Source organism: Halorubrum sp. FL23 (genome assembly GCF_052439115.2).
Lineage (GTDB): Archaea > Halobacteriota > Halobacteria > Halobacteriales > Haloferacaceae > Halorubrum > Halorubrum persicum.
The window spans coordinates 1-55,436 of sequence record NZ_JBQVRO020000006.1; the positions used below are offsets into that span (position 1 = coordinate 1).

Sequence of the window (55,436 nt, forward strand, 5' to 3'; positions counted from 1 at the left end):
CCGGGAAGTACTGGAGTGAGCGATCCTCTGGGAACCGCGGTTCGCCGCCTGCCCATTCATTCGGGAGGATACTCCCATCGCGGCTTTCAAGCCCACGGACACTGCGTCCGTGGGCTTTTTTTCATGTGTAGCGAGCGAAGCCGCTCGCGACCGTATTTCACGCACTGGGATTCTCAATATTGAGGCTGCTCCCCATAAGTTTATGCAGTTTGTCGCTGAAGCGAACGTAACGATGCCCGTCCCGACACTAAGTCACGAGTTTGCGGTACGCGTGTCCGATCGCGGACAGCCGCCGGTTCGTGACGGAGACATCGGCGGGCAGGTAGTATCGCTGCTGTTCGGAACGGGGATCGAAGAGTGGCGACGCGGATGGCGCCGAAGCGTCGGAACGCTCCCGGACCGCGAGGCGATCGTTTCTGCGAGTGATCTCACCCGGGGTGCCGCGACGGCGACGCGGGTAGTCCCTGACCAAGGGCTCGCGTATACGACGCTCGGCGCGCCCGTTAATATCGATCGGATCCTCGAAGCGGTTACGGAGCACGTCGCAGACGCCCGCGGTCTCAATCTCACCGTTATCATCGACGATGTCGAACCGCTGTTGGCGGAGCACGGTCCGGATGCGGTGAAGGAACTCCTCGAGGGAGTGCGTGTACGGGTAATTGACTGTCAGAGTCGCGTCGTGGTCGGCTGTTCGTTCAGGGAGCGGACGGCGGCGTCGCTCGGGGAGGTGTTCGATCCGGTCACTGACATCGAACGGATCGACCACTCGGTCGCCGGCGCCCTCGACGCGCTTCGAGGGGATGACCCGACGACGTTCGGGTATGTCCGCAGTCACTGGACGGAGGCACGGGAGGGTATCGAACGATGTGACCGGAACTACCCGCAGGCGAAGCAGGTCCACGCGGTGCTTTCGGATCCCGAGACGACGCCGCGAACGCTCGGGATGGCACTCTCCGGGCTCGTTTCGCTCGGCGTGTTGGACACGTGGAGCGAGACCGTCGGTCCGACGCGGTACGACCTCACCGCGTACGAACCGGCCCGTCTGTGGGCGGTCGGGGCGTCGCTCGCGGTCGACGGAGACGACGGGTCGCACGAGGACTGACGCCGTCGGTCGCCTCACTCGTCGGCGCCAGTCTCGCTGGCTTCTTCGGCGGTGACGGGGGTTTCGAGGTTGTGTGAGACCACGGTGCCGTCGGGTTCGAGGGTTACCGTTCCGAGCGTCGCCGTCTCACCGGTCCGAAACCGGTCGGCGACTGACTCGAACACGGACTGCCGGTCCAGCTGTTCCCAGACAGTTTCGGCGACGAGCGACTGGAACTCCTCCGGGTCGGTCCAGCCGGAGTCGACTTCGGACGGCACCCCAACGACGAACTGGAACTCCTCTTCGGTGAGGTGAATCCCGACCCCGAACGTGTCTGCGCACATACGTCGCTGTTCGCTCTCGCTTTGCAAAGTCTCGTCGAACGTACCGGGGTCGACTCCTCGACGGCTCCGTCACGGAAGTGAAACGTATCCGTCCGACGCATGCCGAAACCGGTAACCGGGTGCGATAGGAACCGGAGAGTCGAACGGATGTCGACGAATCCCCGCGTCCCGCCGGGTGTCGGGCTCGCGGTCGCGGTGACCGCCGTGAGCGGCGGGGCGATTCTCGTCCGCCTCAGCGACGCCCCGAGCTCGGTCGCCGCGTTCTATCGGGTGCTGTTCACGACGCTGCCGCTGATCCCGATCGCGTTCTGGCGCTACCGGACGCAGCTCGCCGCCGTCACCCGGCGCGATCTCGGCTTTGCGACGCTCTCGGGAGTCGCGCTCGCGCTGCATTTCGCCGCGTGGTTCGAGAGCCTCGCTTGGACGAGCGTCGCCGCGAGCGTGACGCTCGTTCAGGCGCAGCCCGTATTCGTGGCGCTGGGGGCGTGGCTCCTGTTGCGCGAGCGCGTGACCTCGCGGATGGTCGTCGGTATCGCGGTCGCCGTCGTCGGCATGGCGACGATGTCGCTCGGCGACCTCCTCGGTGGCGTGCTGGTTGGCCCGCGACCGCTCTACGGCAACGGGCTGGCGTTGTTCGGTGCGGTGATGGCCGCCGGATACGTCCTCGCCGGTCGCTCGATCCGACAGCGCGTCGCGCTGGTCCCGTACGTGGTGGTCGTGTACGGGGTGTGTACGGTGTCGCTTCTCGCGATCGTCCTCGTCGAGGGCCACGGGCTAACGGGGTACCCCCCGACTGAGTGGGCGATCTTCGTCGGCCTCGCCGTCGGGCCGGGGCTGTTGGGTCACACTGTGGTCAACTGGGCGCTCGCGCATCTCGAGTCGAGCGTCGTCTCCGTGTCGCTCCTTGGCGAGCCGGTCGGGGCGACGGTTCTCGCGTTCGTGTTCCTCTCGGAGGCCCCGACGACGTTCACACTCGTCGGAGGCGCCGTCGTCCTCGCGGGGATCGCGCTCACCACGACCGACGCTGAGGCGTGATACCCAGATGCGCGCCCTCTCCGGTGGTTTCCCGGCGGGGATACGACGTTCTCGAAGCCGATATTTGCGGGTTAACCTTCAAATGTGGCTACCGCCTCCTGAACGTATGCACCGGCGTTCCGCCGTGACGTACGTCGGAGACGATCCGGACGCGCGAGCGCGCGTGGCGCGTGCCGTCGAGACGGCGTGGGACGGCGCGCAGGCTCCGGAATGCCGAGCGACAGCCACGGGCATGCTGCTGGAGGCGACCGAAGGCACCGATCTGCAACCGCTGGCCGACGCCTGCGGTGTCGTCACGACCACCGAGGCGACAGCGGACCCATCGGTCGCCGAACGACTCGCGGCGACGCCGGACACGCTCCCCGTCATCGTCGTTCTCGAGGCGGCGACGGCGGAGGAGTTTCGCCTCGCACTTCGGGCGGGCGCCGACGATATCGTTTCCGGCCCGGCACCGGCGGAATCCGAGTCGGACTCCGAGACGGATCCCCTCGTCGAGCGACTGCGCGATGCGGTGGAACTGGAACGAGTTCGGTTCGGGTCGGGCGACGCCGACCGGCTCCGTGAGGTCTTGTTGGACTCCGGATCGACGCTGATGAGCACGCGCTCCGACGAGGTCGACACGAAGATCAGCTGGACCATGGAGAACGTCGGCGAACACGCCGAGCTCGACCGAATCGTCTGTTACCTCCGAGAGGACGAGGTGCTCGATCCCACGTACGTTTGGTGTCCCGACGGCTGTGACACCTCCTCACGCGCCCTCGACGAATTCCCGGGCGCCGAACGGCTTTCGACCTTCGAGAACGTGGTCAGATCGTCGGTCTCACCTGCCCCGGCGACGGAGAGGGACGCGTCAGGCGAAACGCGGACCGAGTCGGCCGCAACGGTTCACGTCCCGCTCGTCGCCGACTGGGAGCTCATCGGCGTGTTGGCCTTCGAAACCGACGCGTGCCGCGTGTGGACCGACGATGAAGTGGACCTCTATCGGACGTTTGCCGACCTGATCGCGTACACCATCGCTCGCAATAACCGTCGCCTCGAACTCCGCCGCCGGACGGAACAGCTCGAACAGTTCACCTCCGTCGTCTCGCACGACCTCCGGAATCCGCTCAACGTGCTGTCGGGGTATTTAGAAACGGTCGAGGGAGAGGTGTCGCCGTCGACGTACGATCCGATGGATCGAGCGGTGACCCGGATGGAGACGCTCATCGACAACCTTCTCATGTTGGCGAAACGCGGGGAGACGATCGGCGAGACCGAGTTGATCTCGGTGACGGCCGTCGCCGAGGAAGCCTGGCAGACGGTCCGTGCGCCCGACGCGACGTTGACGATCGCCGACGAGATCGGGCAGGTGAACGCGGACCCGAACCGGCTTCGACAGGTGTTCGAGAACCTCTTCCGGAACGCGGTCGATCACGCCGGCCCGAGCGTCGCGATCGAGATCGGGTCCCGAACCGACGGCGCCGGTTGCGAGGGGATGTACATCGCTGACGACGGACCGGGCGTACCCTCCGACGTACACGGCTCACTGTTCGACTCCGGGTTTTCGACCGCGGACAGCTCCGGGATCGGACTCGCCATCGTCGACCGCATCGTCGACGCCCACGGCTGGGAGGTCGCTGTCCGCAACGACGATGGCGCGGTGTTCGAGGTCTCCTTCGAGGCGGAGGCCCCGATACGTCCCGCGTGAGCGGGTGATAAGGGGGCAGCGTCGGGATAAGAACGTCCGGGACGTGGCACCGAAGCCGAGCCCCTACGACTGGAACCGTGCGATCGTTCGCCGGTGTCGGTCCCGGAACATCCCTTCGAACCCGACCTTCGCGAAGGGCCCGGCAGCGTCTCCGAGCGGGCCGAGGGGAAGTCGGTACGCGACGCTGTCTACGAGGAGCGTCTCCTCCCCGTCGGCGTAAAACGAGTGCGTGTGCTCCCACCGCCGAAACGGGCCGCCGACCATCTCGTCGACGAAGAAGGCGCGGTCCCCGAGATCACTCTCCTCATCGGGCTCTCGCTCGGTGATCCGGGAGGTCCACCGCTGTCGCGGTCCGACGCCGAACGGTCGTATCGACATCTGTATCTCCGACCCCTCAGCGAGCACGTCCGGGTCCGGCTCCCCGTCCGGTCCCTCGACGCCGGCGACACGGAGGTGCATCCAACCGGGCGTGAGCTCGCGGAGCCCGTCGATCGTGGAGTGAAACGCCCACACCTCGTCGATGGGGGCCGGAACGCGGGTCGTCCGTCGGTACGTCGGCATGCGTCTGTTAGGGGACGAACGGGCAAAAACCCGTCTCCGGCGGCGGTTCGCGCGATCGGCGGACGACCGACCGAAACCCGCATACGGACGCGACGCGATCTGATCGGTAATGGAGCGAGGCGCGATCGACATCGCCGATCTGGCGGGCCCGTTCGATCTCCAAGCGACGGTCGAGAGCGGACAGAGCTACCTCTGGAACCGCGCCGACGGCGGGACCTACGAGGACCTCCACGCCCATGGCGGCGACGCCTGGTACGAGACGGTCGTCGACCCGATCCCCGGGACTGTCGACGAGCGGGTCCCGGTCCGAGTCCGGCAAGAAGGCGGTGTCCGTGACGGGACCCTCCACTGGGAGGCGTCGATCGACGCGGTCCCCCTCTTAGAGCACCTGTTTCGGCTCGACGACGACCTCGATGCGATCCTCGACTCGACTCCGGACCTCCCGCTCCTCGAACGCGCGTACGACGCATACGAAGGCATGCGACTCACGCGCGATCCGGTCTTCCCGTGTCTGATATCGTTCATCTGTTCGGCGCAGATGCGCGTCGCGCGGATCCACGGAATGCAGCGCCGCCTCCGGGAAACGTACGGCGACGCCGTCGAGCTCGACGGCGACGAGTACCGCGCCTTTCCGTCCCCGGACCAGCTCGCGTCGCGAACCGAAGAGGAGCTCCGTGATCTCTCCTTAGGGTACCGCGCCCCCTACGTCCAGCGGACTGCGGAGATGATCGCGACCGGGGAGGCGGATCCGCTGGAGGCTGCCGACCTGCCCTACGAGAAGGCGCGGGAGTCGCTGACGCGGTTCGTGGGCGTCGGCGACAAGGTCGCCGACTGCGTGCTGTTGTTCTCGCTCGGCTTCCTTGAGGCGGTCCCGCTGGACACGTGGATCCGGACGACGATAGAGGAGTACTACCCGGACTGCGAGCGCGGGAACTACACCGACACGTCGCGCGCGATCCGGGAGCGGTTCGGCGGGGAGTTCGCCGGCTACGCGCAGACGTACGTGTTCTACCACCTCCGGGCAGGCGGCGAGTAGCCTCGAGAAAATCGCCGCAGCCGCGGAGGCGCCGTTGCTCTCGAGGTGGCGCCGTTCCGCCTCGGCGATTTGTCGGCCGAACTTTCATGCCAGTTCGCGTGGTACTGGGAGCCGTGATGGACTGCCGAGTCGTCGTCGAGGCCGCCGTTCCGGTGTACGACGTAGAGTCCGCCGACGAAGCGGTCCGGATCGCCATCTCGAAGACGGGGGAGATGCTGAACCCGGATCTCAACTACGTCGAGATCGAAACCGGAACCCGCACGTCGCCCAGCGGCGAGGAGCTCCCGCCGGCGTTTGTCGCCGCCGACGAGGCCCTCGTCGCGCTCCAACTCCAGATGGACGTGTTCAACGTCGATCGCGAGGAGCACGCCAGCCGCGTCGCCCGCAAGGAGATCGGACAGCGGCTCCGGAACATCCCGCTAACGGTGCTGCGCGTCGAGGAGATCGAGGGCGATGCGGCGGAGTCGGCGGACGGCTCGGCGGGAAGCGATCCGGTCTCCGACGATCCGACCGACGCCCGTGAGTGATCCCCGGAACTGACGCGCGGCGACGGAACGGCCTCCAGTTCCCTTCAGACGGCGTCGCCACTCAGAACGTAACAGTCGGTCGCAGGTAGCGACGAAGATTTAGTCCGCGGTCGGGGCCAGCGGCTCCGATTCAGACTCGTCCATCGGCTCGGTGATTCCTTCAGTCAGCTTAAAAACAGCGGCTTTGTGGTCGGTCTTCGATTTGTGAATTGATGTCGGTTTGACGCCGAGTTCCTCGTAAGCGTCGAGGTCAATATTCTCGTCCCAGAACTCGCACTGCTTTCGTACTTCCGCGAGGAGGCCGTGAAGGTGGATGAGTTCCTGCTTCTTCATGAGTACCAGTCCTTTGCTACCGGAGGCTTATATTATTATCCTGAGTCACGTTACCATGGGTAGTCCCGATTTACCCGTTTCCGGGGCGGAGACGGGTCTTTTCGCGTTATCGATCGGGAGGGATTCGCGAACTCACGCCTCGCGATCGACCACCGGACGTCGAGAAATCACGTCCGCTGGTGTGTTCTGGATCACGCCGTCGTCGCGCGCGCTCTCTCGAGGCGGGAACGCGGACCGACGCGGCCTACTGGAACTGCTTGACCGCCTCGAGATCGCGCTCGGTCCGCATGAACTCCGTTAGTCGTCGCGTCGCGTGACAGTCGGGACAGCTGAAGTTCGAACGGAGGCGCTGTAAATCGGCGGGGTTGTCCTGCCACTCCTTGTTGCACTCCGGACAGACGAGTCTGACGAACGCGTCAACCATGTGGCGACGTACACGGGGCCGGGTTAAAAACGTACGTGGCGATTCAGATCGCGCCGTCGACGCCGGAAAAAACCGATAACGGGCCGCGGCCGCGGGGAATTAGGCCGTCAGCCCCTCGCTCGCGTCGAGAAGCTCTTTGTACCGGTTCCGGATGGTGACCTCGGAGATGTCGGCGACCGCCGACACCTGGCTCTGGGTCACTTTCTCGTTCGAGAGGAGCGCGGCGGCGTACACCGCCGAGGCGGCGAGGCCGACCGGCGACTTCCCGCTCGTGATCCCGGTCCGCTTCGCGCTGTCGAGCAGTTCGCGGGCGACCCGTTGGGTCTCCTCCGAGAGATCGAGCCGCGAGACGAACCGGGGGACGTAGCTCTCGGGGTCGGCGGGCTGGATCTCCAGTTTGAGCTCGCGGATGACGTACCGGTACGTCCGGGTGAGCTCCATCTTGTCGACGCGCGAGACGGCGGTGAACTCGTCGAGGCTCCGAGGGTTCCCGGCCTGTCGGGCGGCGGCGTACAGCGCCGCGGTTGCGACGCCCTCGATGGAGCGCCCCGGAAGCAGATTCTCGCTCAGTGCGCGGCGGTAGATGACCGAGGCGGTCTCGCGGACGTTGTCCGGGAGGCCGAGCGCCGAGGCCATGCGGTCGATCTCGCCGAGCGCCTGCTTCAGGTTCCGCTCCTTCGAGTCGCGGGTGCGGAATCGCTCGTTCCAGGTGCGGAGCCGCTGCATCTTCTCGCGCTGGCGGCTGGACAGGGACTTGCCGTAGGCGTCCTTGTCCTGCCAGCCGATGTTCGTCGAGAGCCCCTTGTCGTGCATCATGTTCGTCGTCGGGGCGCCCACGCGCGACTTGCTGTCGCGCTCGTTGGAGTCGAACGCGCGCCACTCGGGCCCGCGGTCGACCGAGTCTTGCTCGACGACGAGCCCGCAGTCGGTACAGACGGTCTCGCCGTGCTCCGTGTCGGTCATGAGATTCCCGTCGCACTCCGGGCAGGTCGTGGTCCGGTCTCTCACCGACTCGGACTCCTCCGTCGTCGATTCGCTCGACTCCGTGGTTCGGTCTCGCTCCGTTTCGCCGCTGTAGCCGCGTATGTGTGTCTCAGTCATGGTGTTCTCACCGATCGAACTCCCGACAGAAATACTGGCGTCGGGCTCGCCGATTCGTTAACCAATAGTAATCGTCCAGAGTATATAAATCTTTGTGCTTATCAACATTTAGTGATATTTAAAAGCGCCTCTACTCCTCGAGAGCGTACGTCTGAAACGAATACGGTGGTGTTTCGGTACCGACCCTGAATGCGGGCCCGCATCCGCAGAGATATATAAATGATGGCGTTCACTCCAGCGGCGGTTCGACGACGCCGGCCGACATCCGAAGGCGCCCGAAGGCGCCCGCTCTTAGGGCCGGCGCCGCGCCACGAGCGCGACCGCGATCAACGCGATCAGGGCGACGACCGCACCGAAGCCAGGCGCCTCGTCGCCGCTCCCGTCGTCGCTCATCTCACCGTCGTCGTTCATCTCGCTATCGCCGTTCGTCTCCTCACCGTTCACCTCACTGTCGTCGTTTGTTTCTCCGTCAGCGTTCGTCTCGTCGTTCTCCCCGTCCATCCCGCCACTCATCTCCTCGCCGCCCTCGACGGTCAGCTCGGTGGCGGACATCACTGGCGCGCCAGCTGCGGTGTACGGGCCGTCTTCGCCGCCGTCACTGCTAGGGAAGTCGTACGCCCGTTGCTGTCGGTGTCGCGGTGCGCCATGGCGAACGCCGTGTCGCCCTCGGTCAGCGAGGAGTCGTGCACCGTCACGAACCCGCCGTCGAGGACGTGAACCTCGTCGACGACGACCGTGCTCCCGCCGGACGTGGGGTCGGCGACGGTCGCGCCCGCTTCGTTGGGTCCGCTCTGTGCCGCGACCGCGCCAGCCGCGCCGGCGACCGCCGACTTCTCACCCAAATCGTTCGGAAAGCCGCCATAATCCGGATATCGACGGCTGGCGCGGAGACTGACGGCGCTTCGAGGATGTCGTCGGCAAGGGTGGATCAGCCGAACGTCGGCGGCGGGAGGAACCAACGAGGCGTAGTGAGTTCGTGTACTGCGGAAGTGTGGGGGCGAGCGTCGACAGAGTGAGAGATCGAGCGTCGACGGGAGCTGTTACCGCGGGGCGACGGCGAGCCCTCGACCGTCAGTCCCAGGTGACCCAGACGAGGAAGACGAGGCCGAGAGTCTGGAGGACGTGTAACCCCATCATCCCCCGCCACGCGATCGGCGGCACCGCCTCGGAGGCGAACCACGCGGACAGCGTCGGGTCGAGCAGGTAGATGTACAGCGCGAACGCGTTCTCCCCGAGGAGGAAGACGCCGAACATCGCCAACCCGAGGGCGTGTTTCGAGCGGAACTGCGCGTAGTTCCGCCCCCACACCCAGACGAGCGCGAGAAGCAGGGCGACGTTCACCCCCGCAGACACCCGCGCCACGTCGAACCAGAGACTCATCGTACACCTGCTATCGGCGGAGCGGGTATAACCGCTTTCCCAAATTCGTTCCGAATACGACCCGCAATGCGCCGGCTGCGGGTCGGGGCTCCCGATCGGTCAGTCGTCATCTGTTTGCTCCATGATCGTTTCGATAGTGTCCCAATGCTGGCGGGCTCGCGGCGTCGGCAGGTAGACGGCGCCGTACTCGTCGCCGCTGCGCTGGACGACGTCGTTGTCCATCAGTACGTCGAGATGGTGGCGGACGGTTTTGTAGTCCAGATCGAGATCGTCGGCGAGCTGGTTCGCGTTACGCGGGCGGTCGTCGAGCGCCCGCAACAGCCGGACGCGGTTCGCTCCCCCCCGCGTTCCGGTTAGCACGTACCAGAGTGCCGCTTCCATCGTATTCGAGTCGTCGGCACGCCACCTAACTCCACCGCTCTTGATCAGGTCCTCGGGCGGGCGCGCACGCCCGAACCGAACACCCGGTCGTCCCGGTCGTCCGCAAGTCGGCGCGGCAGAGCGGGGCAGCCTCACCCGCCCGCTCCGGCTACCGGTTCCGACTCACCGGGAACGCCACTCGCTCCGGGTGCTCGTTGAACCGGGTGAGGATCCGCTCGTACAGCCGGTTTTTGACCCGCTGTCCGCGCCGGGGATTGGTGAGATACCGGACGCGGAGCTCCACCCACGACTCCCCCTGGGTCACGTTCACCGTCGGCCGGTCGTGCACTTCCAACTCGACCGGCGTCTCGGCGAGGGCCTCGCGGTACGCCGCGATCCCGTCCGCCATCTCCGCTCCTAGGAGGTCCGTCGCCTCCTCGGCCATGACTCCCCGCGCGAAGTCGAGATCGGTCTCGTAGGCCACCTGCACGGCGACTTCGTTCCATACGTACGGGGACCCCCCGCCGCCGAAGTTGACCACGTTCGAGGAGAGCACGACGCTGTTCGGGACGGTCACCACCCGTCCGGACGGCTGGTTCGTCGTCACCAGCTCTCCGTTGATCTCCCACAGCGTCGTCACGAGGAAGTCGACGCCGATCACGTCCCCCTTCGAGTCGTCGATCCGGACGCGGTCGCCGACGGCGTACGGCTGTTTGACGGTGATGTACACCCACGCGATCAGCGACAGGAGCGGCTGCTGGAGCGCGAAGGTGACCGCGAAGCCGATAACGCCGAGCGAGAAGAGGAGGCCGAGCCAGTTCTCCGTCAACACCGCGAGCGTCGCAATCGCCCCCACGAACCCGAACGCGAGTCGCAACACGTTCCGCGTGTTGTACGCGCGCCGCTTGTTCGCCGACCGCATCAGCAGCCGAACGGCGAGCAGGTACGACCCGTACAACACGCCGAACACGGCGACGACGAGGAGCGCCCGCCCGACGACGAGGGTCGCCGGGTATCCGAGCAGCGCGGGCCAGCCGCCGAGCGCTCCCGTCGTCGTCACGAATCCGCCCGCCACGCCGGCGGCGACGCCGACGATAATGGCGCCGAGTCCGAGAGGTCGTCTCACGGTGGTCGGTCGCGGCCGACCGGCAAAACGGTTGTGCCGGCGCGACAGCGCTGTGAACGCTTGCCGCCGCGGCTCGACTCGGCTCGGGCTACTCGGTCGCGACCCGCGCCAGCGCGCCCGCGAGAACGTCGGTCGCCGCGGCGCAGTCGCGCCAGTCGGTCCACTCGAGCGGATTGTGCGAGATCCCGTCGCGCGAGGGCGCGAACAGGAGCGAGGCGTCGGTGACCGCCGCAACCCGCATCGCGTCGTGTGCGGCCCCGGAGTGAAGGTCGATCGCGGTTCGCCCGGCCGATTCGGCCGCGGCGTGTGCCGCGTCCCGGAGCCGGTCGTCCATCGGGGTCGGCGACACGTCGAAGGGGCGCTCGAAGGCGGTCTGGACCCCCCGCTCGCGCTCCAGCCGGGCGAGCGAGTCGCGCGCGGCGCCGACGATCGTCTCCATCGACTCCCGCGTCACGTCCCGCACGTCCACCCCCGCCTCGACGCGACCGGGGACGACGTTGGTCGCGTTCGGCGAGACGGAGAGCGATCCGACGGTCCCGACCGCGGAGTCGCTCTCGGCGGCGACGACTTCGTTCGCGGCCGCCTCCACGTCGAGCACGAACTCGCTGGCGGCGGCGAGCGCGTCGGTCCGGTCCCCCATCGCCGTCGCGCCAGCGTGGTTCGCCTCACCCTCGATCGTCGCCTCGCAGTGAGTGATCCCGGTGATCGTCGTCACCACGCCGACGTCGGCGCCCGCCTCCTCGAGGACGGTGTCCTGCTCGATATGCAGCTCGTAGAACGCCGCCCACGACGCGGGATCGATCTCGTCGTCGCCGCGGTAGCCGATCCGCCCGAGCGCCTCGCCCAGCGTCTCTCCCGCGCCGTCTTCGAAGGCGAGCGCCGCGTCGGCGTCGGTCGCTCCGGTCGCGACGCTCGACCCGAGCAGCCCGCTCCCGAACGTCGCACCCTCCTCCTCGGTGAAGCTCACGACGGCGACGGGCCGCGCCGGCTCCACGCCCGCGTCCCGCATCGCGCGCACCGCCTCCAGCGCCGCGTACACCCCGAGCGGGCCGTCGAAGATCCCGCCCTCGGGGACGCTGTCGAGGTGACTCCCGCTCGCGACGGGCGCCGCGTCCGGGTCCGCGGAGTCGGGGACCCACGTCCCGACGAGGTTGCCGACCGCGTCGATGGCCACCTCGAGGCCGGCGTCTTCGAACCGCTCCACCAGCCGGTCCCGAGCCGCCCGGTTCGCCGCCGACCCGGTCAGGTTGGTTCGTCCGAGCTTTTCGGGAGCCTCGTACGTGACCCGCCCGAACGCCGCGTTCGCCTCGAGATCCGCGCGGAGCCGGTCGGCGTCGACTGGAAGATCCATGCCCCAATCGGGGGCCGGCGGCCCAAAACGGTCGTGGTCGGGCTGGGACGCTCGAGGTAACCAAAGACACTTATACAGACTAGAAGGCGAATACACCCGTTTTTAGGCGGGTGATGAAGCCGACATGGTGGGAAGCAATCCACTAGCCGAACGTCTGTACCGAGTTTCACATACCGAGGTTTAATTGACAGGCCACTCTATGCGAAGGTAGGAATTGGTCGGAACGGAGCGGATTCCGAACCGTCCTTCGGAGGCGGCCTGTCCGCCCACGTAACGAGGCAGTATCCGAAAGATCAGTCGGTGAACGCCACATTCTTGAAGGGTGTGTCTCTGCCGACTGCTCAAAGCTCGCACTACGATACCCCCAACTCCGCTGATGCCTGCCAGCGTCCCCGTGGCAAAAACAACACTGGGACGCCGTACACGGTCGAGGATAGGGGTAACGGCGGCTTGGCACCGCCAGCAGCCCGCCACATCGACGCTGTGGGACTATCCGTGCCCGAAAGGTGTGGCAGTCCGGTGATTGGACTGTAAACCTGAAACTCCCACCGCTCGGGATTCCTCCGCGTTCACGCGGAGGAGGATGTCAATTTTTCGCTGAGTTGCCGAAGACGATGTCCCCGATACTGTTACAGGGTGGAGCCGGCGCGCTCTTCTTCCTGTTCGGCCTCCTCATGCTGCTCGTACAGCTCGGTATCATCGTCTGGATCTACTCGGACGCGCAACAGCGGAGCGACCAGCCCGCGTTCCTGTGGGCGATCGTCGCGTTCCTCGCGCCGCTCCTGGGGCTCGTGCTGTACCTGATCATCGGCCGGAACCAGTACTGAAACGGCCGGAGCGGGCGATCGCGGGCCGCTTCAGATCCCTCTGAGCACGCTCGTCACTCCGGCCGTCTCCGCGACCACCCACGCGACGAACAGCAGGTACGCGAGCAGCAGCACCGACGACTCCCGCTCGGTGAGCGACAGGTCCGTCCGAAGCGTCGCGAACAGCAGCACGGTCGCGACGGTGAGCACGCCGAGCATCGGGACGGCGGTCGAGAAGTTCACGCTGACGCTCCCGACGATCAACACCCCGGAGGGGATCGCCACGAGCAGGTCGAACGTGTTCGACCCCAACACGTTCCCGAGGCTCGTCCCGCCCCGCCCTTCGCGCGCCGTCCGGACGCTCACGAGCGCGTCGGGGAGGCTCGTGGCGGCCGCGACGATCGTGATCCCGGCGAGGAACTCGGGGATGCCGAACGTCGCCCCGAGCGACTCGACCGAACCGACCAGCCGCTCGACGGCGATCCCGATGACGAGCAGGCCGGCCGCGAGCTTCCCCCACTGTCGGCGCACCGCGACGCCCTCCCGGACGCGCTCGATCGCCGCGTCGTCCACGTCCTGATACTGAATGAACAGGTAGAGCCCGTACAGCAGCAGCGGAATCGCGGCGACGGGTCGGGTTAGCTCCCCCACGATCGGGTCCGAGGAGACGGGGAAGTAGATCACGGCGAGCGAGAAGGTGACGACGAGCGCCGACACCGCGATCATGTAGAACTGCGCCTCCTTGTACACGATCGCGCGGCTGGCTTCGAGATCGTCGACCGCGCTGAACCCCGAGAGCCCGGGGATGACGAGGATGTTGAAAATCGCGGAGCCGACGAGCGCGCCCACGCCCATATCGAAGACGCCGGTGGCCGCGGTGACGACGACGCTCGCGAACTCCGGGAAGCTCGACCCGACGGCGACGACGATCGACCCCTGCACGACCGCCGGCAGGCCGTAGTATCCAGAGAGCGTCTCTGCGGCCTCCTCCAGCCACCCGCTCCCGATCCAGATGGCGCCCGTCGCGACGGCGATCACGGCAACGTGAGCGATCGGCGCCTCCGGGATGATCCCACCGAGCATCGGCTTATCTCACGTGTCGGCCCGCGAGCTCCCACAGCCGGTCGGCGATCTCGTCGTCGAGCGCGTCGCGTCGGACGCGCCACGCCCAGTTGCCGTCGAGGGTTCCGGGCTCGTTGAACCGCGCCTCGCTCCCGAGCCCGAGCAGGTCCTGCACCGTCGTCATCGCCAACACCGCCTCGGAGGCCCACACCTCGTCGATGATCTCCCACTCAGTCGCGCGGTCGCCGTCGGCGCCGACGTTGTACCGGAAACACTCGCGCTGGCGCTCGGGGAGGTCCTCGAAGTAGCCGACCCACGTGTCCGTGTCGTGGGTCGACGTGTAGCCGACGACCCCCTCGGGGTAGTGCATCGGCTGGTACTCGTCGCCCTCCGCGCACCAGTCGGCGTACTGCGGGACGCGCATCCCGGGGAAGCCGAACTCCGCCATCAGCTCGTCCATCGCCGGCTCCTCGAACCCGAGGTCCTCGGCGATGAAGGGGGTCTGCCCCAGCTCGCGCTCCACGGTCTCGAACAGGTCGCGTCCGGGCCCCTCGCACCACTCGCCGGCGGCCGGATCGTCGCGGTCGGCCGGGATCGCCCAGTACTTCACGAACCCGAGGAAGTGGTCGAGCCGCGCCACGTCGGCGAGCTCGAACAGCCGCCGAAACCGGGCGACCCACCAGTCGTAGCCGCGCTCCGCGAGCCGGTCCCAGTCGTAGACGGGGTTCCCCCAGCGCTGACCGCTGTCGCCCGCGTTCGGCGGCACGCCCGCGACCGCCGCGGGCCGGTTCTCGTCGTCGAGCCGGAACGCCTCCGGGTTCGCCCACACGTCCGCGGAGTCGAGCGCGACGTAGATGGGCACGTCGCCGACGATCGACACGCCCTCCTCGTCGGCGACCGCGCGGAGGTCGCGCCACTGCCGGTCGAACGTCCACTGGAGGAACTCCCGGTACCGGACCTCGTCGGCGTGGCGCTCCCGCGCCTCGGCGAGCGCCTCGGGATCTCGCGTCCGAAGCGGGTCGGGCCAGTCGGTCCACGTGTCTTCGCCCCTCGCGTCCGAGAGCGCGCGGAACAGCGCGTAGTCGTCGAGCCACGGCTCGCGCTCGCGGAAGGCGTCGAACTCGGGTGCCGCCTCCCCCGCGCCGGCCTCGTCGAACCGCTCGAACGCGGTCCGCAACAGCGGCTGTTTGTACTCCCGAACCGCCTCGTATTCGACCCGATCCGCCGGGAAGTCGGGGACTGGTTCGAGGTCGGCGTCGTCGAGCCACCCGTCGTCGACGAGCCCGTCGAGGTCGATCAGCAGGGGGTTGCCGGCGAAGGCGGAGGGCGACTGGTACGGGGACTCCCCGGCGGCGGGCATCGTCGGGCCGAGCGGGCAGATCTGCCAGTGGCGGACGTCGGCGTCGCCGAGGAACGAGAGGAATGCTTCCGCGCCATCGCCGAGGTCGCCGATACCGTGTCTCCCCGGGAGCGAGGTGACGTGACAGAACACGCCGCCGGAGCGGTCGAGTCGCATGCGTCCCCCTGCGACCCCCACCGACTCAAGCGTTGCGTCCACCTCCCCCGGCTACCGGGCTACTGCTCCGCCTCGCGAACAATCGCCACGTCGTCGACGCGGATCCGCTCGGACCCCTCGCCGTCGACGACCACGCTGGGGTCGCCGGTCACGAGGTCCTGGTCGTCGTGATCGACGCCCACCGCGACGCTCGCCGGCTCGGGCGCGAAGTTGAGGACGACGACCAGCGACTCCTCGTCGGTGCTCCGGCGGAACGCGACTACGTCGTCCGGGTGGACGTCGCCGCTGGCGACGATCGGGCGCTCGGAGAGGTCGCCGCTGGCGACGTGGTACGCCACCCGATCGAGGTCGCCCTCTGGCCCGAGTGCGGGGTGGTCGGCGCGGACCGCGAGCAGCCGCTCGTACCGGTCGCGCACGCCTTCGCGGGCGTGCTCCCACGCGATCGCGTCGCGCCGGCCGCGCTGGCCGATCTCCTGGCCCGCGTAGATCATCGGGACGCCCGGCAGGGTGACGGTGGCCGCCCCCGCCGCGGCCGCGGCGGCGTCGCCGCACTCGACCCGGTACCGGGTCTCGTCGTGGTTCTCGATGTACTGGAGGAACTCGGCGTGGTCCGGGAAGCCGATCTCCGCGCGCTGGTCGATCGCGTCCAACAGCGACGACGCGGGGTCGACGCCCCGCCCGATCTGGCGGAGCTGGAAGTACAGCGTCGCGTCGAAGTGCACGTCGAACATCCCCTCGTGGAAGCCCGGGATGTACGGGATCGTCTCGTCCATCAGGAGGAACTCCCGGTCGATGTCTTTCACCCGGTCGCGCAGCTCGCGCCAGAAGGAGTCGGGGACCGCCCACGCCATGTCGCACCGGAACCCGTCGACGATCGGCGCCCACTCGTCGACCACGTCGAGGAGGAACCGCCGAACCTCGAGGTTCGCGTGGTTCAGGTTCGCGATCAGCTCCCAGTCGAAGTACGTCCCCGGCTCGCCGGACTCCTGCCACTCGTAGCGGTCGCGGTACGGGGAGTTCGGGTTCTGGTAGGCGTCCGCGAACCACTCGTGCTCGCGCGCGGTGTGGTTGGCGACGAAGTCGAACAACACCCGCATCCCGTGGTCGTGGGCGCGCTCGACCAGCGCCTCGTAGTCGTCGCGGTCGCCGAGGTCCTCGGCCACGTCGAAGAAGTCGGTGATGTTGTAGCCGTGCGGCTTCCCGTCGTGCTGGAGGACCGGCGTGAGCCACAGCGTGTCGACGCCCAGGTCCGCGATCGCCGGGATCCGGTCGGCGATCGCCGCGAACGTCTCCCCTCTCTCATCGTCGCCGTCAGCGTCATCCCCGTCGGCGAACGTCCGGACGTACACCTCGTACACCGTCGCGTCGCGGGTCCACGTCGGCGGATCGTTGAGTCGCACCGTCTCGAAGGCGGCGCCGCTCGGGCCGCCGATCGCCTCGCTCTCCCCGCCTCCTCGGCCCGAGCCCTCCCCGCTTCGCTCGACCGCGACCGCGTCGGCGACGCTGACGCGCGGCTCCTGTCCGGGCTCCGCGGCGACGGCGACCCCGTGGACGCGCAGTCGGTCCGTAATGGCGGACACCGGCACTCGAAGCTCCCGCCCGTCGTCGTCGGTTTCCAGCGCGTCGCGGGGGTTCGTCCGCCCCTCCGCGACCGCGCTCGCGACGTCGCGGTCGTCGACGACGAAGGTCACCCGGAGGTCCTCCGCGTCGAGCGAGGACTGCGGGTTCGGCGTCGGCGTCGCGCGGACGACGACTTCGGGGTCCGCCTCGCCGCTCGCGCCGTCGCTACCGGCCCCGCCCGATTCGACGCTCGCGTCCAGCCGCACGCGCGGGCGTCCGGTCCCCGACTCGCCGCGCGTCTCCGCGTAGTCGACGGGCTCGTCGCCGGCGACCCGGTCGCGGATCGCCGTCCCGCTCCCCCCCTCGACGTCGACGCCCTCGTAGCTCGAGGGGAACGCTCGGACCGTCAGCAGGTGGTCGTCGTCCGGGGCGTCGAGCCCGATCCGGTAGCGGCCCGGTACGTCCGGGGTGAACTCGGTGACCGAGTCCGACCCGACCGTCGCTTCGCTGCCGGGGGGCGCGTCGACGACGCGCCACGCGTAGGACGCGCTCGGGTCCGGATCTCGGGGGGCAAGCTCCGTCGTCTCGCCGGTCGCGAGGAATCGAGGGGGTCCAGGATGGTGCATGTCACTTCCATCGGTGCCCGGGGTCTTCGTTGTTGCTCCTCTGTGAACTACCGCCGCGGGCGACGGTGACGGCGCGCAACGCTGGGGACGCGGCTCATAGACGGCCTCGTTCGTCAAGGCTTTCACGTCGGGAATCGCAGGGAACCCATGCGACTGCGAACCGCTCTCACGGAACACGAACGTCGGCGCGGCGAGCGCTACCCGGCGGAGCGTCCCACCACCGCCGGCGCGTTCACGGGCGACGACGGCCGTCTGGTCCACGTCGGACCGGACGGGACCGTCCACGACTGTTCGTACTCCCTGTCCGGGGTCGGCGGCGCCGACCGGCTGCGCATGGGGATCACGGCCGGGCGGGGCGTCCGCTGGTTCGACGATCTGACCACGACGCGCCAGCACTACGACGGCGACACGCCCCTCGTCGAGACGGAGTACGACGCCGGCCGCTACACCATCCACCAGTTCGACCTAGTGGTGAGCGACACCCACCTCACGCACGTCGAACTGCGCGGCGCTCCGCCCGCGAACGCCGAACTGGTCGCCGCCTGCGCGTTCTCACCGGACATGGTCGAGGGGCGCGTCGGCAACCTCGTCCACGAGCAGGCCGGCCCCGAAGACGGGAGCGTCGTCGAGGTGTACCACCGAACCGAGCACGACTTCCTCACCGCCTCGACGGGGCTCTCGGCCGCGCACGGCCAGCGGCTCCGCACCGTCCCCGAACTGCTCGGCGAGAGCGGGGAGGGGTTCCCGCACCGCGGCGAGATCGACCAGCGCGAGGACTCCCGGCTCACGCCCGACGTGGTCGTTCGCGCACCCTTCGAGCGCGACGGTCGGACCGAGCGCGTCACGCTCGCGAGCCGCGCCGTCCTCGACAGGCGCGAGACGCGGGAGACGGTCGACGACGCCAAGGACGCGATCTCCGACGGCCCCGACCGCCAGCGCCGGATCGACGAGCTGTCGCGGATCGCGACCGCGTACCCCGACGCCGCCGACCTCCGCGAGGCCGCCGAGGGTCGCGGCCCGACCGTTCCCGCCGACACGCCGCGCCGGTCGGTGGTCGCGAGCGATCTCCGCGCGCTCGACCTGCTCACCGCCGAGTCTGGCGCGCGGATCGCCGGCCCGGAGTTCGACCCCTTCTACTCCACGTCAGGCGGCTACGGCTACACGTGGTTCCGCGACGAGGCGGAGACGTCGCTGGCCCTGCTCGGCGCGAGCGACGAACTCGGCTTGGACGCCGACGAGGAGCTGCTCGCGACCGCCTCCTTCTTCTGCCGCACGCAGGACGCCGACGGCTCGTGGCCCCACCGCGTGTGGGCCGACTCCGGCAAGGTCGCGCCCGGCTGGGCGAACGCCCGGATCGAGGGCGCCAACAGCACCGCGGGGCCGAACGACCAGCTCGACCAGCCCGCGTCGGTCGTCACCTTCCTCGCTCGACTCCGACGGACTACGGACCTCCCCCCGGAGTGGCGCGACCGCGTCGACGACACGATCGCAGACGCCCTCGCGTTCCTCCGCGAGACGACGCAGGACGACGGACTCCCCCGCCGGTGCCAGAACTGCTGGGAGAACGCGCTCGGCCGGTTCACGCACACCGGCGCGACGTACCTCCGCGCGTTCGCCGCCGTGGCGCGCGCCCCGCTCTCCGACGACGTGCGGACCGACGCCGCCGAGGCGGCCGACGCCGCCCTCGCCGGCCTGTACGACCGGTGGAACCCGGACACGGAGCGGTTCCCGCAGCGCGCGAGCGCGGAGAGCCGCGACGATCGCCCGGACGCCAGCACCTTCGCGCTCGCGGGCGCGGCGACCGAGTACGTGGCGATGCGCGACGAGCGCGACCGGCGCGGCGCGGAGAGCGTCGCGGAGCGCTCCGCCGACATCGACATCGACGCCTTCCTCGACCGGGTGACGACGCACGTGTTGACGACGGTCGGCGAGCTCCGCCGCGAGACGGCGGATGTCGAGGGGCTCGTCAGGTTCACGGGAGACGACTGGCGCACCGCCGAGCAGGGCGCCGCGAAGGTGTGGTCGATCGCGACGCTGTGGGGGTCGGCGGCGGCGGCCGAGCTCGGCGGACTCGTTCGCGAGCGGGGCGGGGACGCCAGCGACCTCTTCGCCGCGGCGCGCGACCTCTACGCGCTGTGTGAGCCCGACGGACCGTTCGTCAACGACGCCGGGCTCATCGCCGAGCAGGCGTTCGACGACGGCGACCTCGACGGCGCGACCCCGATCGCGTGGTCGCACGCGCTCCGGATCGACGCGACGGTGACGCTCGCGAGGTACGGGGCGCTCCCGGTCCCGCACGACGAACCGCGCGGGCCGGACGAGGCGCCCCACTGGACGACCGGGCGGAAGTTCGGCGTCGGCACGCCGGCCGACCACGGAGGCGCCGACCCGGTGCCGGTCTGGTTCACGCTGACCGAGGGGGCGCTTACCGAGGCGCGGTTCCCCCGGATCGACGTGATGAACGTCCGGACGTTCGACTTCCTCGTCGCCGACCCGGAGACGGGGTACACGGTCCGGACCTTCGACGAGACGAGCCACGTGACGGCGACGGAGACGGTCGAACGGACCACGGAGCCGACCGTCGACGACGCCCTCGCGTACACGCAGACGATCCGCGAGACCGGGGACGGCCACGGCCACAGATGGGCCCTCACCGTCGAGTACGCGGTCGACACCGACGGCGACGCGATCCTCGCCGACGTGACGTTCGAGGGGAGCCGCGAGTACGAGGTGTACGCCTTGGTCGACACGACGGTCACGAACGTCGGGACGAACGACCGCGGCGACCGCGTCAGCGGCTCCGACGGGTACCACCTCCTCGCGCGCAACGACGACGCCGCCGAGCGCGACGTGGGGAAGCTCGTCGACGACGATGGCGACTCCTTCGAGGTCGCGCTCGCGCTCGACAGCGCCAGCGGCTTCGACTGGGCGAGCGCGCTCGCGGCCGGCGGCGACGAGGCGACCGCCCTGCTGGCCGACGCCGAGCGCGGCGAGGGGACCGAGACGGCCACCGGGAACGTCTTCCTCGCGGGGCTCGTCGGGAGCGGAACCAAGGTGTCGGACGCGGTCGCGCTCGGGTTCGCCGAGAACGCCGATACCGCGGCCGCCCTCGGCGAGGCGCGCGGCGCCGTCGCTCGCGGCTTCGAGGAGGTCGCCGAGTCGTACGTCGAGACGTGGCGCGAGTGGCTCGCGAACCGGGCGTTCCCCGCCTCCGTCACCGGCAACGCGGAGCTGGAGACCCAGTACCGGTTCGCGCTGATGACGCTGGCGGCCGTCGAGGACAAGCGCCACGACGGCGCCGGGATCGCCAGCCCGTCGGTGCCGTGGGGGGAGACCGAGTACGCCGCCGAGGACCGCGGCTACGGCTACAACTTCGTCTGGTCGCGCGACCTCTACCAGGTGTTCACCGCGCTCATCGAGGTCGGCGAGGTCGACCGCGGCGCGGACGCGCTCGCGTACCTGTACAACACCCAGCAGGACGACGACGGCTTCCTCCCGCAGAACACCTACATCGACGGGCGCACCCGGTGGGGCGGCGAGCAGATGGACAACATCGCGTTCCCGTCGGTGATGGCGTGGCAGCTGTACGAACACGGGGTCGCGCCCGCCGACGCGGAGTACACGTACGACCAGGTCCGGCGCTCGCTCGGCTACATCGCCGCAAACGGTCCGGAGACGGCCCAGGAGCGCTGGGAGGAGGAGGCCGGCTTCTCGCCGTCGAGCATCGCCGCCGAGATCGCGGGACTCGTCTGCGGCGCCGCCCTCGCGGTCGCCGAAGCCGACCGGATCGAGGCGGACGGCGCCGCGGCCGCCGCCGAGGCGTCGCCCGACTCGCTCCGCGCCGACGCCCTCGCGTGGCTCGCGCTCGCGGACGACTGGACGGCCCGCGTCGAGGACTGGTGTGCGACCTCGACGGGCACCGAGCGACACGACGAGACCCCCTACTACGTGCGCGTCACGGCCGACGGGGACCCGGAGTCCGGCCGCCCCCGGACGATCGCCAACGACGGCCCCACCTACGACGAGCGGGAGATCGTCGACGGCGGCTTCCTCGAACTCGTCCGGCTCGGCGTCAAGCCCGCCGACGACGACGTGGTCCGCAACTCCGTCTCCGTGGTCGACGACTCGATCCGCGTCGACACGCCGTACGGCCCCGGCTGGTACCGGTACGTCGGCGACGCGTACGGCGAGATCGCGCGCGGCGACCCCGGCGGCCCGTGGGCCGGGGACGGCGACGGCCGCGGGCGCCTGTGGCCGATCTTCACCGGCGAGCGCGGCGAGTACGAGCTCCGCGCTCGCGCCGACGGCGTCGACGCCTTCGGAGGCACCGACGAGGACGCCCTCGAACCCGACGCCCTCTTGGAGACGATGGCCGGCTTCGGCAACTCCGGGCGGATGCTCCCCGAGCAGGTGTGGGACCGCGAGCACCCGACCAACTACGGCTGGGAGTTCGGCGAGGGCACCGGGGGGGCGACCCCTCTCGCGTGGTCGATGGCCGGCTTCATCCGGCTCGCGCACGGCGTCGACGCCGGCGAACCCGTCGAGACGCCGACCGTCGTCCGCGACCGGTACGTCGCGGGCGACCGGTCGGCGACGCCCGACCTCGAGGCGACAGCGGAGTACGTCGACGACGCCCTCGTCGTCGCCGGCGAGACCACCGCCGACGCGGTCGCGGTGTACACCCCGGAGGGATCCGCGCTCGTGACGCCGGACGACGGGGAGTACGAGTTCGACCTCGATCCGGCGCTCGACGCGAAGACGGTCGTCGTCGCCGCCGCGAACACCGATGCTGCGAACACCGTCGCGGACGCCGAGCCGACCGGCGCGGACGACATCCTCGGCGAGTTCTCTGGCGCCGGCACCGCGGTCGAGCGGCTCCGACTGTAGCCGAGAGCGGATCTCTTCGGTACCGGCCGCTCACCCGAGGGCGGCCACGTCGACTTCGATGGGCGCTCCGCCACCGTTGTCACCGTCACCGCCGGCGTCGAGCGCGACGCTGTCGACCACCGACCCGCGAACCGCCTCTCGCCACGACTCGACGGCCGCGGTGTGTCGCTCCCGGCGCGTCTCCACGTCGGCGTCCGGGTTGTTCGCCATCGTCTCGTCCACCTCCGGGTAGGCGGGCACGCCAGAGACGAGGGCGCGCGGATCGATGTGTATCGGGTCGGCGTCGCCAGCCGTCTCGTCGCCCTCGCCCGCTTCTGTATCGACGCCCGCGGTCGCGCCAGCTCCGAGGCTGTGCAGCCGGGCGCGCATCCGCCCGGAAAACGGCGGGGTCACGCGGAGCACGACCTCGCGGTCGCTCCGGAGCGTCGCCTCCAGCGCGGTGGCCACGTCGTCCCGGTGGACCGCAATCGACCGGATCCGCGTCGGTCCCGTCGACGCGGAGCGGTCGCCGTCAGTCATCGCCCCTCGACCACTCCGCGTCCGAGAGGGTGCGCTGGACCGCCTCCTCGCCGACCGCGCCGGCGAGGTGTTCGACCCGGCGCGGACGCCGCGGTCGCTCGCGTTCGCCACCAGCCGCGAGACGATGAACTCCGGCGTCGACTTCCCGACCGTGCCGAACCGCGGCTGGTAGTCGACCCGAAGGTCCAGGTCGTTCGTGAGCCCCTCGGCGAAGATGCCGTCGATCCGGGCGGGCTCCGGAAGCGGGCTCAGGTCGTCCGCGAGGTGCGTGACGTACACGCCGAGCGCGCCGCGGTCGACCGTGAGCGTGACGAGCCCGTTCAGCAGGTCGGCGGCGCGTCCCGGCTCCGTGATCGCCTCGAACTCGTCGACGAGCATCAGGGTCCGGCCGTCAGCGACCAGCGGCGGCACGGCCGACTTCAGCGTCGACTCCAACACGCCGGCGTTGAACGAGGCGTGCCGCCGGTGGAACACGATCCGATCGAACGCGCCGACCTCCGCCTCCTCGGCCGGAACCGGGAGCCCCATCGACGCCAACAGGGCGACCGCGCACAGCGTCTCCAACAGGGTGGTCTTCCCGCCGGAGTTCGCCCCGGTGAGGACGCTCACGCGATCGCCGGTCGGCGGCGCCTCGGCGCTGGCGACGCCGGGATCGCCCGCGAGCGAGTGCGAGCCGACCGCGTACGACACCGGCTGCACGTCGCCGTCGATGAAGAGGTTGCGCGCGTTGCGCACCGCCACGCCGTCGTCGACGAAGACGGGTCGAGTCAGGTCGCACGCGACCGCGAACCGCGCGAGCGACAGCAGGAACGCGGCGTCGGAGACGGCCGAAACCGCGCCGGCGACGGTGCCGACCCCCTCTCCCTCGCCGTCGCCTCCTGTCCCATCGCCCTCGGCTCCGTCGCCCTCTCCGCTCTCGCCTCGCATCCCGCCGATCCGCTCGCGGATGTCGGCGGCGACGGCCGCCTCGCGCTCCGCGACCGACTCCTCCAGCTCCGCGACCAGATCGCGGAGCGTGGCGGAGACGAAGTCCGCGGCGTCGAGCGCCTCGTCCGGCGCGACCGAGCGCACCGTCGCCGGATCGACGCCGGTCTCGCGCGCGACGTGGTCGATCGTCGCCGACTCCAGCGCCTCGAAGTCGCGCAGGGAGCCGTCTCGAACGGCGGCGAGCACGTCGAACGCTGAGTTCGCGAGGTCGCGGGCGGCGCCGAGCTGGTCGCGCCGCCGGTCGAGCTCGTCGTCCGCGCCACGCGCGATCCGAATCTCGGCGTCGCCGTCGGCGCCCGCCGGATCGATCGTGCCCCGCACGTCGGCGAGGGCGTCGGCGGCGTCGCGCAGGCGCTCTCCGTCCAGCGCCCCGAGGTCCTCGAAGGGGGCTTCCGTGAGGCCGGCCTCGCGCAGCGCGACGGCGGTCTCGACGGCCGCCAGATCCGACCCGTCGGCGGCGTCGTACGCGTCGAACGCGTCGGTCACGCGCTCGCGCCCGGCGTCGTCGAGCGACGCCCACGCGTCGCGGGCGGCGACCACGTCGTCGAGCCGGGATTCGACCGCTTCACGGTCGGTGAGGGGCGTCAGGACCCGGATCCGGTCGGCGGCGTGGGCGGTCAGCGCGTGGCTCGCCGCCAGCGCGAGGAGGTCGTCGTACACCGAGCGCGTGTCTCCGGTGGCGAGAACGTCCATCCCGGCCTCGCCGTTCGCCCGGCGGAGGATCCGGGTGGCTCGCCCGCGGTGGAGCCCGGCGTCGACGAGCGCCCGCACGTCGGCCGTCTCGATCGCCTCGATCGCCCGCTCGGTCCCGAGCGACTCCGTGAGCCGCTCGCTCGTCTTCGGGCCGATCCCCCAGTAGTCCTCCAGTCGCATACGCGGACGTGTCGGCGCGGCGTCTTGGCGTTTTCGTCGGGGCGAGCGAGAACGCGGCGACCGCGGCCGCCAGCGTCAACCCTCGCCGGCCGCTACGGCCCCCCCATGGCCACAGAACTCGCGGCGGGCGTGTGGCGGTTCGAGCTGCGCGGCGTCAGCGCCTATCTCGTCGACGACGACGTGCTCACGCTCGTCGACGCGGGAACGCCGTGGGACGAGGCGTCGATCCGGGAGGGGTTCGCCGACACCAGCGTCGAGGTCGCCGACGTGGAACGGGTGTTGCTCACCCACTACGATCTCGACCACGTCGGAACGCTCGCGGCGCTGACGCCGGAGCTCGACGCCACCGTCTACGCCGGCGCGTTCGACGCGGCGATCCTCCGCGGCGAGCGATCGCCGCCCCTGCGAAACCACAAGGGCGCGTTCCAGCGACTCGCGGGGGTGTTCACGACGCTCCCGGACCTCGATGTCAAAGCGGTCGCCGACGGCGAGCGGCTCGGCTCGTTCACCGCCTACCACACGCCCGGGCACACCCCGGGACACGTCGCGTACGTGAGCGAGACGCTCGGCGTCGCGCTGCTCGGCGACCTCGTCTCGGAGTCGGACGGGGACCTCGACCCCTCGGAGTGGATCCTCAGCTACGACACGGGTCGGGTGTTAGAGAGCATCCGCGAACTCGCCGACCGCGCCCCGCCGTTCGAGATCGCCGGCGTCGGCCACGGCGACCCCATCACGTCCGGCGGAAGCGACGCGCTCGCGGCGCTGGCCCGGCGGATATAACAAGGCGGACGGCGCGGCCGGCCTACCGCGACTGCCGGTAGATCAGGTTCCGCTGGATGTCGTTCGCGCCCTCGTAGATAACCGGGATGCGCACGTCGCGGTAGACGCGGGCGATCCGGCGGTCCGTGAGGATCGAGCGCCCGCCGTGGAGCTTCATCCCCTTCTCGGCGCAGTCGGTCGCGACCTCGGTCGATTTCGTCTTCGCCAGCGCGGCCCAGTACCCCGCGTTCTCGTTGTCCGCGACCTTCTGGCAGGCGCGCCAGTTGAGCGCGCGCGCCGACTCGAAGCCGATCCGCATATCCGAGAGGGTGTGCTGGACCGCCTGGAACTCGTTGACGGTGCGGCCGAACGCGTTGCGCCCGTGGACGAACTCCTCGGCCTCCTCGATGGCGGCGGCGGCGAGCCCGAGCCCGTGGCCGCCGACGATCACGCGACCGTGGTTGAAGAAGTCGGCGAGCACGTAGAAGCCGCCGCCCTCGCTGCCGACGACGTTCTCCTCGGGGACGAAGCAGTCCTCGAAGACGATGTGGCCCTGCTTGGAGGCGCGCATCCCCATCTTCTCCGGGATGTGCTCTGCCTCGTATCCGTCCGAGTCGGTCTCGACGATGAACAGCGTGTAGTTGGAGTAGCGGTCGTCGCTCTCGCCGGTCTTCGCGTAGACGGTGAGCCAGTCGGCCTCGACCGCGTTGCCGACCCAGTACTTCTCGCCGGTGAGCTCGTACCCGCCCTCGACCTTCTCGGCCTTCGTCGTCATCCCCGCGAGGTCGGAGCCCGTCTCCGGCTCGGAGACGGCCAACCCGGATATCTGGTCGTTCTCCGCGACCGGCCGGAGGTACTTCTCCTTCTGCTCGTCGGTGCCGTAGTCCTCGACCATCTCGGCCCCGAAGCTCGCGAGCTGGAGCGTGAGCGCGATCCCGGCGTCGGCGCGGTAGAACTCCTCGGCGATCGCGAGCACCTGCGCGAGGTCGTACCCCTTTCCGCCGTACTCCTCGCCGATGTCCTGCGCGATGAGCCCGGCGTCCATCCCGGCTTCCAGCACCTCCCACGGGTACTCGCCCGAGTCGTAGTACGCCTCGGCGTTCGGGGCGATGTGCTCGTCGGCGAACTCGCGGGCCTCCGCTTTCACGTCCCTCGCGTGCTCCGGGACGATGCTGTCGTCAAGTAGATCCATGCGCTACGTGCGGACCCCGTAGTCAAAACGTTCGTGGAACAACGAAAAACATCGGGACAGTTTACTCGTCGTCTGGGTCGTTTTCCGTCTCGTCGGCGTCAGTGTCGTCCGGCGTCCCGCCGGCGTCAGTGCCGTCCGTCGCCCCACCGGCGTCGACATCGCCGCCCGTCTCCTCGGCACCACGCTCGCCGTCGGTGGGTTCGCCTTCTCCGGACTCGCTGCTCCCCGTCTGATCGGTCGACGGTCGTTCCGCTGCCGACGGCTCGTCCGAAGCGGTCGCCTCGGCCGCTTCAGTCGGTTCAGTCGCTTCAGCCGCTTCGACCGCGTCAGTCGCTTCGTTCAGTTCGTCGGATCCGCCGGATTCCCCCGGTTCGGTCGGCTCCGCGGGCTCGAAGCCGGCGGTCTTCAGATCGGCGTCGCTCCGGGGATCGTGCCCGCGTTCGCGGAGAATCTCCCGCACCGCTTCCCGGTCGACAGTTCCCGACACGGTCCGAGGGAACTCGTCGACGTACGCGACGGTCTTCGGGATCTTGAACCCCGCGAGCCGGTCCCGCGCGAACGAGACGAGGCGCTCCTCGTCTACCGGCGGGGACACGTCGTCCTCGCTCGGTTCGTTCTCACCCGGTTCGTTCTCATCCGGCTCGTTCTCATCCGGCTCGTTCTCGCCAGAATCGGCCTCCGCCGTAGACCCGCTTTCCGTCTCCTCGCCGTCGGCGTCTCGCTCTCCGGTTTCTCCGGCGTCGCTTCCGCCGGCATCCGCGCCGTCGTCGGACTCGTCTCCGTGTGCGGCGGTCGCCCCGGCTGCGCTCGTCACGCTGTCTCGCGCCTGATCACCTTCGACCACGAGGAGCGCCGAGACGCGCTCGCCCCACACGTCGTCGTCGAGGCCGACCACGGCGGCGTCTTCGACTGCCGGGAACTCCCGGAACACGTCGACGACCTCGCCCGGCTCGACGTTCTCGCCGCCGGTGACGATCCGGTCGTCGAGACGGTTGAGCACGTAGAGGAACCCCTCGTCGTCGACGCGCCCCACGTCGCCGGTGTGGAGGCCGTGCGGGCCGAACGCCGATCGGTCGAGAGCGGCGGTTCTGTGGCCCCTCTCCCCGACTTCGTCCGTTCCGTCGATGTATCCGGGAGTCACCGTCGGCCCCTCGACGACGATCTCGCCGGACTCTCCGGGGTCGACCGGCGTTCCGTCCTCGTCGACGATCGTCACGTCGGTGCCGAAGATCGGTCGACCGACGGTTCCGAGCCGGTCCCTCGTCTGTCGGGGCGTCGCGGTCACGATCTGCGAGGCCGACTCGGTCATCCCGTACGTCGGGAACACCGGAACCGAGTAGTCGTGGCAGCGCTCGAGCAGATCGTTCGGGGCGGGCGCTCCGCCGAGCAACACGACCCGGAGCGTGTCAGAGAGCGTCCCGCGCCTGTCGAGCATTCGCTGAAGCATCGTCGGCACCAGCGAAATCCCGGTCACGTCGTAGGTGTCGATGTCGTCGGCGGTGCCGCCCGGGTCGAACCCCTCGCGGAGGACGAGCGTCGTCCCGTACAGCGCCGAGCGGTACACCGGAGCGAGCCCGCCCATGTGGTGCAGCGACAGCGACACGAGCCACCGGTCCTCGTGGTCGACGCCGAGCCGGAACGCGGAGGCGACGGCCGAGCTGTACACGTTGCCCGCCGTGAGCGGGACCGGCTTGGGATCGCCCGTCGTCCCCGAGGTGAACAGGATACAGAGGTAATCCGAGGTCTCCCACGCCGGCGGATCGATCGACTCCGGCTCGACGGCGTGGACGGCGGTGACGCTCTCAGCGATCGGGTCGTCGACGGATAACACCGGGGGTTCGCTCTCCGCGTCGCAGCCCTCGACGGCCCCGAGCGCGGCGTCTTCCGTCGGCTCCGCGCAGACGACGGCGTCGAGATCGGCCCGGTCGACGCGCTCGGCGAGCTCCCGGTCGGTGAGCTCCTGACCCAGCGGGACGAAGGTCGCCCCGATCCGCATCGCCGCGTGGACCAGCCCGACCGTCCCGACGTACGGCGGCGTGAGCACGCCCAGTCGGTCGTCTGCCTCGATCCCGTGGGCGACGAGTCGCCCGGCGGTCTCGGAGACGAGCCGGTCGAGGTCGGTGTAAGTCCACGCCTCTCCGTCTTCGGCCCGGACCAGCGCCGTGTCGTCCGGCGAGGAGACGACGCGGTGTGACAGCCAGTCGCGCATCGTCGTCACCGCGTCCGCGGGCGTCGGCTACTCATCGGCGGGCTGGCGCACCGTCAGCACCGGCACGTCGGAGGTCCTGACGACCCGCTCCGTGACGCTGCCGAGCAGGTACCGGTCGAGCCCCTTCCGGCCGTGGGTCCCCATCACGACCACGTCGATGTCGTGCTCGTCGACGTAGTCGCGGATCGACTGGTACGCGGTGCCCGTGGCGACCGTCGTTTCGCAGTCGACGCCGTCGTCCGCGGCGGCGTCGGCGACGCGGCTCGTGGCCTTCTCCCCCTCCGACTCGAGCGCCTCCACGACGATGTCGGCGCCGGCTTCGAGCGTCGAGTACGCGGCGCCGTCGACGACGTAGAGGGCGTGTAGGCGGGCGTCGTAGTGTTGAGCGAGGTCGATCGCATGCTCGATCGCGGCGTTCGACGCCGGACTACCGTCGGTCGGCACGAGGATCTGGGAATACATCTCGTCTCACGCTACGCTCGGTGTCGATTAAAAACCCGATCACGGCGGGCGTCGGGGGCGTCGATCCGCGGGACGGAACGCTCGCGGGCTATCGGAATCCCATCGCTTCGATCTGCTCTTGGTACCGGTTTCGGATGGTGACCTCGGTGACCTGCGCCACGTCGGCGACCTCGCGCTGGGTCTTCTTCTCGTTACACAGCAGCGACGCGGCGTAGATCGCGGCCGCGGCGAACCCCGTGGGCGACTTCCCGGAGAGGAGCCCCTGCTCGGCCGAGACGTCGATGATCTCCGTCGCCTTCGACTGGACCTCCTCGCTGAGCTCCAGCGAGGACGCGAACCGCGGGACGAACTGCTTCGGGTCGACCGGCTTCAGCTCCAGTCCGAGCTCTTGAGAGATGTAGCGGTACGTGCGCCCGATCTCTTTCTGCGGGACGCGCGACACGTCGGCGACCTCGTCGAGCGAGCGCGGGATCCCCTCCTGCCGGCAGGCGGCGTAGAGGGCGGCGGTCGAGACGCCCTCGATCGAGCGCCCGCGGATCAGGTCCTCGTTCAACGCCCGGCGATAAATGACGGAGGCGACCTCGCGTACCGACCGCGGAACGCCGAGGGCGCTCGCCATCCGGTCGATCTCCGAGAGCGCGAACTGGAGGTTGCGCTCGCCCGCGTCCTTCGTCCGAATGCGCTCCTGCCACTTGCGCAGCCGGTGCATCTGCGACCGCTTCTCCGAGGAGAGCGACCGGCCGTACGCGTCTTTGTCCTTCCAGTCGATCGTCGTCGTCAACCCCTTGTCGTGCATCGTCTCGGTGATGGGGGCGCCGACGCGCGACTTCGACTGCCGCTCCGAGTGGTTGAACGCGCGCCACTCCGGCCCGCGGTCGATGTTCCGTTCGTCCAAAACCAGGCCACAATCCTCACAGACGAGCTCCTGATCCGCGTCAGTGACGATCTCCGTCGAATCGCACTCCGGGCAGGAGAGCGTTTCTTCGTCCGACTCTTTCTCGGTCTCCCGCTCCTGTTGGCGCTGGCGGCTCGGACGTTCCATTATAAGGTTTCTGGTTACTCCCGCATTTAAACCTTTGTCTGGGCTCATCGATCATCCACATTACGTCAATTCGGCTAGATGCACTCAGAGCGGTGTTTCGAGGCCTGTAAAGCGCGTTCAACTTTTGCCACTCCTCTCCGCTACAGTATCGAGCACGCGCAGTCGGGCGTCAATGTGACCACGAAACGTGACTGCCGGTATATTACTATTGAACATTCAAAAAGGCTTTTGTATTACTAATACATATAGAGGAGTATGAGCACGACGCAGTCCGACGGGATCGAAGCGACGCTCCGCGGCTGTCGCCCGGCGGAGATCGACCCCATCGTCGTCGAGGCGGCCGACCTCGAAAGCACCGCACCCGAACACCTCCGCGATCTCAAAGCCGAGCTCTCCGCTCGCGGCTACCAGCCCGCGACGCTCTCCGTGTCCGCGCGGTTCGACGGAAACGACACCCTCGCCACCCAGCGCGAGGCCGACCGGCTCCGGGAGTTCGTTCGCGCCGCGTCGTTCCTCGGCGCCGGTCGGATCGAGGTCCGACTCGACGAGGTCGCCGACCGGGACGCGGCCGAGCCGGCGCTGTCGGCGCTTTCCGAGCGCGCGCGACGCGAGGGTGTCGAACTCGTCCGCGTCGACGACTCGGCCGCCTGATCGGATGGCGTCGAAGCGCTCGCTCGCGACCAAGCTCGGCGTCGTCGCCGGATTCGAGGCGCCGAGCGCCGCGCTCGAACAGTATCCGACCCCTCCGGATCTGGCGGCGCACGTCGTCCATCTCGCGGACCTCCACGGCGACGTCGACGGGCGGACCGTCCTCGATCTGGGCACCGGAACCGGGATGCTCGCGCTGGCGGCCGCCCTTCGCGGTCCCGCGCGCGTGCTCGGGATCGAACTCGACCGCGGCGCGCTCTCGACCGCGACGGAGAACGAGCGACGGGTCGCGGCGAGCGCGCCCGTCCACTGGGTCCAGGGCGATGCGACCCGGCCCCCGCTCGACGTGCCCGACCCGGTGACCGTCGTGATGAACCCCCCGTTCGGCGCGCAGGACGGCAACCGGAACGCCGACCGCGGCTTCCTCGCGACCGCGAGCCGCGTCGCGGCCGTCTCCTACTCGGTCCACAACGCCGGGAGCCGCGAGTTCGTCGAGGCGTTCGCGGCCGACAACGGCGGCGAGGTCACCCACGCGTTCGCCGCCGACTTCGCGATCGAGGCCCAGTTCGACCACCACACCGACGCCTCCCGCGACATCGACGCCGAAGTGTACCGGATCGAGTGGGCCTGACGCCGCGTCGGCACCGGCCCGTGCCCGTCCTCCGTCTCACTCTCTTTCCGCCTTACTGCCTTCCCTCGTACCGCTCTCGCTCCGCGATCCGCACCCGCGTCTCTCCCCGCTCGGCGAACACCGCGTCGGTCTCCCGGACGAGCGTGACCCCCCGAAGCGTCACCGACTCGTTCGCTGCCGGGAGCGGGGCGGTTTCGGACTCTCCGCCGCTCTCGACGCGCAGCTCGAACCCCCCGTCGACGGCGGCCACCGTGACGTTCCGTCCGTCGATCCGCGGCTCCGCCCGCGCCGGCTCGCTGGTGAACAGCGTCGACCGCGTCTCGTTGCGCACCGCGTCCACCCGGTAGGTCGGGCCGCCGTTCGCCGCCACCCATCCGGTGCGCTGGACCCAGAGGGTCTCGCGCCACCCCGTCCCCCCCACGTCGATCGCGCGATACCCCCAGAAGGCGAGGTTCCCCTTCGAGACCGCCGTGGTCCAGATCTCCCGGTCGGCGTTCGCCACGATCACCCCGGAGGTGTTGACGCTCGTCGACCGACCGAACGCCTCCACGTCGACGACGCTCACCACTCGGTCCTCGACGTTCTCGGCGTACGTCACCTGATACCCCTCGACCTCGATCGGATCGCCGGGGAGGTCGTCGTCGTCGACGGCGACGAGGTTCGGCGCGATCCCCGGTCCGGCCACGACCGCCAGCGCGGAGACGAGCAGGAGGAGGCCGACCGCCGCCGGGGTCGCGGATCGGATCCCCTCCCTGACCGACTCGGGCTCCGGTACGGCCGACTCCGGGCGGATCGGCTCGTCGCGCCCGCCGACAGCGAGCGCGACGATCGCCGCGAGGACCGCGAGCAGGCCGAGGCCGATCGCGCGGTACATCTCGTACCGCTCGTTCCCGAGGTACCAGTAGACGGCCCAGAGCCGACGGGAGGCGCCGAACAGCAGGACCGCCCCGAACGCGACCAGCGCGGTCGTCCGCGGGCGCGAGTCGGTCCGCTCGGTCTCGGCGCTCCTGCGCCGCCGGATCAGCCACACCGCAGCGAGGATCCCGCCGATCAGTCCGATCGCGTGGCCCTGAATTGCGATGTTCGCCCAGCTCGGCGCGCCGTACGAGCCGCTCGCCTCTGACACGACGACCGGATTGCGGAGCGTCTCGTAGGTCACGCCCACCAGCGTCGAACCGGTGAGCGCGGCGATCGTCGCGATCGGCTGGAACACGAGCGCGAACCCCCAGAGCGCGAACACCACGCCCGAGAACCCGATCACCGGCCCCAGCGCGAACAGCGACGAGAGGACGGCGAACGAGAGCATCGCTCCCGGAACGACGACGAACGCCCGGACGTAAGGGTTCTCGGCGAGCGATTCGCGGGAGAGCGACTCGCGAGAGAGCGCCTCACGGGCGCTCGATCTGAGAGAGCGTGATAGCGATCGGACCGACGGCAACGCCCCCCGCAGGGTGCCGTCGTCCGACTCGCCCCCGTCGTCGACGGCGCGGCCGCCGGGGAAGTGTCCGAAGGCGTACTCGGCGAGCCCGCCGGCGACGAGCGTCGAGAGGAGGTTCCCGGTGAGGTGGCCCCGCCCGGAGTGCGCGAGCCCGGACCAGAGCATCCCCTCCGGGTAGAAGTACGACCACGACCGGAACGGGATCACGATGGGTCGGTTCGGGTTCTCCAGTCCGCTCTGGACGAACAGGTACACCGCGACGACCGCGGCGATCGCGACGAGCGTCCCCCACGGGACGCCGAGAAGGAGGTGGGAGCGAAGCCTCCGCGTCCACGCGCCCCGCGGTCTGTCGGTCAGATACACGACCGCGACCGCGACGGCGATGAGGACGCCGCCGGCGGCGAGATGAGCGGCGTCGGACGAGAGCGCCTCCGCGAGCATGTGGATGAGGGTACGGCCGGGCGCTTAAGAGTTCGCGGGTGGCGTCCACCGCGCCGATCGCGGGCGATCGCAGTCAGTCGGGCTTCTGACGGCTCAGATCTTGCTTTCGGCGTCGTCGGCGAGCTCCTCCATCCGCTTGCCGACGCGCCCGGCGGGAGAGAACTCGTCTTCGCTCATCGCGTTCGCGAGCGCGTTGCCGAGGACGAACACGGCGTGTTTGTGTTCGCTCTTCGATTTGTGGACGTGGGAGGGGTCGACGTCGAGCTCGTCGTACGGGTCGAAAAGCGAGCTGTCCACGGTTTCGTGGCTGCGAAAGTGCTCCATGATCGTCACCATCTGTTCGTGGAGTTCGAGGAGCTCGTCTTTGTGCATACCCTTGATACGGGGCGTATGCCCTTTAAGCGTTGTTGAGGGGTATACGCACGGTTCTGTAGCGTTTCGGCGTCCCGCTCGCAACGCACTCCCCTGGGAGCGACTTGGAGGCGACGCGAAGACGAAACGCGGGACGAAGCGCGAACGAGGCGAACCGGAACGCGGCGGGTGAACCGGCGTCGGAGGGGCAGATTGGACCTCGTCCGAGCGGGCCGGAGGACCGGAGCGGCTCAGAAGACGTACTCGTCTTCGTGGCCCATCATGCCTTCGTCCTCGAACCCGCTGGAGTCCTCGTCGTCTCTCGGACCGCTCGTCTTGAACGCCTTTATCCCCGTCGACAGGAGCTCTTCGACCGCTTCCTCGCGGTTGAGGAACTCTCCCTGCTCGACCATCTGAGCGATCTGCATCTCCAGATGCTCCGGCACGGTTATCTCTACTTGTGGCATTTCCTGCTGGGGAGTAATGGGAATGGGTATATAAATGTGGCGTCGATGCTATGAGTATTAGAAACCGAACTCGGGTAAAGTTGAAAGTGTTGTTTTAGAATTCCAAACGTCTATTTTATATGCTGAAACTCCTGCGCCTCTACAAACATGTGAGACCACCGCGGCACCGACCCGACTCGTCGGCCGCTCTCGCGAGAACGACATTCATACGTGACGCCGGCGCGTACGGATGCCCATGACTGACGCCGGCGCCGCCGACGCCGCCGACTCCGACGCGCCCGAGGACCTCACCGACCTCTACCGCGAGTACGGTGACGATCGACTCCCGCCGGGGCAGCGCGAGACCGACCGCTTCCCCGTGCTCTCGAAGAGCGGCACCCCGGCGTGGGACCCCGAGACGTTCGAGTTCGAGGTCTGGGGCGCGGTCGAGAACCCGCTCGGGTATTCGCTCTCCGCGTTCCGGGATCTCCCCGCAGCGACTCAGCGGCAGGACTTCCACTGCGTGACCGGCTGGAGCAAGTTCGACTGCACGTTCACCGGGGTCGAGTTCGGCGAGATCGTCGATCGCGCGGGCGTGCACGACGACGCCGACCACGTCCTGTTCCACGCGCTCGACGGCTACACCACGAACCTCTCGCTGGAGGCGTGCGCCCGCGAGGGCGTGCTGTTCGCGTACGGGTTCGACGGCGACGACCTGCCCGCCGACCACGGCGGCCCGATCCGCGTCGTCACCCCGCACAAGTACGCGTATAAGGGGGCGAAGTGGGTCTCCGGCGTCGAATTCCTCACCGACAAGGCGCTCGGCTACTGGGAGAAGCGCGGCTACAGCGACACCGCGAACCCCTGGAACGAGGAGCGCTACAGCTAACGCGTCGGAACGCCCGGTACTGCGATAGTCAGGATAAAGGTTCCTCGGACCCGATCAACGGTCAATGGAACGGGTGCGTTCGTCCCCGGCGCCGACCCTCGTCAGTCGCACGACCGGGATCGAGAGGCCCGCGTTCGCGGCCGCCTTCGACGCCCTGCCGGCGCCACGGACGGCGTGGAACGCGCCGGACGACGCGCTCGTGCTCGCCAGCGGGGCGGCCGCGACGCTGACCGCGAGCGGCCCGGACCGGTTCGCAGCGATCCGGACCGGGGCCGACGAGCTGTTCGACACCGGCGACGTCCACGCGGGGACCGAGGCCGCCCGCCCGCGGCTGTTCGGCGGGTTCGCTTTCCACGAGGGCGGATGCGACGGCGACCCGTGGGGGCCGTTCCCCGAGGCCCGGTTCGTCCTCCCGCGCGTGCAAGTCACGTTCGCGGACAACGGCGCGTGGCTCACGGTGAACGCGGTCGGCGACGACGCGGACCCCGACGCGGTCGAAGCCCGGCTCGCCGAGGAACGCGATCGGATCGCCGGCCTCGCGGCCTCCGCTGACCGCCCGCCGCGACCGGGGATCGCCGCGACCCGCCGGACGACGAGCCGCGAGGCGTGGCGCGACAGCGTCGAGGCCGCGGTCGAACGGATCCGCGGCGGCAGCCTCCGGAAGGTCGTGCTCGCACAGGCGCTGGAGGCGGACCTCGCCGCGTCGTTCCCGCGGGCGGCAACGCTGGACCGGCTCGCGGAGAAGTACCCGGACTGCCACCGCTACTACTTCGAGCCCGACGCAGGCGGGAGCGCCTTCTTCGGCGCGACGCCGGAGCGGCTGGTCGCGCTGCGCGGCCGGACCGTCGAGACCGACGCGCTCGCGGGGACCACCGGTCGCGGGGAGACCCCGGCGGAAGACGAGTGGCTCGCACAGGAGCTGCTCGACGACGCGAAGAACGTCCACGAGCACGAGCTCGTCGCCGATACCGTTCGCGAGCAGCTGGAGCCGTTCGCTGCCTCCATCTCTGCCGGCGAGCGACGCGTCCGGCGGCTCGCCACGGTGCAGCATCTCCACACCCCGATCACGGCCGAACTGAACGCGGACCGCCACGTCCTCGATCTCGTCGAGGCGCTCCACCCCACCCCGGCCGTCGGCGGGCTCCCGCCGGACCGCGCGCTCGAAACGATCCACGATACGGAGCCGTTCGACCGCGGCTGGTACGCCGCGCCGGTCGGCTGGATCGACGCCGCCGGCAACGGCGCGTTCGCGGTCGCGATCCGGTCCGCGGTGACGACCGCTCGTCGCGCCACCCTCTTCGCCGGCGTCGGCCTGGTCGCCGACTCCGACCCGGACCGCGAGTGGGACGAGGTCCAGCTCAAGTACCGGCCGATCCTCGACGAGCTGGAAGGCGAACGCTGACGATCTGCCTCCGGTCGGCATTCGGGCCGCTACTGGAACATCTTCAGCGGCTCCGCCTGCGAGCTCTCCTCCGTCGCCTCCTGCATCCGCTTCGCGAACGCCTGCTTCGCGTCCCGGATCTCGGTCGCCTGCTCGACGAGGCCGTCGGTGGGCGTCTCCGTCCCGGCGATCGGGTCGATGCCGTCCTGAATGAGGATCCGGGCGGCCTCCGGGTCGGGGAACTGCGGGTCCGACTCGACGATGAGTCCGACCGCGTCGCGGCCGCGCTCCAGCGACTCCGAGAGCATCGCGCCGGTCGGCCCGGAGACGAGCCCCGACTCCGGCGGAGCCCCGACAGCCGTGCGCTCGAGCGCGTCGCTGCCGCTCCCGGTCGCGACGCCGTACAGGTCGGGCGGCGTCTCGTCCTTCTCGCGGCCCAGCCCGGAGAGGAAGACGGGGAACGCGCGCGTCTCTCCGAACCAGTCGTCGAGACAGCCGGCGACCTCGGTGGCCGCGCCGGGCTTCACCGGCACGTCGCTGCGGAGCGCGACGAGGTCGCGTTCGGGGTCGGCGTACAGCCGCACCGGCGTCGTCAGTGACGGCTGCGACTCCCGGTAGACGGCCACGCGCGGGAGCCCGTCGCAGTGGACGTTCGCGTAGTGTGTCATCTCGTGGGCCTCGATCATGTGGTCGGTCGCGATCTTCCCCACGAGTCCGACGCCCGGGAACCCTTCCACCAGCGTCGGCTCGTCGAGCGATACCTCCTCGTCGAGGACGGAGATGCGTGCCATACGCTCCCGTACTCCGGGCAGCGACCTAAAGGTGGGGCGCGAGGAGGGCACCGCCGTCCCGAAACCGACTAACCATCCGCCGCGCAAGAGGGGTCATGAATCCGTTAGAGCGGTACGAGCCGCTCGTCGACGACGCGGCGGCGTTCCGCGCGGCCTGTGACCGGTCGCTGCCGTCGGTCGTCCGCGTGAACGAGATGGCGGCCTCGCCGGCCCGCGTCCGCGAGGCCTTCGACGACGAGGGGGTGGCGTACGAGCCCGTCGACTGGCACGACGGCCTCTTCCGGCTTCCGGACGGCAACCCCGGCGGGAACTGGCCGTACGTCCACGGCTGGACCCACGGGCAGGAGGAGGTGTCGGTGCTGCCGGGGCTCGCGCTCGATCCGCGGCCCGGCGAGCGCGTCTGGGACGCCTGCGCGGCGCCCGGGAGCAAGACCACCCAGATCGCCGACGCCATGGACGACGAGGGGACGGTCGTCGCCAACGACAACAACCTCGGGCGGCTCTCCGCGCTCCGGCACAACGCCGAGCGCCTCGGAATCACGAACGCGATCGTCACGAACCAGGACGCGCGCAACTTCTCGACGAAGCCGCTCGCGTTCGACGAGTTCGACCGCGCCCTCGTCGACGCCCCCTGCTCCTGTGAGGGTACCTGCCGCAAGAACCCGGACGTGGTCGACCAGTGGACGCTCGATCACGTCCACGCCGTCGCCGGGATCCAGAAGGGGATCCTCGCGCGCGCCGTGCAGGCGACCCGCCCCGGCGGCACCGTCGTCTACTCCACCTGCACGTTCGCTCCGGAGGAGAACGAGGCGGTGCTCGACCACGTGCTCGGCGAGGAGGATTGCGAGCTCGTCGCCTTCGATCTCCCCCTCGACACGGTTCCCGGCGTCACGGAGTGGGACGGCGAGACCTACGACGAGTCGGTGACGCGCGCACACCGCGTCTACCCGCACCACAACGACACGGGCGGGTTCTTCTGTGCGAAGCTGCGCGTCGGCGGCGCGGACGAGGACGGAGCGAGCGACCGCGCCGCGGAGGTGGGGGTATGAGCGACGACACCGGCTCCGCCGGCGACGCGGACGCCCCCGCACCCACCAACGACGGACAGCGCTTCGACCGCCTCCCCGAGACCCCCGCCGACCGCGAGGTCGAGGGGCGCGCGAGCCGGCGCGAGGTGCTCGACTGGTTCGAGGAGCGGTTCGGGATCGACCCGAGCGTCTTCGAGGCGTACAGCTTCTGGGAGAAGGGCGCGGGGAAGGTCTGGATCTTCAACGGCGAGGCGACCGACCCCAGCGCGGTGGAGGCGATCGGGATGACGTTCCTCCGGACGCGACAGGAGCACTGGAAGCCGACGACCCGCGCGGCCACCCGATTCGGGGGCCACGCGACGACGAACGTGATCGAGCTCGACCCCGAGCAGGCTTCGCGGTTCGTCGCGGGCGACGACCAGGACCTCCCGGCGTGGGACGGCGACTGGGGGTACCTGATCGCGACTCACGAGGTCGCCGGCGATCCGGCGCCGATCGGCGTCGGGCTCTACCTCTACGACGAGCTGCGCTCGGTGGTGCCGAAGGGGAGTCGGGCGGACCTGCCGGTCGTCGACTGACCGGCCTCGGCTTCTGAAAAAATCACCCATCGGAGCGCCGAGCTCCGTCGGTATCTCGCTCGATTGCACGCCTCAGATCGAGGTGTCTTTCGGCGGCTTGGTAGCGAGGTTGCTGATCCCGTACGCCGCCAGCAGCACCAGTCCGAGTAGGATGGTGTACGACCGAATGCTGAGGCTGATCAGGGTCTCGTGGACGACCTGCCCTTCACCCGACACCGGATGAGGTGCTCCCGCGATGATCTCCAGCAGCCCCATCCCGACCGTGCCGATCAGGAGGAGTGCTCCGCCGCCGTACAGTCCGACTCGTTCCATTGTTGTGAGTTCGCTCATTGTTGTGGCCTCGTCACCCGATGAAGTACCGCAGCCGCGGATGGTCCCTGACGAACGATGTCTTCGCGAGGTACGCGTCGACGCCGAGCACGCGCCCGGCACCGAGCGTCGCGATCATCGCGAATATCAGTAGCCCCAGCAGGTCACCGGTGATCACGCCGTGCGCCCAGCCGCCGGTCTCGCCGTTGATGAAGTAGAAGAACGTCATCAGGAACGCGCCGAAGAACGCGGCGAGCCGCGTCAGCGCCCCGACGATCAGTCCCAGTCCGATCAGCGTCTGCCCGAGCGGGACCATGACGTTGGTGAACGATAGCAAGATCCCGTCCGAGAACAGCGTAACTACCGGCCCGAGGCTCGTCTGTGCCGCCGCGCCGCCCACGAACCAGCTCGCGTCGAACGGCCACGCGAGGAACTTGTCGAGCCCCGCGTGGAGGAACCACCACCCGACGATCAGCCGCAGTAAAACGAGCCAGTAGGCGAATCGCGACTCCTCTACCGGGAACGATACGTCTCTGCCGAGCAACTGTGTCCGGATATTCGTAACCATGGGTTGCCCCGATCAGTAATCAGTATTGTCAAAATATATAAAACTCCCTTCGTTCCCGTATAAGAGTAATCCGCAATCGGCACTCTACTCTTTCCGCGTCACCGTCCCGCCGCCGAGACCTTCCCACTCCACCCGAAAGCCGAGCCGGGAGAGCGCGGCGCTCGCGTCGTCGAGCCCGTACTCGTCGAGCACGGTCTCGGCCGTCGAGAGCGACATCCCGGCCTCCAGCCGTTCGCCGACGCGCTCCAGCACCGCCGGCCGCACGAGCGTGCGACCGATTCGCTCGTGGTCCGGGAAGGATTTCCCCTCGATCGCCTCGACGCTCACGGCGTGTTCGTCGGCGAGGTCGGCGAGCGCGATCGCGTCCGCGTCCGGCGACAGCGACTCGGGGAGGTCGGCGGCCGCGTCGGCGACGAACTCGGCCTCGTACTCGCGGAGCACGTCGACGATCTCCTTCACCCGGACGGTCCCGGTGTAGCTCACGACGCGGTGGTCGCGCGCGGCGATCTCCTCGCCGACGCCGAGGCTCTCGTCGACGGCGACCAGCAGGTCCACGTCCTCCACGTCCGCGAGCTGGCCGAGCTTCTTCTCAACGTACTCGGGGGTCCAGAACCCCATCACCTCGAAGAACAGCCGGAAGTCGGCGTGGTCGTAGTCGAACGCGAAGTCGGGGATCATCACCCGGGTCCCGGTCTCGAGCGGCTCCGGCTCCCGGACCAGGGTCCAGTCGAGGTCGAGCCCGCGGAACCGCCCGGCGAAGTCGGCCTCGACCCCGCTGTCGAAGTCGGGCTCCGCGACCGGCTCGACGCCCGGCACCGTCACGTCACCGTCGGAGAGGCGCATGGTGCGCTCGCGGCCGCGGTCGTCGATCGTCGCCGTCAGCTCCCACTCTGCGGATGCCGCGACGGTCCGGAGCAGTCGCGCGAACGCGGTCCCGTAGCGCCGGGTGCGAGAGAACAGCGCGTCCGGTCCCGTCACCACCAGTTCGCGCCCCTCATGCGTCGTTTCGATCTCGTACATCAGCCGGAGCCGCTTGACCGCCGAGACGAGCCGCTTCGGGTCGTTCGATCGGACGCGGACCTCGGTGGCGTCGAAGAGGGCGGTCTGCGCGAGCGAGAGGTCGTACTGTTCGAGGAGGGTGTCCGGGTCCCACCGCACGTCGGCGTCGACGAGGACCTCGTTGACGGCGCGGTCGGCGTACAGCGACGCCTCCACGTCGGCGCGGTCGATCCCGAGGGCGTCGGCGGCGCGGTCGATCGCCGTCTCGCGCTCGGCCTCGCTCGCGACCCCCACGGCCTCCGCGGCCTCGAACGCGGCCCGCCGGACGCGACGCGGCGGGACCGGCGCCCGCGTCTCGAAGCCGCACTCGCGTTCCACGAGCGCCGCGAGTCCCCGAACGAGCTTGAAGTCGCCGCCGGATTCGGCGGCGTCGGCCTCCAGCGCCGTCAGCGCGTCGTCGAGGTCGCCGCGCCGCTCCCCGACGTGGGACTCGAAGGTCCCGAGCACCCGCGCCGCGAGCGGGCGGTGCTCGCGGGTCGCGAAGCGCGGGCGATAGCCGCCCCCGGCTCGCGAGACGCGCAGGAGGTCCTTGCGTAACACGGCGGCGGCTACGCGATCCCCGGCCTAAAACCGGCCGGTTCTCCCGGTGCGACACGCTTAACTCCGAAACCCGTCGATCGAAGCGTAATGAGTACCGACGCGGCGAGTGACGCGGACGCCGGCGGTGAGGGCGGCGAGGACGGGGGCGGGAGTTCCGGGAGCGACGAGCCCGAGTCCTTCGTCCGGACCTGCGAGCACCTCGTCGACCGGATCCTCGCGGGGGAGATCGACCGCGACGACCTCGAGTCCGCCAAGCTCGACGCCTGCTCGAAGTTCTCCTCGCCGAAAGTGCCGAAGAACACCGACATCCTCGATCACGCGCCCGCGGAGCACCGCGACGACGTGATCGAGGTCGTGCAGCGGAAGCCGGTCCGGACCGCGTCCGGCGTCTCGCCGGTCGCGATCATGACGTCGCCGAAGCTCTGTCCGCACGGGAAGTGCCTCTACTGTCCGGGCGGGCCGGCCTCCGAGTTCTCCTCGGCGCAGTCGTACACGGGCCACGAGCCGGCCGCGGCCCGGGGCGAGCAGAACGACTACGACCCGTACGGGCAGGTCACCCTCCGGCTCGAACAGCTCCGGAAGATCGGCCACCCGGTCGACAAGGTGGAGCTCATCCTGATGGGCGGGACGATGACGGCGCGCTCGCACGACTACCAGGAGTGGTTCGTCAAGCGCGCGCTGCAGGCGATGAACGACTACGACCTCGACAAAGAGCCCGAACCGGCGGAGGGGGAGTCGTTCGCGCCCGCCCCCGAGGAGACCGAGTTCGAGTATCTGGAGGACGTGATCGCCACGAACGAGACCAACGAGATCCGCAACATCGGCACCACCTTCGAGACGAAGCCGGACTGGTGCGATCCGGAGCAGATCGACCGCATGCTCGATCTCGGCGGGACCAAAGTCGAGGTCGGCGTCCAGACCACCTACGAGCGGATCAACCGCGAGATGCACCGCGGTCACGGCAACGAGGCCTCGCGGAACGCCAACCGCCGGCTGCGCGACGCCGCGTTCAAGGTCGGCTTCCACATGATGCCGGGTCAGCCGGGCATGACGCGGGAGATGTGTATCGAGGACTTCCGCCAGATCTTCGAGAACCCCGACTGGCGCCCGGACTACCTGAAGATCTACCCGACCCTCGTCGTCGAGGGGACCCGGGTGTACGACCGGTGGCACAGCGACGAGTTCGAGCCGCTCTCGAACGAGGAGGCGGCCGACGTGGTCGCCGAGGCGATGGACCACATCCCGAAGTACACGCGGCTCCAGCGCGTCCAGCGCGACATCCCCGCCGACTTCATCGAGGGCGGCGTCTGGAAGTCGAACCTCCGTCAGCTCGCCGACCAGCGGGCCGAGGAGAAGGGGATCACTCAGCGCGACATCCGCGCCCGCGAGGTCGGCCACAACGACGCCGATCCGGACCCGGACGACGTGGTGCTCGACGTGATGACGTACGAGGCCGGCGGCGGGACGGAGCATTTCATCTCGTTCGAGGACCCCGTCCGCGACCTGCTCGTCGGCTTCTGTCGCCTGCGGTTCCCCTCCTTCGCGCCCGACCAGCCCGGTGCCCCCGGCACCGAGGACGACGCGATCCGCCGCGAGCTGGAGGACGCCGCGCTGATCCGCGAACTCCACGTGTACGGCAGCGAGGTCGCCATCGGCGGCGACGGCGACTGGCAACACCAGGGGTACGGCACGAGGCTCCTCGAACGCGCCGAGGAGCTGGCCCGGGACGCCGGCTACCGGAAGATGGCGATCATCTCCGGGATCGGCGCCCGCGAGTACTACCGGAACAAGCTCGGCTACCACCAGGACGGGCCGTACGTGTCGAAGCGGCTGTAGCGCGCCCGGACCGACCGCCCTCGCCGCGGCGGTCTCACGGTCGACGCCCCGCCGTCACAACGACACGCCTTTTTCCGGGCCGGCTGTCTCCATGGAGTATGGACCAGAAGCGGGAGCTGTCGAGCATCGACCTCGGCGCGCTCGTCACCGAGCTCAATCGGTACGAGGGCGCGAAGGTCGACAAGGCGTACCTCTACGACGACGACCTGCTCCGGCTGAAGCTTCGCGACTTCGACCGCGGACGAGTGGAGCTCATGATCGAGGTGGGCGACATCAAGCGCGCGCACGTCGCCGACGCGGACCACGTCGCGGACGCGCCCGGCCGCCCGCCGAACTTCGCGAAGATGCTCCGAAACCGGCTGTCCGGCGCCGACTTCGCGGGCGTCGAGCAGTACGAGTTCGACCGGATCCTCACCTTCGAGTTCGAGCGCGAGGACCAGAACACGGCGATCGTCGCCGAGCTGTTCGGCCAGGGGAACGTCGCCGCGCTCGACGAGACCGGCGAGGTCGTCGGGGCGCTGTCGACGGTCCGGCTCAAGTCCCGGACGGTCGCGCCCGGCGCGCAGTACGAGTACCCCGCCTCGCGGCTCAATCCCCTGGACGTGAGCCTCGGCGGATTCAAACGCCACATGCGGGAGTCGGACAGCGACGTGGTTCGGACCCTCGCCACGCAGCTCAACCTCGGCGGGCTCTACGCCGAGGAGGTGTGTACCCGCGCCGGCGTCGAGAAGGAGACGCCCATCGACGAGGCCACCGACGACCAGCTCAGCGCGCTCCACGACGCGCTCTCCCGGATCGGCGAGCGGCTTCGCTCGGGCGACGTCGACCCGCGGGTGTACGAGGAGGCGCTCGACGACGGATCCGACGCCGAGAGCGAGGAGCGCGACCCCCGCGTCGTCGACGTGACGCCCTTCCCGCTCTCGGAGCACGAGGGGGTCCCGAGCGTCGGCTTCGACTCGTTTAACGCCGCCGTCGACGAGTACTTCTACCGGCTCGAACACGAGGAGTCCGACGCGGGCGAGGCCCCCACAGACGCCAGCCCGTCCCGCCCCGACTTCGAGGAGGAGATCGCGAAACAGGAGCGGATCATCGAACAGCAGCAGGGGGCGATCGAGGGGTTCGAGGAGCAGGCGGAGGCGGAGCGCGAGCGCGCGGAGCTGCTGTACGCCAACTACGACCTCGTCGACGAGGTGCTCTCGACGGTGCAGGAGGCCCGCGAGAACGAGGTCCCGTGGGAGGAGATCGCGGAGACCCTCGACGCCGGCGCCGAGCGGGGGATCCCCGCGGCGGAGGCCGTCGTCGACGTCGACGGCGGGGAGGGGACGGTGACGGTCGCGCTCGACGACGAGGACGGCGGCTCGGTCCGCGTCGAACTCGACGCGAGCGCGGGCGTCGAGGTGAACGCCGACCGCCTCTATCAGGAGGCCAAGCGGATCGAGGGGAAAAAGGAGGGCGCGATGGAGGCGATCGAGTCGACCCGGCGAGAGCTCGAGGCGGTCAAGGAGCGAAAGGCCGAGTGGGAGGCGAACGCGGCGGCCGACGACGGGAGCAACGACACCGACGAGAGCGAGGAGGAGGAGGAGTACGAGACCGACTGGCTCTCGCGGTCCTCCATCCCGATCCGGAGCCCCGACGACTGGTTCGAGCGGTTCCGCTGGTTCCGGACCTCGACGGGGTACCTCGTCATCGGCGGGCGCAACGCCGACCAGAACGAGGAGCTCGTCAAGAAGTATATGGGTAAACACGACCGGTTCTTCCACACGCAGGCGCACGGGGGACCGGTGACGCTCCTGAAGGCCGCCGGGCCCTCTGAGTCGGCCGACCCGGTCGACTTCTCGGAGGCGACCCTGCGGGAGGCCGCGCAGTTCGCGGTCTCCTACTCGTCCGACTGGAAGGACGGGCGCGGCGCCGGCGACGCGTACATGGTCGATCCCGATCAGGTGTCGAAGACGCCCGAGAGCGGCGAGTACATCGAGAAGGGGAGCTTCGTGATCCGGGGCGACCGCACCTACTTCGAGGACGTGCCCTGCCGGGTCGCCGTCGGCGTCCAGTGCGAGCCCGTCACGCGCGCCATCGGCGGGCCGCCCTCTGCGATCGTCGACCGCGCGGCGACGAGCGTCACGGTGGAGCCGGGGATGTACGCCCAGAACGACGCCGCGATGATGGTGTACCGCGAGCTGAAGGGGCGATTCGCCGACACGTCGTTCGTACGGAAGGTGGCGAGCGCCGACCAGCTGCAGGAGTTCCTGCCGCCGGGCGGTTCCGATATCGTCGACTGAGGCGGCCCTCCAGTCGTCGAGACCGGAGAGCCTCCGCCGCCCGGAGCGCGACCCTTTCAAGCCTCCGCCCCCGACTCCGCCCATGAGCTTCGAGGCGCTGCCGGACGGCTGGCGGGTGTGGAACGAGGAGCCGAGCGGCCGGGCGATCCTCGTGTACCGCCCGGACGTCTTCGGCGGCGACGACCTCCCGGCCGAGTGTCTCCCGACGATTTACCTGACGAACGGGGCTCGCAACGCCCGTCCCGGATCGGGCCAGTACGCCACCGAGGAGTGGCACGTCGTCCTCTTCTTGGAGCCCGAGATCGAGGCAGTCTCGGAGACGCACGAGAGCCGCGAGGCCGGCGCGGCCGCCGCCGTCGACGTAGCGGGGCGGTTCGCCGCCGGCGACGTTGACTACCGAGCCGCCTATCAGGTGCCGCGCGAGGAGTACTTCGATCGGTTAGACGAGTACGTCGGCGGGGAATAACGCGTCGCGGTCGGTCGTGGTTGAGGGTGTCTGGCGCGGTCGGCGTAGGTCATCGTCGAAGCGATGAGGTCGCTGCTGCGTCGGGGTTCTCCCCCGAGCGATCCAAGTATGTGAACACTTTTGCGTTTTAAACGGGTGATTGTGCCACGAACACGAGGGTTTTTATCGACTCACGCCCCACCGAGGTGTATATGCAAGCCGGTGGGGACAACACCGTCGACGAGCCGCGAGAAAAGTGCGGCGTCGTCGGCGTCTCGCTCGCTGACCGCGAGGCCGCGCGACCGCTGTACTACGCGCTGTACGCGCTCCAACACCGGGGACAGGAGTCCGCGGGGATCGTCACGCACGACGGGTTCCAACAGCACAGCCACGTCGAGCGCGGGCTCGTCGGCGACGCGTTCGACGAGGGGAACCTGGAGTCGCTGTCGGGCGGCACGGGGATCGGGCACGTCCGGTATCCGACCGCCGGCAGCCTCGACAAGAGCTGTGCGCAACCCTTCTCCGTCTCCTTTAAGTCGGGATCGCTCGGGCTCTCGCACAACGGGAACCTCGTCAACGCCGACGAGGTGCGCGAGGAACTCGCGGCGGCGGGCCACGCGTTCACCTCCGACGGCGACACCGAGGTGATCGCCCACGACCTCGCGCGCAACCTCCTCGAAGAGGACCTCGTCCGCGCGGTCAAACACACGATGAACCGCATCCACGGCTCCTACTCGCTGGCGATCACCCACGACGACACGGTGCTCGGCGTGCGCGACCCGCTCGGGAACCGCCCGCTCTGCCTCGGGAAGATCGACGGCGGCTACGTCCTCGCCAGCGAGTCGGCCGCGATCGACACCCTCGACGGGGAGTTGATCCGCGACGTTCGCCCGGGCGAACTGGTCGTGTTAGACCCCGACGGGAGCGGCTACGACACCTATCAGCTCGTCGAGCGCGAGTCGACCGCCCACTGCTTCTTCGAACACGTCTACTTCGCACGCCCCGACTCGGTGATCGACGAGAACCTCGTGTACGAGGTGCGTCGGAAGCTCGGTCGGAAGCTCTGGGAGGAGTCCGGCACCGAGTCGGACGTGGTGATGCCCGTCCCGGACTCCGGGCGGGCCTTCGCCTCCGGCTACGCCGACGCCGCCGGCGAGACGACTGCGGAGGGCGAGCCCCGCCCCGAGGGGGACGCCGGCATCGAGTTCGCCGAGGGGCTGATGAAGAACCGCTACGTCGGTCGGACGTTCATCATGCCGACGCAGGACGAGCGGGAGCGCGCCGTCCGACTGAAGCTCAACCCGATCAGATCGACCGTCGAGGGGAAGTCGGTCACCATCATCGACGACTCGATCGTGCGGGGGACGACCTCGACCCAGCTCGTCGAGCTGGTCCGCGAGGCGGGCGCAGAGGAAGTCCACCTCCGGATCGGCGCGCCGGCGATCGTCGCTCCCTGCTACTTCGGGATCGACATGGCGACCCGCGAGGAGCTGATCGCCGCCGACGCCTCCACCGAGGAGATCCGCGAGGAGGTCGGTGCCGACTCGCTGTCGTACCTCTCGATCGACGCCGTCGCCGAGGCGCTCGGCGAGAGCCGCGCGGACCTCTGTCTCGGGTGTGTCACCGGCGAGTACCCGTTCGACGTGACGGGCGAGGAGATGGACCGCGCCGTCGACGGCACTGTGTCCGACGCGACCCCGGCCGACGACTGATCCGGTTCCGGTCCCGCGTCTCGCACGCGCTCCGTCCGCGACCGCTGCATTCTCACCGCGCGGCGGCGGAATCGGGAATTTAAATACGCCCACGCCGGGAGGTACGCGTATGACATCCGACGCCGACGAGACGACGATGAGTCGCCGCGGACTGTTCAGGGCCGGCGCCGCGGGGGCCGCCGTCGCAACGGGCCTCGCCGCCGGGTCCGGCGGGGCGGCCGCCCAGTACGACGGCTGGCTGGACGACGTCGACAACTACGACGGCACCCACGACTACACCGGGCAGGACGAGGTCACGGTCGCCGTCGGCGCGGTCGACGGCCTCAAGTTCGGACCGGCGGCGATCCTGATCGACCCCGGGACGACGGTCGTGTGGGAGTGGACCGGGCAGGGCGGCGCGCACAACGTCGTCGCCGAGGACGGGACGTTCGACAGCGGCGAGACGGTCAGCGAGGAGGGGACCACCTTCGAGTACACCTTCGACGACGCCGCGGACGGAGACACGTTTAACTACCTCTGCGAGCCCCACGAGGCGGTGGGGATGAAGGGCGCGGTCGCGGTCGGATCGGTCGACGACGACCTCGTGACGCCCGGCGGTGACGGCGGTGACGGCGGGGACGGCGGCGACGGGAGCGACGGCGGGGACGGCGGCGACGGGAGCGACGGCGGTGACGGAGGAGACGGCGGCGACGGCAGTGGCGGCGACAGCGAGTCCGCCGGTCGCGACCTCAGCGCAAACGACATCGGTGCGCTCGCGCTCGGCTTCGGCTTCGCCGGCGCGCTGCTCGTCCCGCTGTTCTACGCCGCCCACAAGATGGCGAGCGACGAGTAGACCGGGTCACCGACCGACTTCCTCATCGGGACCGAGCCGCGAGTTCACCACGGCGAAGATGGCCGCCAGCCACAGCCCGAGCTCGACGTAAAACGACGGGGTCGGGACGTAGAACCGCGCGAACTCGATCGGCGGCAGCGCGAGCGGGTCGGCCCGCGAGACGACCGGCCACAGGAGAAACAGCGCGTCGTTCGCTCGTCCGTTGACCGCGACGTGGAACGCGTCGAGCGCGAGGTGCGACCCCCAGCCGACGGCGACCGCCATCCCGTGTCGGTGTCTCACGGCGAGGGCGACCGCAAGGGGCGCGAGCAGGAGGGAGTGGCCGACCGACTGGTAAACGTCGAGGATCCCGAGCGCGCCGAGCGGCTTGTCGACGATGTCCGGGAGCGCGGCCCCGACGACCAGCCCGCCCGCCGAGAGCGCGGCGGCCCCCGGAAGCCGCCGGCTGACCGGCGGGTGGTCCGCCAGCCGGCGTATTCCGACGGCGACGAGGATGTGGGTCGGGAATAACACGTCGGTTCGTACGGCCGACGAGGGCTTCAACCTTCGTCGGCCGGGTCGGGAAGGGACGCCTCAGAACGCGTGGTACAACATGACGTACACACCGATCCCCATCGTGAAGGAGATCAGCCAGAGCACCGCGGCGACGGCGCCGACCTGTGCGTGTCGGGTGTGGTACAGATCCTCGTACGGGCGGGTGGCGGCGAGCAGCAGCGCGTAGAAGACGAACGGGACGCAGGCGATCGCGAGCAGAATGTGAACGGCCAGAAACGGGAGGTAGACGTACGTGTACACCGTCTCCGGGCCGGGGAACTCGACGGTCCCGACGAGGATCAGCCGGTAGAGGTAGCTGAGGAGGAACGCGACGAACAGCCCGAACGACGAGAGCATGAACCCTCGGTGTCGGGCGACGTTCCCGCGCGAGATCGCCCGCCAGCCGAGCAGGATGGTGGCGATCGCGGTCGCGGATATCGCGGCGTTGAGGTGCGGAAGCGCGCCGAGGACCGCGTCGCTCGCGCGCGGGAGCACGCCGCTCGGAATCGCGCCGCCGACGGCGCCGAACACGAGCGCGAGCGCGACGACTGACAGGAGGGCGGTCAGCAACGGGACGTTCTCGCGGGCCCACTCGGACATGGAAGTCACGACGGACGCCACTCCCAAACGCGTGCCGGTTCCGACCGATCGGTTCGTCGGCGTGTCTCTCTCGATCGATGGGAACCTTCGACACGGCCTCCCCGAATGGAAGGGCTTTTAATTAGGGGAAGGGTACGTGGAGATGCGACAGAACACCGCGAGCGTGGGTAGCCAAGCCAGGCCAACGGCGCAGCGTTGAGGGCGCTGTCCTGTAGAGGTCCGCCGGTTCAAATCCGGTCCCACGCATCGCACGGGGCACACCCCCACGATGCACGGTGTTGTCTCTACGACAGCACCCACGCATAATTCCTCCCGACCGCTACTCTAACAGTACTGTCTCTAGCGTGACTATGTCGTCGGTCACACTGACTATGTTGGTAAGTCTCCACTGCGCCGCTGCAGCCCTGTTGTGTTTATCGCCGGAGGACTTATTGACTATCCGACACAGCAACCGACATATCGTCGATGAATCAAGACAATAATAACGCTGAGGCAGCACCCACAGCTACCACCAGCCTCTCCCAGCGTATCAGTGGCTTTGTCCTCAACGGTGTCGCTTACACGCTGTTTGGACTCGGTATCCTCGGCTTCTACACGTTTTTTGCTCCGTTTCTCGGAACACCAACTATCGACTTGATCACTGAACTCCTCCCCACTATCGCGGCACCGACTGAGGCGGAGGGAGTAGTTGTGAACGCCTCACCGTTGATCGCTGGCGTCGTTGCGACGTTCGCAGGCGTCTGGCTGCGTTAGGTTTCTCCCTGCGTCGCCCAGCCACTCGCTTATAAGCCGCTGCTAGCAGATCGCCGGAAAACCTTCCAAAGCCCCAGTCGCGAGGACTCGCGCGACTCGCTGCGCGCTTCAGTCGCTCTCTCCGTTCGCTCCTTCCAGTGCTTACGTCGTCGGGCTTCGCCCTCGCGACTGCCCCTTTGAGTCCCGCCCCGCACAGCACCGCAACCGCACCTCACGCCTCCCCAGCCTCGTCGGCCTCCCTTCGGTCGGCCGACTCCCTCGCACGCGCTCCTCGCGCCCTTATCAGGGCGCTCGGAGGCGCGCGCCACCGCGTCAGTCATTTATAAATCACGGCGAGGCCTCTGGTCGCGGCGTCCACATTCCGGTCCCACCTCGCCGCGCGAACTGCCACCCTTTTAGTCCCGTGCCGCCGGAGTGAGGCGTAATGAGTACGGACGCGACCCCCGAGTACGACTACGAGGAGCTGGGGCTCGTCGCCGGGCTGGAGATCCACCAGCAGCTCGACACGGCGACGAAGCTGTTCTGCGACTCCCCGACCGCCGAACGCGACCCCGAGGAGGCCGACCGCGAGATCACCCGCAAACTCCACCCGACGAAGAGCGAACTCGGCGAACTCGACGACGCCGCGATGGAGGAGAGCCGCGTCGACCGCGAGTTCACCTACCTCGCGTACGACACGACCTGCCTCGTCGAGGAGGACGACGAGCCGCCTCGGCGCGTCGACGACGAGGCGCTCGCCGTGGCGCTTCAGATCGCCGACCTGCTCGACATCTCCGTCGTCGACCAGGCCCACGTCATGCGGAAGCTCGTCATCGACGGCTCGAACACCTCCGGCTTCCAGCGCTCGATCCTGCTCGGTCAGGAGGGCGAGATCGAGACGAGCGAGGGGCGCGTGTCGATCGCGGACCTCATGCTCGAAGAGGAGTCGGCGAAGCGGGTCGAGGAGACCGAGGAGGGCGTCGTCTACTCGCTCGACCGGCTCGGCGTCCCGCTCGTCGAAATCGGGACGGGGCCGGACATCCGAACCCCCGAGGGCGCTCGCGAGGCCGCCGGGCGCATCGGAATGCTGCTCCGCTCGACCGGCGCGGTCAAGCGCGGGCTCGGCACGATCCGACAGGACGTGAACGTCTCCATCGCCGACGGCGCCCGCGTGGAGGTGAAGGGCGTCCAGGACCTCCAGGGGATCGAGGACATCGTCCGCGGCGAGGTCGGGCGGCAGGCCGAGCTCCTCGACATCCGCGACGAACTCCGCGAGCGAGACGCGAGCGTCGGCGACGTGCGGGACGTGACCGACACCTTCGCCGACACCGAGTCGGGGGTCATCCGCGGCGCGCTCGACTCGGGCGGAAAGGTGACGGCGGTCCCGCTGTTCGGCTTCGACGGGCTCGTCGGGCGCGAGATCCAGCCGGACCGCCGGCTCGGTACGGAGCTGTCCGACCACGCGAAGCGCCACGGCGCGGGCGGCATCTTCCACACCGACGAGCTGCCGGCGTACGGCGTCACGGACGAGGAGGTCGCCGCCCTGCGCGACGCGGTCGGCGCCGGCGAGGACGACGCGGTCGCCATCGTCGCCGCCGACCCGGAGACCGCCGACCTCGCGATCGAGGCGGCGGCCGACCGCGCCGAGACCGCCATCGAGGGCGTCCCCGAGGAGACCCGCGGCGCGAACGACGACGGCACCACCCGCTACCTCCGGCCGCTGCCGGGCGCGGCGCGGATGTACCCCGAGACGGACGTGCCGCCGGTCGAACCCGACCCGTCCGACGTGGACCGCCCGGAGCTGCTCGACGAGAAGGCCGACAGGTACGCCGACGAGTTCGGCCTCGACGCCGGCCTCGCCGAGCAGGTCGCGTTCGGCCAGCGCTTCCCGCTGTTCGAGACCGCGGTCGACCGCGGCGTCGACCCCACCTTCGCCGCGTCGACGCTGGAGTCGACGACGACGGAGATCCGCCGCGACGGGGCGCCCGTCGAGAACCTGACCGACGACCACTTCCTCGACCTGTTCGCGCTCGTCGAGGACGGCGACCTCGCGAAGGAAGGGGTTCCCGAAGTGCTGACGACGCTCGCGGAGGACCCGTCGCTGTCGGCGGCCGAGGCGGTCGAGGAGGCGGGCCTGTCAGGCGTGAGCGAGGCCGAAGTTCGGGAGGCCGTGGTGGAAGTCGTCGAGCGGAACGCGGACCAGATCGAAGAGGAGGGGATGGGCGCGTTCTCCGGGCTCATGGGCGAAGCGATGGGCGCGCTCCGCGGGAAGGCCGACGGCGAGGTCGTCTCCGACGTGCTCCGCGAAGAGATCGGGAAGCGGTCGTAGGCGCCGCGTTCGAGTCCGAGCGCGGGGCGTCGCGCCGGCCGCACGCTGTTCTCTCAGTCGGTTAGCTCCGCGATCAGGGTGTCGAGGTCGTACGTCGCCGGCGCGCGGGGCTCGTCGCGCAGGGTGGCGATCGTGAACGTCGAGTTCGTGCGCTCGACCTGGGGGATCGCTTCGAAGTCGCTGATGAGCCGTTCGACGGTGTCCGACGAGGAGAGCCGCGCGAGGACGACGAAGTCGGTCTCGCCCATCGTGAAGAACGCCTCGGTCACCCCCTCCACCGCGAGCAACTCTTCCGCGAACTCCTCGTAGGGGCCCTCGTAGTCCGCGAGCACCTCGACGATCACGGTGACGCCGAGCCCGAGCGCCTCGTGGTCGAGGTCGTACAGGTCGTTCTCGATCACGCCGTCCTCGCGGAGGTTGTTCAGCCGGTAGTGGATCGTCGACACCGGAATGTCGGTCTCCTCGTGGAGCCGCTCGGGGCTCCCGGTGCCGAGGTCCGAGATCGCCTTCAACAGCCGCACGTCGCGCTCGTCCATACCTCCCGTTCGCGTGATGGTCTGTTATATATTACGACCGATATACTTGTATCCAGATTCAAAATAGCCGCCCCTTTCGAAGGCAAGTCGCATTAGATTCGTATGTGTGATTGTTCATTTCCAATATGGGGTGATCCGGGAGAATAGTTTAACTATCTCTGCCGATTTCGAATAGACAGCCAATGGATCTGCGGAACCTCATTTCCACTCCCGAATCGATCGTCGCCGCGTTCGTTCTCCTCGCGACCCTGTGGGGCACCTCCTTCGTCGCCATCGAGGCCGGACTGCACTACTTCCCGCCGCTCCTGTTCGCCGGCGTGCGCTACGCCGTCGCCGGCGCAGTCGTGCTGGGCTTCGCCGCGGTCGTGTCCGACAGGACGCTTCCCCGCGGCCGCGACGAGTGGCTCGGCGTCGCGGTCGCCGGGGCCTTCGTGATCGCCGCGTACCACGGCCTGCTGTACGTCGCCGAACTCCACATCACGGGCGCGGTCGCCGCCGTGATCGTGAGCCTCGCACCCGTGTTGACCGCGACGTTCGCGGCGCTCCTCCTCCCGAACGAACGGCTCGGCCCCCTCGAAATCGGCGGGTTCGCGCTCGGGATCCTCGGCGTGATAGTGATCGCCGACCCGATGCAGGCGGGACTCGGAAGCTCCGCCCTGCTCGGCGCCGTCCTCGCGTTCGTCGGTGCGGTCGCCTTCTCGCTCGGCGCGGTGCTGCTCCGCCCGCTCCGCACCGACCTCCCGATCGCCGCGCTGCAGGGGTGGGCGATGGTGTCCGGCGCCGGGATGCTGTTCGTCGGGGCCGCCCTGCTGGGTGAGTCGCCCGGGGCGATCGTCTGGAACACCACGTCGATCGTGTCGCTGTCGTACCTCACCCTGTTGTCGGGCGTCGTCGCGTTCCTGATCTACTTCGCGCTGCTCGACGAGGTGGGCCCGGCCCAGCTCCACCTCGTCGGCTACGCGGAGCCCGTCGTCGCCGCGGTCGGGAGCTGGGTCCTGCTCGGCAGCCTGATCGACGGCGAGGCGATCATCGGGTTCGTGGCGATCCTCGTCGGCTTCGTCGTCCTCGAACGCCACGAGATCGCCGCCTACGTCGGCATCGAAGACGCGCTCGGTGCGCGCTAACGGACGGCAGAAGCGACCCATCGCACCGAGCGTGTAGAGCACCGAGCGTCACCGGCGTTTTTCCGGGGGCTGTCCTCAACCGCCGACATCCGCCGTCAGCCCCGCCCGGAGGTCTCGACCGAAGTAGTGGCCGAGCAGCGCCAGCACCAGCCCCGCCCCGCCGCCGACCGCGAGCAGCGGGAGCCCCCACTGCGAGAGGTAGTCGATCCCGATCGGGAGGAAGCCGATCCCGAGGACGCTGGTCACCGCGGTGCCCGCGCCGGCCGCGACCCCGGCGAGGCCGGTTTCGACGTATTTCCCCGCTGAGAAGACCAACCCGACCAGGAACGCCGCGAGAAACACCCCGGCGGCCGAGCCGATCGTCCCTCCGATGAGCGGGATCGCGCCGCCGGCGAACACGCCGAGCGCGACGGCGGCGAGCGCGACGGCGAACGACTTCGCGGAGAACCAGCGTCCGTCCATCCCGACGCGACCGGCGGGTCCGCGCCCCTCGCTCGACCCCGAGTCGCTCCCGGTGTCCGAACCGTCCCCGG

52 protein-coding genes, 1 tRNA gene and 1 pseudogene (1 of these 54 running past the window's edge) are annotated in these 55,436 nt (G+C 69.3%); 23 read left to right on the forward strand and 31 right to left on the reverse strand.

What is annotated here, in order from left to right; genetic code table 11:
* Positions 1-271: 271 nt before the first annotated feature.
* Positions 272-1,102, forward strand: a complete 831-nt coding sequence (locus ACT4MF_RS08755; RefSeq protein WP_444682520.1) for a DUF7504 family protein — start codon at positions 272-274, stop codon at positions 1,100-1,102.
* Between the two features lie 14 nt (positions 1,103-1,116).
* Here ACT4MF_RS08755 and ACT4MF_RS08760 read toward each other — a convergent pair whose 3' ends face one another.
* Positions 1,117-1,425: a DUF8124 family protein gene (locus ACT4MF_RS08760; RefSeq protein WP_444682519.1), complete on the reverse strand. Its 309-nt coding sequence runs from the start codon at positions 1,423-1,425 to the stop codon at positions 1,117-1,119.
* Between the two features lie 147 nt (positions 1,426-1,572).
* Here ACT4MF_RS08760 and ACT4MF_RS08765 point away from each other — a divergent pair, with 147 nt between their 5' ends.
* Together ACT4MF_RS08765 and ACT4MF_RS08770 are read left to right on the forward strand one after the other, a co-directional pair.
* Positions 1,573-2,460 (forward strand): DMT family transporter, encoded by an 888-nt coding sequence (locus ACT4MF_RS08765; protein WP_444682518.1) that lies wholly within the window; start codon positions 1,573-1,575, stop codon positions 2,458-2,460.
* A 106-nt stretch (positions 2,461-2,566) separates the two neighbouring features.
* Complete coding sequence (locus ACT4MF_RS08770) at positions 2,567-4,147, forward strand: GAF domain-containing sensor histidine kinase (protein ID WP_444682517.1); 1,581 nt, start codon at positions 2,567-2,569, stop codon at positions 4,145-4,147.
* A gap of 63 nt (positions 4,148-4,210) precedes the next feature.
* On the opposite strand, the gene ACT4MF_RS08775 is transcribed toward ACT4MF_RS08770, so the two are convergent.
* Positions 4,211-4,708, reverse strand: coding sequence for an SRPBCC family protein (locus ACT4MF_RS08775; RefSeq protein WP_099256066.1), 498 nt, complete (start codon positions 4,706-4,708; stop codon positions 4,211-4,213).
* A gap of 109 nt (positions 4,709-4,817) precedes the next feature.
* On the opposite strand from ACT4MF_RS08775, the gene ACT4MF_RS08780 reads away from it, so the two are divergent.
* Both ACT4MF_RS08780 and ACT4MF_RS08785 read left to right on the forward strand, forming a co-directional pair.
* A complete protein-coding gene (locus ACT4MF_RS08780; RefSeq protein ID WP_444682516.1) occupies positions 4,818-5,744 on the forward strand; it encodes a DNA-3-methyladenine glycosylase family protein in 927 nt (308 codons plus the stop codon).
* Positions 5,745-5,860: 116 nt separating this feature from the next.
* Positions 5,861-6,271, forward strand: coding sequence for a DUF555 domain-containing protein (locus ACT4MF_RS08785; protein ID WP_099256064.1), 411 nt, complete (start codon positions 5,861-5,863; stop codon positions 6,269-6,271).
* A gap of 99 nt (positions 6,272-6,370) precedes the next feature.
* Here ACT4MF_RS08785 and ACT4MF_RS08790 read toward each other — a convergent pair whose 3' ends face one another.
* The 9 genes from ACT4MF_RS08790 to ACT4MF_RS08830 form a co-directional block, all read right to left on the reverse strand.
* Positions 6,371-6,604: a UPF0058 family protein gene (locus ACT4MF_RS08790; RefSeq protein WP_015910243.1), complete on the reverse strand. Its 234-nt coding sequence runs from the start codon at positions 6,602-6,604 to the stop codon at positions 6,371-6,373.
* A 244-nt stretch (positions 6,605-6,848) separates the two neighbouring features.
* Positions 6,849-7,028: a DUF7836 family putative zinc-binding protein gene (locus ACT4MF_RS08795; RefSeq protein WP_050026851.1), complete on the reverse strand. Its 180-nt coding sequence runs from the start codon at positions 7,026-7,028 to the stop codon at positions 6,849-6,851.
* A gap of 99 nt (positions 7,029-7,127) precedes the next feature.
* The gene (locus ACT4MF_RS08800) at positions 7,128-8,129 is read right to left on the reverse strand and encodes a transcription initiation factor IIB (protein WP_444682515.1); all 1,002 of its coding nucleotides are present in this window, start codon (positions 8,127-8,129) and stop codon (positions 7,128-7,130) included.
* A gap of 291 nt (positions 8,130-8,420) precedes the next feature.
* On the reverse strand, positions 8,421-8,681 hold the full coding sequence (locus ACT4MF_RS08805; protein ID WP_444682514.1) for a PGF-CTERM sorting domain-containing protein: 261 nt from the start codon (positions 8,679-8,681) through the stop codon (positions 8,421-8,423).
* The gene (locus tag ACT4MF_RS08810; protein ID WP_444682513.1) at positions 8,681-8,971 is read right to left on the reverse strand and encodes a DUF7282 domain-containing protein; all 291 of its coding nucleotides are present in this window, start codon (positions 8,969-8,971) and stop codon (positions 8,681-8,683) included. Before ACT4MF_RS08810 ends, ACT4MF_RS08805 begins: the two co-directional genes overlap by 1 nt.
* A 229-nt stretch (positions 8,972-9,200) precedes the next feature.
* On the reverse strand, positions 9,201-9,509 hold the full coding sequence (locus tag ACT4MF_RS08815) for a DUF8036 family membrane protein (RefSeq protein ID WP_099256060.1): 309 nt from the start codon (positions 9,507-9,509) through the stop codon (positions 9,201-9,203).
* 99 nt (positions 9,510-9,608) lie between these two features.
* Positions 9,609-9,890: a winged helix-turn-helix domain-containing protein gene (locus tag ACT4MF_RS08820; protein ID WP_099256059.1), complete on the reverse strand. Its 282-nt coding sequence runs from the start codon at positions 9,888-9,890 to the stop codon at positions 9,609-9,611.
* A 148-nt stretch (positions 9,891-10,038) separates the two neighbouring features.
* Positions 10,039-10,995 (reverse strand): mechanosensitive ion channel family protein, encoded by a 957-nt coding sequence (locus ACT4MF_RS08825; RefSeq protein ID WP_444682512.1) that lies wholly within the window; start codon positions 10,993-10,995, stop codon positions 10,039-10,041.
* Between the two features lie 88 nt (positions 10,996-11,083).
* Positions 11,084-12,346 carry a Zn-dependent hydrolase gene (locus tag ACT4MF_RS08830; protein WP_444682511.1) on the reverse strand — a complete coding sequence of 421 codons (1,263 nt, stop codon included), beginning with the start codon at positions 12,344-12,346 and terminating at the stop codon, positions 11,084-11,086.
* Positions 12,347-12,960: 614 nt separating this feature from the next.
* Here ACT4MF_RS08830 and ACT4MF_RS08835 point away from each other — a divergent pair.
* The gene (locus tag ACT4MF_RS08835) at positions 12,961-13,173 is read left to right on the forward strand and encodes a PLDc N-terminal domain-containing protein (protein ID WP_099256056.1); all 213 of its coding nucleotides are present in this window, start codon (positions 12,961-12,963) and stop codon (positions 13,171-13,173) included.
* Positions 13,174-13,203: 30 nt separating this feature from the next.
* On the opposite strand, the gene ACT4MF_RS08840 is transcribed toward ACT4MF_RS08835, so the two are convergent.
* From ACT4MF_RS08840 to malA, 3 genes are read right to left on the reverse strand one after another with little or no spacing between them, the layout of a single operon-like run.
* Positions 13,204-14,235 carry a sodium:calcium antiporter gene (locus tag ACT4MF_RS08840; RefSeq protein WP_444682510.1) on the reverse strand — a complete coding sequence of 344 codons (1,032 nt, stop codon included), beginning with the start codon at positions 14,233-14,235 and terminating at the stop codon, positions 13,204-13,206.
* 4 nt (positions 14,236-14,239) lie between these two features.
* On the reverse strand, positions 14,240-15,730 hold the full coding sequence (gene malQ / locus ACT4MF_RS08845) for a 4-alpha-glucanotransferase (RefSeq protein ID WP_444682509.1): 1,491 nt from the start codon (positions 15,728-15,730) through the stop codon (positions 14,240-14,242).
* 59 nt (positions 15,731-15,789) lie between these two features.
* A complete protein-coding gene (gene malA / locus ACT4MF_RS08850) occupies positions 15,790-17,916 on the reverse strand; it encodes an alpha-amylase MalA (protein ID WP_444682508.1) in 2,127 nt (708 codons plus the stop codon).
* A 147-nt stretch (positions 17,917-18,063) separates the two neighbouring features.
* On the opposite strand from malA, the gene ACT4MF_RS08855 reads away from it, so the two are divergent.
* Positions 18,064-22,803 carry a DUF7997 domain-containing protein gene (locus ACT4MF_RS08855; RefSeq protein ID WP_444682507.1) on the forward strand — a complete coding sequence of 1,580 codons (4,740 nt, stop codon included), beginning with the start codon at positions 18,064-18,066 and terminating at the stop codon, positions 22,801-22,803.
* 30 nt (positions 22,804-22,833) lie between these two features.
* Here the strand turns inward: ACT4MF_RS08855 and ACT4MF_RS08860 are convergent, their stop codons facing one another.
* Positions 22,834-23,322, reverse strand: a complete 489-nt coding sequence (locus ACT4MF_RS08860; protein WP_444682506.1) for a DUF8009 family protein — start codon at positions 23,320-23,322, stop codon at positions 22,834-22,836.
* A pseudogene (locus ACT4MF_RS08865) lies at positions 23,315-25,182 on the reverse strand (MutS-related protein). Before ACT4MF_RS08865 ends, ACT4MF_RS08860 begins: the two are co-directional and overlap by 8 nt.
* Before the next feature lie 105 nt (positions 25,183-25,287).
* On the opposite strand from ACT4MF_RS08865, the gene ACT4MF_RS08870 reads away from it, so the two are divergent.
* The gene (locus ACT4MF_RS08870) at positions 25,288-25,962 is read left to right on the forward strand and encodes an MBL fold metallo-hydrolase (protein ID WP_444682505.1); all 675 of its coding nucleotides are present in this window, start codon (positions 25,288-25,290) and stop codon (positions 25,960-25,962) included.
* A 22-nt stretch (positions 25,963-25,984) separates the two neighbouring features.
* Here the strand turns inward: ACT4MF_RS08870 and ACT4MF_RS08875 are convergent, their stop codons facing one another.
* The 4 genes from ACT4MF_RS08875 to ACT4MF_RS08890 form a co-directional block, all read right to left on the reverse strand.
* Entirely contained in the window at positions 25,985-27,133 is a 1,149-nt protein-coding gene (locus tag ACT4MF_RS08875) for an acyl-CoA dehydrogenase family protein (protein ID WP_444682504.1), read from the reverse strand.
* Positions 27,134-27,194: 61 nt separating this feature from the next.
* Complete coding sequence (locus ACT4MF_RS08880) at positions 27,195-29,342, reverse strand: AMP-binding protein (RefSeq protein ID WP_444682503.1); 2,148 nt, start codon at positions 29,340-29,342, stop codon at positions 27,195-27,197.
* Between the two features lie 27 nt (positions 29,343-29,369).
* Entirely contained in the window at positions 29,370-29,804 is a 435-nt protein-coding gene (locus ACT4MF_RS08885; RefSeq protein ID WP_099256048.1) for a universal stress protein, read from the reverse strand.
* Positions 29,805-29,892: 88 nt separating this feature from the next.
* Complete coding sequence (locus ACT4MF_RS08890; RefSeq protein ID WP_099256047.1) at positions 29,893-30,846, reverse strand: transcription initiation factor IIB; 954 nt, start codon at positions 30,844-30,846, stop codon at positions 29,893-29,895.
* 255 nt (positions 30,847-31,101) lie between these two features.
* Here ACT4MF_RS08890 and ACT4MF_RS08895 point away from each other — a divergent pair, with 255 nt between their 5' ends.
* Positions 31,102-31,497 carry a DUF7961 family protein gene (locus tag ACT4MF_RS08895; RefSeq protein WP_099256046.1) on the forward strand — a complete coding sequence of 132 codons (396 nt, stop codon included), beginning with the start codon at positions 31,102-31,104 and terminating at the stop codon, positions 31,495-31,497.
* A gap of 4 nt (positions 31,498-31,501) precedes the next feature.
* The gene (locus ACT4MF_RS08900; RefSeq protein WP_099256045.1) at positions 31,502-32,125 is read left to right on the forward strand and encodes an METTL5 family protein; all 624 of its coding nucleotides are present in this window, start codon (positions 31,502-31,504) and stop codon (positions 32,123-32,125) included.
* A 52-nt stretch (positions 32,126-32,177) separates the two neighbouring features.
* Here ACT4MF_RS08900 and ACT4MF_RS08905 read toward each other — a convergent pair whose 3' ends face one another.
* From ACT4MF_RS08905 to ACT4MF_RS08915, 3 genes are all read right to left on the reverse strand, one after another.
* Complete coding sequence (locus ACT4MF_RS08905) at positions 32,178-34,004, reverse strand: rhomboid family intramembrane serine protease (protein WP_444682502.1); 1,827 nt, start codon at positions 34,002-34,004, stop codon at positions 32,178-32,180.
* A 93-nt stretch (positions 34,005-34,097) separates the two neighbouring features.
* The gene (locus tag ACT4MF_RS08910; protein ID WP_444682501.1) at positions 34,098-34,376 is read right to left on the reverse strand and encodes a UPF0058 family protein; all 279 of its coding nucleotides are present in this window, start codon (positions 34,374-34,376) and stop codon (positions 34,098-34,100) included.
* Positions 34,377-34,606: 230 nt separating this feature from the next.
* Positions 34,607-34,822, reverse strand: coding sequence for a DUF7120 family protein (locus ACT4MF_RS08915; protein ID WP_004045951.1), 216 nt, complete (start codon positions 34,820-34,822; stop codon positions 34,607-34,609).
* A 235-nt stretch (positions 34,823-35,057) separates the two neighbouring features.
* Between ACT4MF_RS08915 and ACT4MF_RS08920 the strand changes: the two genes are divergently transcribed.
* The gene (locus tag ACT4MF_RS08920; protein WP_444682500.1) at positions 35,058-35,690 is read left to right on the forward strand and encodes a molybdopterin-dependent oxidoreductase; all 633 of its coding nucleotides are present in this window, start codon (positions 35,058-35,060) and stop codon (positions 35,688-35,690) included.
* Positions 35,691-35,754: 64 nt separating this feature from the next.
* Positions 35,755-37,092 carry an isochorismate synthase gene (locus tag ACT4MF_RS08925; RefSeq protein ID WP_444682499.1) on the forward strand — a complete coding sequence of 446 codons (1,338 nt, stop codon included), beginning with the start codon at positions 35,755-35,757 and terminating at the stop codon, positions 37,090-37,092.
* Positions 37,093-37,121: 29 nt separating this feature from the next.
* On the opposite strand, the gene ACT4MF_RS08930 is transcribed toward ACT4MF_RS08925, so the two are convergent.
* Positions 37,122-37,862, reverse strand: coding sequence for a proteasome assembly chaperone family protein (locus ACT4MF_RS08930; RefSeq protein WP_444682498.1), 741 nt, complete (start codon positions 37,860-37,862; stop codon positions 37,122-37,124).
* Positions 37,863-37,957: 95 nt separating this feature from the next.
* On the opposite strand from ACT4MF_RS08930, the gene ACT4MF_RS08935 reads away from it, so the two are divergent.
* Positions 37,958-38,911 (forward strand): RsmB/NOP family class I SAM-dependent RNA methyltransferase, encoded by a 954-nt coding sequence (locus ACT4MF_RS08935; protein ID WP_444682497.1) that lies wholly within the window; start codon positions 37,958-37,960, stop codon positions 38,909-38,911.
* Entirely contained in the window at positions 38,908-39,468 is a 561-nt protein-coding gene (locus ACT4MF_RS08940; protein ID WP_444682496.1) for a DUF7122 family protein, read from the forward strand. The genes ACT4MF_RS08935 and ACT4MF_RS08940 overlap by 4 nt, the downstream gene beginning before the upstream one ends.
* Before the next feature lie 72 nt (positions 39,469-39,540).
* Here ACT4MF_RS08940 and ACT4MF_RS08945 read toward each other — a convergent pair whose 3' ends face one another.
* The 3 genes from ACT4MF_RS08945 to ACT4MF_RS08955 form a co-directional block, all read right to left on the reverse strand.
* Positions 39,541-39,798, reverse strand: coding sequence for a hypothetical protein (locus ACT4MF_RS08945; protein ID WP_245851582.1), 258 nt, complete (start codon positions 39,796-39,798; stop codon positions 39,541-39,543).
* A gap of 13 nt (positions 39,799-39,811) precedes the next feature.
* The gene (locus tag ACT4MF_RS08950) at positions 39,812-40,345 is read right to left on the reverse strand and encodes a DoxX family protein (protein WP_099255203.1); all 534 of its coding nucleotides are present in this window, start codon (positions 40,343-40,345) and stop codon (positions 39,812-39,814) included.
* A gap of 84 nt (positions 40,346-40,429) precedes the next feature.
* Entirely contained in the window at positions 40,430-41,944 is a 1,515-nt protein-coding gene (locus ACT4MF_RS08955; RefSeq protein ID WP_444682495.1) for a DUF790 family protein, read from the reverse strand.
* Between the two features lie 87 nt (positions 41,945-42,031).
* Here ACT4MF_RS08955 and ACT4MF_RS08960 point away from each other — a divergent pair, with 87 nt between their 5' ends.
* From ACT4MF_RS08960 to ACT4MF_RS08980, 5 genes are all read left to right on the forward strand, one after another.
* On the forward strand, positions 42,032-43,780 hold the full coding sequence (locus tag ACT4MF_RS08960) for a tRNA uridine(34) 5-carboxymethylaminomethyl modification radical SAM/GNAT enzyme Elp3 (RefSeq protein ID WP_444682494.1): 1,749 nt from the start codon (positions 42,032-42,034) through the stop codon (positions 43,778-43,780).
* Positions 43,781-43,878: 98 nt separating this feature from the next.
* Positions 43,879-46,059, forward strand: a complete 2,181-nt coding sequence (gene rqcH, locus ACT4MF_RS08965) for a ribosome rescue protein RqcH (RefSeq protein WP_444682493.1) — start codon at positions 43,879-43,881, stop codon at positions 46,057-46,059.
* 82 nt (positions 46,060-46,141) lie between these two features.
* On the forward strand, positions 46,142-46,525 hold the full coding sequence (locus tag ACT4MF_RS08970; RefSeq protein WP_099255198.1) for a DUF5820 family protein: 384 nt from the start codon (positions 46,142-46,144) through the stop codon (positions 46,523-46,525).
* A gap of 191 nt (positions 46,526-46,716) precedes the next feature.
* On the forward strand, positions 46,717-48,216 hold the full coding sequence (gene purF / locus ACT4MF_RS08975) for an amidophosphoribosyltransferase (RefSeq protein WP_444682492.1): 1,500 nt from the start codon (positions 46,717-46,719) through the stop codon (positions 48,214-48,216).
* A 109-nt stretch (positions 48,217-48,325) separates the two neighbouring features.
* A complete protein-coding gene (locus tag ACT4MF_RS08980) occupies positions 48,326-49,048 on the forward strand; it encodes a halocyanin domain-containing protein (RefSeq protein ID WP_444682491.1) in 723 nt (240 codons plus the stop codon).
* A 6-nt stretch (positions 49,049-49,054) separates the two neighbouring features.
* Here the strand turns inward: ACT4MF_RS08980 and ACT4MF_RS08985 are convergent, their stop codons facing one another.
* Both ACT4MF_RS08985 and ACT4MF_RS08990 read right to left on the reverse strand, forming a co-directional pair.
* Positions 49,055-49,561 (reverse strand): metal-dependent hydrolase, encoded by a 507-nt coding sequence (locus ACT4MF_RS08985; RefSeq protein WP_444682490.1) that lies wholly within the window; start codon positions 49,559-49,561, stop codon positions 49,055-49,057.
* A 60-nt stretch (positions 49,562-49,621) separates the two neighbouring features.
* Positions 49,622-50,182 carry a DUF420 domain-containing protein gene (locus ACT4MF_RS08990; protein WP_444682489.1) on the reverse strand — a complete coding sequence of 187 codons (561 nt, stop codon included), beginning with the start codon at positions 50,180-50,182 and terminating at the stop codon, positions 49,622-49,624.
* Between the two features lie 161 nt (positions 50,183-50,343).
* On the opposite strand from ACT4MF_RS08990, the gene ACT4MF_RS08995 reads away from it, so the two are divergent.
* The 3 genes from ACT4MF_RS08995 (at position 50,344) to gatE (ending at position 53,243) form a co-directional block, all read left to right on the forward strand.
* Positions 50,344-50,428, forward strand: a tRNA-Leu gene (locus tag ACT4MF_RS08995).
* Positions 50,429-50,647: 219 nt separating this feature from the next.
* Positions 50,648-50,935, forward strand: a complete 288-nt coding sequence (locus ACT4MF_RS09000) for a hypothetical protein (protein WP_444682488.1) — start codon at positions 50,648-50,650, stop codon at positions 50,933-50,935.
* A gap of 424 nt (positions 50,936-51,359) precedes the next feature.
* Positions 51,360-53,243 (forward strand): Glu-tRNA(Gln) amidotransferase subunit GatE, encoded by a 1,884-nt coding sequence (gene gatE / locus ACT4MF_RS09005; protein WP_444682487.1) that lies wholly within the window; start codon positions 51,360-51,362, stop codon positions 53,241-53,243.
* 53 nt (positions 53,244-53,296) lie between these two features.
* Here gatE and ACT4MF_RS09010 read toward each other — a convergent pair whose 3' ends face one another.
* Positions 53,297-53,779 (reverse strand): Lrp/AsnC family transcriptional regulator, encoded by a 483-nt coding sequence (locus ACT4MF_RS09010; RefSeq protein ID WP_099255210.1) that lies wholly within the window; start codon positions 53,777-53,779, stop codon positions 53,297-53,299.
* A 182-nt stretch (positions 53,780-53,961) separates the two neighbouring features.
* On the opposite strand from ACT4MF_RS09010, the gene ACT4MF_RS09015 reads away from it, so the two are divergent.
* Positions 53,962-54,903, forward strand: coding sequence for a DMT family transporter (locus ACT4MF_RS09015; RefSeq protein WP_444682486.1), 942 nt, complete (start codon positions 53,962-53,964; stop codon positions 54,901-54,903).
* A gap of 75 nt (positions 54,904-54,978) precedes the next feature.
* On the opposite strand, the gene ACT4MF_RS09020 is transcribed toward ACT4MF_RS09015, so the two are convergent.
* Positions 54,979-55,436: the 3' portion of a DUF8526 domain-containing protein gene (locus ACT4MF_RS09020; protein WP_099255208.1), read on the reverse strand. 103 nt of this gene lie beyond the right edge of the window; 458 of the gene's 561 nt are visible here — the last part of the coding sequence; its start codon lies beyond the right edge, outside the window; the stop codon is at positions 54,979-54,981.

Excerpts from the sequence above, each read along its gene's own strand:
- ACT4MF_RS08805 (WP_444682514.1), bottom strand. The coding sequence starts at position 8,681 with ATGTCCGCCACCGAGCTGACCGTCGAGGGCGGCGAGGAGATGAGTGGC.
- ACT4MF_RS08880 (WP_444682503.1), bottom strand. The coding sequence starts at position 29,342 with ATGCGCGACTGGCTGTCACACCGCGTCGTCTCCTCGCCGGACGACACG.
- ACT4MF_RS08990 (WP_444682489.1), bottom strand. The coding sequence starts at position 50,182 with ATGTCCGAGTGGGCCCGCGAGAACGTCCCGTTGCTGACCGCCCTCCTG.
- ACT4MF_RS08915 (WP_004045951.1), bottom strand. The coding sequence starts at position 34,822 with ATGCCACAAGTAGAGATAACCGTGCCGGAGCATCTGGAGATGCAGATC.
- ACT4MF_RS08895 (WP_099256046.1), top strand. The coding sequence starts at position 31,102 with ATGAGCACGACGCAGTCCGACGGGATCGAAGCGACGCTCCGCGGCTGT.
- rqcH (WP_444682493.1), top strand. The coding sequence starts at position 43,879 with ATGGACCAGAAGCGGGAGCTGTCGAGCATCGACCTCGGCGCGCTCGTC.
- ACT4MF_RS08950 (WP_099255203.1), bottom strand. The coding sequence starts at position 40,345 with ATGGTTACGAATATCCGGACACAGTTGCTCGGCAGAGACGTATCGTTC.
- ACT4MF_RS08785 (WP_099256064.1), top strand. The coding sequence starts at position 5,861 with ATGGACTGCCGAGTCGTCGTCGAGGCCGCCGTTCCGGTGTACGACGTA.
- ACT4MF_RS08770 (WP_444682517.1), top strand. The coding sequence starts at position 2,567 with ATGCACCGGCGTTCCGCCGTGACGTACGTCGGAGACGATCCGGACGCG.
- ACT4MF_RS08945 (WP_245851582.1), bottom strand. The coding sequence starts at position 39,798 with ATGAGCGAACTCACAACAATGGAACGAGTCGGACTGTACGGCGGCGGA.
- ACT4MF_RS08800 (WP_444682515.1), bottom strand. The coding sequence starts at position 8,129 with ATGACTGAGACACACATACGCGGCTACAGCGGCGAAACGGAGCGAGAC.
- ACT4MF_RS08830 (WP_444682511.1), bottom strand. The coding sequence starts at position 12,346 with ATGGATCTTCCAGTCGACGCCGACCGGCTCCGCGCGGATCTCGAGGCG.
- ACT4MF_RS09010 (WP_099255210.1), bottom strand. The coding sequence starts at position 53,779 with ATGGACGAGCGCGACGTGCGGCTGTTGAAGGCGATCTCGGACCTCGGC.
- ACT4MF_RS08860 (WP_444682506.1), bottom strand. The coding sequence starts at position 23,322 with ATGACTGACGGCGACCGCTCCGCGTCGACGGGACCGACGCGGATCCGG.
- ACT4MF_RS08870 (WP_444682505.1), top strand. The coding sequence starts at position 25,288 with ATGGCCACAGAACTCGCGGCGGGCGTGTGGCGGTTCGAGCTGCGCGGC.
- ACT4MF_RS09000 (WP_444682488.1), top strand. The coding sequence starts at position 50,648 with ATGAATCAAGACAATAATAACGCTGAGGCAGCACCCACAGCTACCACC.
- ACT4MF_RS08855 (WP_444682507.1), top strand. The coding sequence starts at position 18,064 with ATGCGACTGCGAACCGCTCTCACGGAACACGAACGTCGGCGCGGCGAG.
- purF (WP_444682492.1), top strand. The coding sequence starts at position 46,717 with ATGCAAGCCGGTGGGGACAACACCGTCGACGAGCCGCGAGAAAAGTGC.
- ACT4MF_RS08840 (WP_444682510.1), bottom strand. The coding sequence starts at position 14,235 with ATGCTCGGTGGGATCATCCCGGAGGCGCCGATCGCTCACGTTGCCGTG.
- ACT4MF_RS08790 (WP_015910243.1), bottom strand. The coding sequence starts at position 6,604 with ATGAAGAAGCAGGAACTCATCCACCTTCACGGCCTCCTCGCGGAAGTA.
- ACT4MF_RS08835 (WP_099256056.1), top strand. The coding sequence starts at position 12,961 with ATGTCCCCGATACTGTTACAGGGTGGAGCCGGCGCGCTCTTCTTCCTG.
- ACT4MF_RS08920 (WP_444682500.1), top strand. The coding sequence starts at position 35,058 with ATGACTGACGCCGGCGCCGCCGACGCCGCCGACTCCGACGCGCCCGAG.
- ACT4MF_RS08795 (WP_050026851.1), bottom strand. The coding sequence starts at position 7,028 with ATGGTTGACGCGTTCGTCAGACTCGTCTGTCCGGAGTGCAACAAGGAG.
- ACT4MF_RS08940 (WP_444682496.1), top strand. The coding sequence starts at position 38,908 with ATGAGCGACGACACCGGCTCCGCCGGCGACGCGGACGCCCCCGCACCC.
- ACT4MF_RS08765 (WP_444682518.1), top strand. The coding sequence starts at position 1,573 with ATGTCGACGAATCCCCGCGTCCCGCCGGGTGTCGGGCTCGCGGTCGCG.
- ACT4MF_RS08910 (WP_444682501.1), bottom strand. The coding sequence starts at position 34,376 with ATGCACAAAGACGAGCTCCTCGAACTCCACGAACAGATGGTGACGATC.
- malQ (WP_444682509.1), bottom strand. The coding sequence starts at position 15,730 with ATGCGACTCGACCGCTCCGGCGGCGTGTTCTGTCACGTCACCTCGCTC.
- ACT4MF_RS08900 (WP_099256045.1), top strand. The coding sequence starts at position 31,502 with ATGGCGTCGAAGCGCTCGCTCGCGACCAAGCTCGGCGTCGTCGCCGGA.
- ACT4MF_RS08760 (WP_444682519.1), bottom strand. The coding sequence starts at position 1,425 with ATGTGCGCAGACACGTTCGGGGTCGGGATTCACCTCACCGAAGAGGAG.
- ACT4MF_RS08890 (WP_099256047.1), bottom strand. The coding sequence starts at position 30,846 with ATGGAACGTCCGAGCCGCCAGCGCCAACAGGAGCGGGAGACCGAGAAA.
- ACT4MF_RS08905 (WP_444682502.1), bottom strand. The coding sequence starts at position 34,004 with ATGCTCGCGGAGGCGCTCTCGTCCGACGCCGCTCATCTCGCCGCCGGC.
- ACT4MF_RS08780 (WP_444682516.1), top strand. The coding sequence starts at position 4,818 with ATGGAGCGAGGCGCGATCGACATCGCCGATCTGGCGGGCCCGTTCGAT.
- ACT4MF_RS08960 (WP_444682494.1), top strand. The coding sequence starts at position 42,032 with ATGAGTACCGACGCGGCGAGTGACGCGGACGCCGGCGGTGAGGGCGGC.
- ACT4MF_RS08925 (WP_444682499.1), top strand. The coding sequence starts at position 35,755 with ATGGAACGGGTGCGTTCGTCCCCGGCGCCGACCCTCGTCAGTCGCACG.
- ACT4MF_RS09015 (WP_444682486.1), top strand. The coding sequence starts at position 53,962 with ATGGATCTGCGGAACCTCATTTCCACTCCCGAATCGATCGTCGCCGCG.
- ACT4MF_RS08885 (WP_099256048.1), bottom strand. The coding sequence starts at position 29,804 with ATGTATTCCCAGATCCTCGTGCCGACCGACGGTAGTCCGGCGTCGAAC.
- gatE (WP_444682487.1), top strand. The coding sequence starts at position 51,360 with ATGAGTACGGACGCGACCCCCGAGTACGACTACGAGGAGCTGGGGCTC.
- ACT4MF_RS08930 (WP_444682498.1), bottom strand. The coding sequence starts at position 37,862 with ATGGCACGCATCTCCGTCCTCGACGAGGAGGTATCGCTCGACGAGCCG.
- ACT4MF_RS08820 (WP_099256059.1), bottom strand. The coding sequence starts at position 9,890 with ATGGAAGCGGCACTCTGGTACGTGCTAACCGGAACGCGGGGGGGAGCG.
- ACT4MF_RS08775 (WP_099256066.1), bottom strand. The coding sequence starts at position 4,708 with ATGCCGACGTACCGACGGACGACCCGCGTTCCGGCCCCCATCGACGAG.
- ACT4MF_RS08875 (WP_444682504.1), bottom strand. The coding sequence starts at position 27,133 with ATGGATCTACTTGACGACAGCATCGTCCCGGAGCACGCGAGGGACGTG.
- ACT4MF_RS08980 (WP_444682491.1), top strand. The coding sequence starts at position 48,326 with ATGACATCCGACGCCGACGAGACGACGATGAGTCGCCGCGGACTGTTC.
- malA (WP_444682508.1), bottom strand. The coding sequence starts at position 17,916 with ATGCACCATCCTGGACCCCCTCGATTCCTCGCGACCGGCGAGACGACG.
- ACT4MF_RS08970 (WP_099255198.1), top strand. The coding sequence starts at position 46,142 with ATGAGCTTCGAGGCGCTGCCGGACGGCTGGCGGGTGTGGAACGAGGAG.
- ACT4MF_RS08935 (WP_444682497.1), top strand. The coding sequence starts at position 37,958 with ATGAATCCGTTAGAGCGGTACGAGCCGCTCGTCGACGACGCGGCGGCG.
- ACT4MF_RS08815 (WP_099256060.1), bottom strand. The coding sequence starts at position 9,509 with ATGAGTCTCTGGTTCGACGTGGCGCGGGTGTCTGCGGGGGTGAACGTC.